This is a genomic window from Sphingomonas sp. DMC6, from assembly GCF_056314225.1.
In genome coordinates this window covers 225,419-283,089 of record NZ_JBQUYT010000004.1, presented here as the reverse complement: position 1 = coordinate 283,089, position 57,671 = coordinate 225,419, and the positions used below count along the sequence as shown (strand labels likewise).

The 57,671-nt window shown below is 66.7% G+C and carries 47 protein-coding genes and 1 tRNA gene (1 of these 48 cut by a window edge); 25 read left to right on the top strand and 23 right to left on the bottom strand.

Annotation, left to right across the window (positions count from 1 at the left end; translation table 11 throughout):
* The 9 genes from ACT53M_RS11855 to ACT53M_RS11815 all read left to right on the top strand — a co-directional run.
* Nucleotides 1-1,406, top strand: the 3' portion of a protein-coding gene (locus ACT53M_RS11855; RefSeq protein ID WP_476233584.1) for a glycoside hydrolase family 3 C-terminal domain-containing protein. The gene continues 1,156 nt to the left of window position 1, outside the view; the window shows 1,406 of its 2,562 coding nt (coding positions 1,157-2,562); its start codon lies beyond the left edge, outside the window; its stop codon occupies nt 1,404-1,406.
* On the top strand, nt 1,403-2,830 hold the full coding sequence (locus ACT53M_RS11850) for a glycoside hydrolase family 125 protein (RefSeq protein ID WP_476233583.1): 1,428 nt from the start codon (nt 1,403-1,405) through the stop codon (nt 2,828-2,830). Before ACT53M_RS11855 ends, ACT53M_RS11850 begins: the two co-directional genes overlap by 4 nt.
* On the top strand, nt 2,827-5,151 hold the full coding sequence (locus tag ACT53M_RS11845) for a GH92 family glycosyl hydrolase (RefSeq protein ID WP_476233582.1): 2,325 nt from the start codon (nt 2,827-2,829) through the stop codon (nt 5,149-5,151). Before ACT53M_RS11850 ends, ACT53M_RS11845 begins: the two co-directional genes overlap by 4 nt.
* Nucleotides 5,151-7,358 carry a hypothetical protein gene (locus ACT53M_RS11840; protein ID WP_476233581.1) on the top strand — a complete coding sequence of 736 codons (2,208 nt, stop codon included), beginning with the start codon at nt 5,151-5,153 and terminating at the stop codon, nt 7,356-7,358. The genes ACT53M_RS11845 and ACT53M_RS11840 overlap by 1 nt, the downstream gene beginning before the upstream one ends.
* Nucleotides 7,355-9,274, top strand: coding sequence for an alpha-L-fucosidase (locus ACT53M_RS11835; RefSeq protein WP_476233580.1), 1,920 nt, complete (start codon nt 7,355-7,357; stop codon nt 9,272-9,274). Before ACT53M_RS11840 ends, ACT53M_RS11835 begins: the two co-directional genes overlap by 4 nt.
* A 241-nt stretch (nt 9,275-9,515) precedes the next feature.
* Nucleotides 9,516-10,511, top strand: a complete 996-nt coding sequence (locus ACT53M_RS11830) for a glycosylasparaginase (protein ID WP_476233578.1) — start codon at nt 9,516-9,518, stop codon at nt 10,509-10,511.
* A gap of 48 nt (nt 10,512-10,559) precedes the next feature.
* A complete protein-coding gene (locus tag ACT53M_RS11825) occupies nt 10,560-13,298 on the top strand; it encodes a TonB-dependent receptor (RefSeq protein WP_476233576.1) in 2,739 nt (912 codons plus the stop codon).
* A 103-nt stretch (nt 13,299-13,401) separates the two neighbouring features.
* Nucleotides 13,402-16,410, top strand: a complete 3,009-nt coding sequence (locus ACT53M_RS11820) for a TonB-dependent receptor domain-containing protein (protein ID WP_476233574.1) — start codon at nt 13,402-13,404, stop codon at nt 16,408-16,410.
* A gap of 157 nt (nt 16,411-16,567) precedes the next feature.
* Nucleotides 16,568-16,643 (top strand) — tRNA-Thr (locus ACT53M_RS11815).
* Nucleotides 16,644-16,717: 74 nt separating this feature from the next.
* Here ACT53M_RS11815 and ACT53M_RS11810 read toward each other — a convergent pair.
* Nucleotides 16,718-19,708 carry a TonB-dependent receptor plug domain-containing protein gene (locus tag ACT53M_RS11810; protein ID WP_476233572.1) on the bottom strand — a complete coding sequence of 997 codons (2,991 nt, stop codon included), beginning with the start codon at nt 19,706-19,708 and terminating at the stop codon, nt 16,718-16,720.
* A gap of 502 nt (nt 19,709-20,210) precedes the next feature.
* On the opposite strand from ACT53M_RS11810, the gene ACT53M_RS11805 reads away from it, so the two are divergent.
* Nucleotides 20,211-20,468, top strand: coding sequence for a hypothetical protein (locus tag ACT53M_RS11805; RefSeq protein ID WP_476233570.1), 258 nt, complete (start codon nt 20,211-20,213; stop codon nt 20,466-20,468).
* A gap of 288 nt (nt 20,469-20,756) precedes the next feature.
* Here ACT53M_RS11805 and ACT53M_RS11800 read toward each other — a convergent pair whose 3' ends face one another.
* Nucleotides 20,757-23,783, bottom strand: a complete 3,027-nt coding sequence (locus ACT53M_RS11800; protein WP_476233568.1) for a glycosyl hydrolase family 28-related protein — start codon at nt 23,781-23,783, stop codon at nt 20,757-20,759.
* A gap of 117 nt (nt 23,784-23,900) precedes the next feature.
* On the opposite strand from ACT53M_RS11800, the gene ACT53M_RS11795 reads away from it, so the two are divergent.
* From ACT53M_RS11795 to ACT53M_RS11785, 3 genes are all read left to right on the top strand, one after another.
* Entirely contained in the window at nt 23,901-24,446 is a 546-nt protein-coding gene (locus ACT53M_RS11795) for a gluconokinase (RefSeq protein WP_476233566.1), read from the top strand.
* A 192-nt stretch (nt 24,447-24,638) separates the two neighbouring features.
* Nucleotides 24,639-24,908, top strand: a complete 270-nt coding sequence (locus ACT53M_RS11790) for a response regulator transcription factor (protein ID WP_476233565.1) — start codon at nt 24,639-24,641, stop codon at nt 24,906-24,908.
* Between the two features lie 94 nt (nt 24,909-25,002).
* Nucleotides 25,003-26,172 (top strand): hypothetical protein, encoded by a 1,170-nt coding sequence (locus ACT53M_RS11785; protein WP_476233564.1) that lies wholly within the window; start codon nt 25,003-25,005, stop codon nt 26,170-26,172.
* Here the strand turns inward: ACT53M_RS11785 and ACT53M_RS11780 are convergent.
* A complete protein-coding gene (locus ACT53M_RS11780) occupies nt 26,169-27,932 on the bottom strand; it encodes a tannase/feruloyl esterase family alpha/beta hydrolase (protein ID WP_476233562.1) in 1,764 nt (587 codons plus the stop codon). The genes ACT53M_RS11785 and ACT53M_RS11780 overlap by 4 nt on opposite strands.
* 21 nt (nt 27,933-27,953) lie before the next feature.
* Nucleotides 27,954-30,161, bottom strand: coding sequence for a TonB-dependent receptor (locus ACT53M_RS11775; protein WP_476233560.1), 2,208 nt, complete (start codon nt 30,159-30,161; stop codon nt 27,954-27,956).
* 205 nt (nt 30,162-30,366) lie between these two features.
* Between ACT53M_RS11775 and ACT53M_RS11770 the strand changes: the two genes are divergently transcribed.
* From ACT53M_RS11770 to ACT53M_RS11750, 5 genes are all read left to right on the top strand, one after another.
* A complete protein-coding gene (locus tag ACT53M_RS11770; protein WP_476233558.1) occupies nt 30,367-30,867 on the top strand; it encodes a hemerythrin domain-containing protein in 501 nt (166 codons plus the stop codon).
* Nucleotides 30,868-30,958: 91 nt separating this feature from the next.
* Complete coding sequence (locus ACT53M_RS11765; RefSeq protein WP_476233557.1) at nt 30,959-32,461, top strand: sensor histidine kinase; 1,503 nt, start codon at nt 30,959-30,961, stop codon at nt 32,459-32,461.
* Nucleotides 32,454-32,900 carry a response regulator gene (locus tag ACT53M_RS11760; RefSeq protein ID WP_476233556.1) on the top strand — a complete coding sequence of 149 codons (447 nt, stop codon included), beginning with the start codon at nt 32,454-32,456 and terminating at the stop codon, nt 32,898-32,900. The genes ACT53M_RS11765 and ACT53M_RS11760 overlap by 8 nt, the downstream gene beginning before the upstream one ends.
* Before the next feature lie 5 nt (nt 32,901-32,905).
* A complete protein-coding gene (locus ACT53M_RS11755; protein WP_476233554.1) occupies nt 32,906-33,976 on the top strand; it encodes a sensor histidine kinase in 1,071 nt (356 codons plus the stop codon).
* Between the two features lie 77 nt (nt 33,977-34,053).
* A complete protein-coding gene (locus ACT53M_RS11750) occupies nt 34,054-34,239 on the top strand; it encodes a hypothetical protein (RefSeq protein ID WP_476233553.1) in 186 nt (61 codons plus the stop codon).
* Nucleotides 34,240-34,266: 27 nt separating this feature from the next.
* On the opposite strand, the gene ACT53M_RS11745 is transcribed toward ACT53M_RS11750, so the two are convergent.
* From ACT53M_RS11745 to epsC, 4 genes are all read right to left on the bottom strand, one after another.
* On the bottom strand, nt 34,267-35,271 hold the full coding sequence (locus ACT53M_RS11745) for a PfkB family carbohydrate kinase (RefSeq protein WP_476233551.1): 1,005 nt from the start codon (nt 35,269-35,271) through the stop codon (nt 34,267-34,269).
* Nucleotides 35,272-35,371: 100 nt separating this feature from the next.
* Nucleotides 35,372-36,784: a glucuronate isomerase gene (gene uxaC / locus ACT53M_RS11740; protein ID WP_476233549.1), complete on the bottom strand. Its 1,413-nt coding sequence runs from the start codon at nt 36,782-36,784 to the stop codon at nt 35,372-35,374.
* 28 nt (nt 36,785-36,812) lie between these two features.
* Entirely contained in the window at nt 36,813-38,102 is a 1,290-nt protein-coding gene (locus ACT53M_RS11735) for an MFS transporter (RefSeq protein ID WP_476233547.1), read from the bottom strand.
* A 115-nt stretch (nt 38,103-38,217) separates the two neighbouring features.
* A complete protein-coding gene (epsC, locus tag ACT53M_RS11730) occupies nt 38,218-39,177 on the bottom strand; it encodes a serine O-acetyltransferase EpsC (RefSeq protein WP_476233546.1) in 960 nt (319 codons plus the stop codon).
* 189 nt (nt 39,178-39,366) lie between these two features.
* Here epsC and ybaK point away from each other — a divergent pair, with 189 nt between their 5' ends.
* Nucleotides 39,367-39,843: a Cys-tRNA(Pro) deacylase gene (ybaK, locus tag ACT53M_RS11725; RefSeq protein ID WP_476233544.1), complete on the top strand. Its 477-nt coding sequence runs from the start codon at nt 39,367-39,369 to the stop codon at nt 39,841-39,843.
* A gap of 12 nt (nt 39,844-39,855) precedes the next feature.
* Here the strand turns inward: ybaK and galA are convergent, their stop codons facing one another.
* The 5 genes from galA to ACT53M_RS11700 form a co-directional block, all read right to left on the bottom strand.
* A complete protein-coding gene (gene galA / locus ACT53M_RS11720; protein WP_476233542.1) occupies nt 39,856-42,321 on the bottom strand; it encodes a beta-galactosidase GalA in 2,466 nt (821 codons plus the stop codon).
* A gap of 71 nt (nt 42,322-42,392) precedes the next feature.
* Complete coding sequence (locus ACT53M_RS11715) at nt 42,393-42,911, bottom strand: hypothetical protein (protein ID WP_476233540.1); 519 nt, start codon at nt 42,909-42,911, stop codon at nt 42,393-42,395.
* Between the two features lie 138 nt (nt 42,912-43,049).
* Nucleotides 43,050-43,928, bottom strand: a complete 879-nt coding sequence (locus ACT53M_RS11710; RefSeq protein ID WP_476233538.1) for a type II secretion system minor pseudopilin — start codon at nt 43,926-43,928, stop codon at nt 43,050-43,052.
* A complete protein-coding gene (locus tag ACT53M_RS11705) occupies nt 43,925-44,476 on the bottom strand; it encodes a type II secretion system protein GspJ (protein ID WP_476233537.1) in 552 nt (183 codons plus the stop codon). Before ACT53M_RS11705 ends, ACT53M_RS11710 begins: the two co-directional genes overlap by 4 nt.
* A complete protein-coding gene (locus ACT53M_RS11700) occupies nt 44,473-45,513 on the bottom strand; it encodes a penicillin-binding protein activator (RefSeq protein WP_476233535.1) in 1,041 nt (346 codons plus the stop codon). Before ACT53M_RS11700 ends, ACT53M_RS11705 begins: the two co-directional genes overlap by 4 nt.
* Nucleotides 45,514-45,605: 92 nt before the next feature.
* Here ACT53M_RS11700 and ACT53M_RS11695 point away from each other — a divergent pair, with 92 nt between their 5' ends.
* Nucleotides 45,606-46,229 carry a hypothetical protein gene (locus ACT53M_RS11695; protein WP_476233533.1) on the top strand — a complete coding sequence of 208 codons (624 nt, stop codon included), beginning with the start codon at nt 45,606-45,608 and terminating at the stop codon, nt 46,227-46,229.
* Nucleotides 46,230-46,238: 9 nt separating this feature from the next.
* Here the strand turns inward: ACT53M_RS11695 and ACT53M_RS11690 are convergent, their stop codons facing one another.
* Genes ACT53M_RS11690 through gspL form a run of 4 tightly spaced genes read right to left on the bottom strand, consistent with a single transcriptional unit; the run spans nt 46,239 to nt 50,585 of the window.
* Complete coding sequence (locus tag ACT53M_RS11690; RefSeq protein WP_476233532.1) at nt 46,239-47,465, bottom strand: type II secretion system F family protein; 1,227 nt, start codon at nt 47,463-47,465, stop codon at nt 46,239-46,241.
* Between the two features lie 41 nt (nt 47,466-47,506).
* A complete protein-coding gene (gene gspE, locus ACT53M_RS11685) occupies nt 47,507-48,976 on the bottom strand; it encodes a type II secretion system ATPase GspE (protein ID WP_476233530.1) in 1,470 nt (489 codons plus the stop codon).
* Nucleotides 48,973-49,473, bottom strand: a complete 501-nt coding sequence (gene gspM, locus ACT53M_RS11680) for a type II secretion system protein GspM (RefSeq protein ID WP_476233529.1) — start codon at nt 49,471-49,473, stop codon at nt 48,973-48,975. Before gspM ends, gspE begins: the two co-directional genes overlap by 4 nt.
* Nucleotides 49,470-50,585, bottom strand: coding sequence for a type II secretion system protein GspL (gspL, locus tag ACT53M_RS11675; protein WP_476233528.1), 1,116 nt, complete (start codon nt 50,583-50,585; stop codon nt 49,470-49,472). Before gspL ends, gspM begins: the two co-directional genes overlap by 4 nt.
* 33 nt (nt 50,586-50,618) lie before the next feature.
* Here gspL and gspG point away from each other — a divergent pair, with 33 nt between their 5' ends.
* From gspG to gspD, 5 genes are all read left to right on the top strand, one after another.
* Nucleotides 50,619-51,101 (top strand): type II secretion system major pseudopilin GspG, encoded by a 483-nt coding sequence (gene gspG / locus ACT53M_RS11670; RefSeq protein WP_476233526.1) that lies wholly within the window; start codon nt 50,619-50,621, stop codon nt 51,099-51,101.
* Between the two features lie 5 nt (nt 51,102-51,106).
* Nucleotides 51,107-51,586 (top strand): GspH/FimT family pseudopilin, encoded by a 480-nt coding sequence (locus ACT53M_RS11665; RefSeq protein WP_476233525.1) that lies wholly within the window; start codon nt 51,107-51,109, stop codon nt 51,584-51,586.
* A 203-nt stretch (nt 51,587-51,789) separates the two neighbouring features.
* The gene (gspI, locus tag ACT53M_RS11660; protein ID WP_476233522.1) at nt 51,790-52,158 is read left to right on the top strand and encodes a type II secretion system minor pseudopilin GspI; all 369 of its coding nucleotides are present in this window, start codon (nt 51,790-51,792) and stop codon (nt 52,156-52,158) included.
* The gene (locus ACT53M_RS11655) at nt 52,155-52,937 is read left to right on the top strand and encodes a type II secretion system protein N (RefSeq protein WP_476233521.1); all 783 of its coding nucleotides are present in this window, start codon (nt 52,155-52,157) and stop codon (nt 52,935-52,937) included. The genes gspI and ACT53M_RS11655 overlap by 4 nt, the downstream gene beginning before the upstream one ends.
* An 11-nt stretch (nt 52,938-52,948) precedes the next feature.
* On the top strand, nt 52,949-55,012 hold the full coding sequence (gene gspD / locus ACT53M_RS11650; RefSeq protein ID WP_476233520.1) for a type II secretion system secretin GspD: 2,064 nt from the start codon (nt 52,949-52,951) through the stop codon (nt 55,010-55,012).
* Here gspD and ACT53M_RS11645 read toward each other — a convergent pair.
* Genes ACT53M_RS11645 through ACT53M_RS11620 form a run of 6 tightly spaced genes read right to left on the bottom strand, consistent with a single transcriptional unit; the run spans nt 55,006 to nt 57,663 of the window.
* The gene (locus ACT53M_RS11645) at nt 55,006-55,410 is read right to left on the bottom strand and encodes a hypothetical protein (protein ID WP_476233519.1); all 405 of its coding nucleotides are present in this window, start codon (nt 55,408-55,410) and stop codon (nt 55,006-55,008) included. The two genes, gspD and ACT53M_RS11645, sit on opposite strands and share 7 nt — an antisense overlap.
* Nucleotides 55,407-55,871, bottom strand: a complete 465-nt coding sequence (locus tag ACT53M_RS11640) for a hypothetical protein (protein ID WP_476233518.1) — start codon at nt 55,869-55,871, stop codon at nt 55,407-55,409. The genes ACT53M_RS11645 and ACT53M_RS11640 overlap by 4 nt, the downstream gene beginning before the upstream one ends.
* The gene (locus ACT53M_RS11635; protein WP_476233517.1) at nt 55,868-56,434 is read right to left on the bottom strand and encodes a hypothetical protein; all 567 of its coding nucleotides are present in this window, start codon (nt 56,432-56,434) and stop codon (nt 55,868-55,870) included. Before ACT53M_RS11635 ends, ACT53M_RS11640 begins: the two co-directional genes overlap by 4 nt.
* Nucleotides 56,435-56,473: 39 nt before the next feature.
* A complete protein-coding gene (locus tag ACT53M_RS11630) occupies nt 56,474-56,845 on the bottom strand; it encodes a TipAS antibiotic-recognition domain-containing protein (protein ID WP_476233516.1) in 372 nt (123 codons plus the stop codon).
* A 12-nt stretch (nt 56,846-56,857) separates the two neighbouring features.
* Entirely contained in the window at nt 56,858-57,235 is a 378-nt protein-coding gene (locus tag ACT53M_RS11625; RefSeq protein ID WP_476233515.1) for a MerR family transcriptional regulator, read from the bottom strand.
* Nucleotides 57,236-57,294: 59 nt separating this feature from the next.
* Nucleotides 57,295-57,663, bottom strand: a complete 369-nt coding sequence (locus ACT53M_RS11620; RefSeq protein ID WP_476228964.1) for a hypothetical protein — start codon at nt 57,661-57,663, stop codon at nt 57,295-57,297.
* Nucleotides 57,664-57,671: the final 8 nt, after the last annotated feature.

Genomic DNA, 57,671 nt, shown 5'->3' with positions numbered 1-57,671 from the left:
GCACCGCCCGCGATCCCGTGACGCCGCTCGACGGCATTCGCCGCCAGTTCGGCGCGGACAAGGTCCGCTATGCGCAGGGTTCGCTGCTCGCGGAAGGCGCCGCCGTGGTCGTGCCCGAAACGGCTTTCCGCGCTGACGGCAAGCCGGGCCTGAAGGCGGAATATTTCGCCAGCCCAACCGTCACCGGCACCCCCGTCGCCACCCGGCAGGACCGGCGCATCGATTTCAACTATACCCGCGCCGCGCCGTTGCCGGGGCTGAACCCCAGCGGCTTTGCGGTGCGCTGGACCGGCGCGTTCGTGCCACCCGCCGCGGGCGACTATGCCCTGTCGGTCGACATTCCCGCCTGCTGGAAGGATTGCACCACGCACGACGCGGTGCGGCTGTGGATCGACGGCAAGCTGGTTCATGAGGGGCCGCTCGACAAGCCGCGCGTCACCGTGCCGGTCGCCAGCGATGGCCGTCCGGTGCCGTTCCGCATGGAAATCGATCATCGCAGCGAGGATTTCGGCGTCCGCCTGATGTGGCAGGCGCCGGACGAGGCGCTGCGCGATCAGGCGCTGGCGGCTGCGAACGACGCGGACGTGATCCTCGCCGTGATGGGCCTTTCGCCCGATCTGGAAGGCGAGGCGCTGCACGTCTCCGTCCCCGGCTTCGTCGGTGGCGACCGCACCGATATCGCCCTGCCCCGCCCGCAGCAGGAATTGCTGAAGGCACTGCGCAAGACCGGCAAGCCGGTCGTGCTGGTGCTGACGAGCGGCAGCGCCGTGTCGGTCGATCCCGATTTGGCCGACGCAATTCTGGAGGCCTGGTATCCGGGCGAGGAAGGCGGCACCGCGATCGCCCAGACGCTGGCTGGGCTGAACAACCCGTCGGGCCGCCTGCCCGTCACCTTCTACAAGTCGGTCGACGATCTGCCCGCCTTTGTCGATTACGGGATGAAGGAGCGGACCTATCGCTTCTTCACGGGTACGCCGCTGTGGGGCTTTGGCCACGGCCTCAGCTACACGCGGTTCGGCTATGCCGGGGCGACCGCGAAGCCGGGTGCCATCGGCCAGCCGGTGCAGGTAACGGCCACGCTCACCAATGCCGGAACGCGCGCCGGAGACGAGGTGGCGCAGGTCTATGTCCTCCCGCCCGATAGCGGCAAGGAAGCGGGGCTGACCGCGCCGGTGCTCCAGCGCCAGCTCGCCGGGTTCACGCGCGTGACGCTGCAACCGGGCAAGTCCGCCACCCTGTCCTTCACGCTCGATCCGCGCAGCATCAGCAGCGTCGCGCGCGAAGGCACGCGACGGGTGCTGCCGGGTGCGTATCGCGTCTGGGTCGGCGGCGGCCAGCCCGGCGACGGGCCGGGCCAATGGGCCGAATTTACGCTGGCCGGCAATGCCCAGGAGCTGCCAAAATGATCGACCGTCGCAGCCTGATCGGCACCGGGCTGGCGCTGGCCGCTACGCCCGCCTGCGCCCGGCATGTGCCCGAATTCGTCAGCAAGCGCCCTGCCCCGGGCCACCGCCGGTTTGTCAGCAAGGCCGTGGAGCAGGAAATCGCCCGCGTCGCGCGGATGATCGCCGACCCCAAGCTGCGCTGGATGTTCGAGAATTGCTATCCGAACACCCTCGACACTACCGTGAAGATGGGACGGCCCGGCGGGCGCCCGGATGCCTTTGTCATTACCGGCGACATCGATGCGATGTGGCTGCGCGACAGTTCGGCGCAGGTGCGGCCCTATCTGCACCTGGCGAAGGACGATCCTGCGCTGCGCGCCCTCTATCGCGGGCTGATCGCGCGGCAGGCGCGCTGCATCCTGATCGACCCCTATGCCAATGCCTTCATGGAGAACCCTTCCGCCCGCACCAATCTGGGCTGGGCGCAGAAGGACATGACCGACATGAAGCCCGGCGTGGCCGAGCGGAAATGGGAAATCGATTCGCTGTGCAACCCGGTGCGGCTCGCCCATGATTATTGGCAGGCCACCGGCGACACTGCGCCGTTCGACGCCGAATGGGCGCAAGCGGCCCGAGCGATCGTCCGTACCTTCCGCGAACAGCAGCGCAAGACCGGCCCCGGTCCCTATAGCTTCCAGCGCGAATCGAACCGGCCGACCGAAACGCTGATGCTCGACGGCTATGGCGCGCCCACCCGGCCGGTGGGGCTGATCCATTCGGGCTTCCGCCCGTCCGACGACGCCTGCACCTATCCTTTCCTGATCCCTGCCAACTATTTCGCCGTGACGGCGCTGCGCGAACTCGCCCTGCTCGCAGACAAGGTGCGCGGCGATGCTGCGCTGGCCGCCGATGCGAGAGCGCTGGCCGATGAAGTGGCGGCGGCACTGCGCGACTACGGCACGGTGCGGCTGCGCGACGGGCGCGAAGTGATTGCCTATGAAGTCGACGGCTTCGGCAACGCGCTCTTCATGGACGATGCCAATGTGCCGTCGCTTTCGAGCCTCGCCTATCTCCGCTGCGTTCCGCACGACAACCCTTTGTGGCGCCGAACCGCCGACGCGGCGTGGAGCGAGGCCAATCCCTATTGGTCGCGCGGCCGGGCGATAGAAGGCATTGGCGGGCCGCATGTCGGGCTGCGAGAAGTTTGGCCGATGTCGCTGATCATCCACGCCTTTTCGAACGAAACCGATGTGCGACTGCTTCGCAATGCACTGCAAACGCTTAGCAATAGCGATGCTAGCACTGGCTTCATCCATGAGGCGGTCGATCAGGACGATCCCACCAAATTCACCCGTAGCTGGTTCGCCTGGGCCAACGGCCTGTTCGGTGAGCTGATCGTCCATCTCGCCCGGGTCCAGCCCCAAATCCTGCAGGAGCCATTATGAACCTGTCGCGCCGCCATCTTCTCGCCACCAGCGCGATCGGCTTCGCCGTCGCCGCACTGCCGCGCACCGCACGCGCGCAGGCGCCCGCACGCACCGCACCCAATCTGTTCATCGGCACCGGTGGCACCGGCCATACCTATCCGGGCGCGAGCCTGCCGTTCGGCATGGTGCAGCTCAGCCCCGATACCGGCGTGGAGCGCTGGGAAACCTGTTCGGGCTATTACAATACCGACGGGTCGATCCTGGGCTTTTCGCACACCCATCTGTCCGGCACCGGCATCGGCGACATGCTCGATCTGCTGGTCGCGCCAGGGCGCGGCCCTGTGATGCTCCAGCCCGGCACCCGCGAAAAGCCCGAAACCGGCTATCGCCAGCGCTATCACGACGAACGCGCCGAGCCCGGATACTACCGCGTCGCGCTGGAAAATGGCGTGGCGGCCGAACTGACCGTTACCGAACGCACCGGCTGGCACCGCTACAGCTTCCCCGTCGGGGCAGGGCATCTGCTGCTCGACCTGTCGCATCTGGTGCTCGACAGCTCGGATGAACCGCCGCTGATTGCCGATGCAAAGATCTCGCTGGAGGCCGATGGGACGATCACTGGCCAACGTCAGGTTTTCCGCTGGGCCAAGGGGCGGCGTTTCTTCTTTGCGCTCCAGCTTTCGCGCCAGCCCGACCGCATCACGCTCTATGGCGATGACGATGCCGCGCAACCGGCGGGCAGCCGCAACGTCACCGGACGCCGGCTGAAGGCGGTGCTGCACTATGATGATGCCGGCGCGGCACCGATTGCGATCCGCTGCGGCATTTCCGCCGTCGATGCCGCAGGCGCACGCCGCAATCTGGCGGCAGAGGCTTCGCACTGGGATTTCGACCGCACCCGTCGCGAGGCCGCCGCAAGCTGGCGGCCGGCGCTCGATGCGGTGCGGGTCGAAGGCGGTACGGCCGACCAGCGGACCATCTTGGCCACGTCGCTCTACCATGCGCAGCTCGCACCGACGCTCTTCTCGGATGTCGACGGCCGCTATGTCGGCCTCGACGGTGCGGTGCACACCGTGCCGAAGGGCGGCGCCGCGCATAGCACCTGGTCGCTATGGGACACGTACCGCGCGCTGCACCCGTTGCTCACGCTGGTCGCCCCCGCTCGCGCGAAGCTGCTGATCGACGATCTGATCCGCCAGACGGCGCAGTCGCCCTATGGGCCTCTGGTGTGGCCGCTGCAGGGCAAGGAGACCGGCACGATGATCGGCTGGCACGGCGTCGTGCCGCTGGCCGAGGCGCAGGCCAAGGGCATCAAGGCGGACTATGCCGCGGCCTGGCCGGCAATCCGCCGCCGCAGCTTCGACTTCACGGCGCCGGACCTCGACAACAGCAAGGGCCGCGATCTCTACGACAAGATGGGCTATGTCCCCGCCGACAAATGGTGGGAAAGCGTCAGCCGCACCCAGGAATATGCCTATGACGACTGGGCATCCTCCCATCTCGCCGCCGCAATCGGCGAGACGGCCGATGCGGCAAGGCTGCGCAAGCGCTCGGGCAACTGGCGCAACGTGATCGACGGCAGCATCGGCTTTGCGCGCCCGCGCTTCGCCGATGGCAGCTGGTGGACGCCCTATGACCCGATCCAGCTCGGCCACATGCCCAAGCCGTGGTGGCGCGACTATACCGAGGCGAATGGCTGGCAGGCGACCTTCCTCAACCAGCATGACGTCCACGGCCTGATCGCGCATATGGGCGGCGACGCGAAGTTCGAGGCGCAGCTCGACGCGCTGTTCAACGCGCCCTCCACCCTGCCCGCCAATGCGCCGCCGGACATTTCGGGGCTGGTCGGCCAATATGCGCACGGCAACGAGCCCGACCAGCATGTCGCCTATCTTTACGCCTATTGCGGCGCGCACTGGAAGACGCAGGCGATGGTGCGGCGACTGTGCGCCGAGATGTACAAGAATGATCCCGACGGCATCATCGGCAATGATGACTGCGGGCAGATGAGCGCCTGGTACATTTTCTCGGCACTGGGCTTCTATCCGGTCGATCCGGTTTCGGCCGCCTATGTGTTCGGTTCGCCGCTGTTCGAGCGCTCCGAACTGACCGTGGGCGCAGGCAGGAAGCTGGTGGTCGAAGCGCCGGGCAACCGCGCCGACACGCCCTATATCGCCGCCGTCCACTGGAACGGGCGCCCCTGGACGAAGAGCTGGATCGCCCATGCCGATCTGGTGCAGGGCGGCACGCTGCGCTTCACCATGTCGGACAAGCCCAACCACGACTTCGGCCGGGCCCAGGCAGACCGTCCGCCGTCAGCCCGGTCGCCGCAGGGCTGATGCCCCTTCCCGTCGCGTTACTGCTGGCCGGCGCGGCGCCATGCGTGGCGGCCGGCAATGGCGGCGAAGTCGCAGCCGATCTGCTGCGGGCGCGGCTGGAGGAGCGGCACGCCCCCTGCGCGCGGGTGTTGCTGGCGCCGCTCGACACGGTCGAAGCCGCGCTGCCGAACGCACGGCGCGCGGCCTGGCGGAAGGTCGCGCCGCGCATCGTCGCGCGGGAAGGCTTTGCCGTGCGCCGCGTCGGCGACACGCTGGTGATCACCGCCCGGGGCACGCGGGGCCTGGTCTATGGCGCGGGCTGGTATCTGCGCACCGGCGCGCGCCCGCTCGCCTATGCCAGCGCCCCCGACCGGGCGGTCCGGATGACCCAGATCGGCTACCGCGCCAAGAACAACAGCTATGATGCCTGGACGCTGGCGATGTTCCGCCGGCGGATCGAGGATTTCGCGTTGTGGGGCGCCAGCGGCGTGCAAGTGATCGCCCCGGTTTCCGACGACGCCGATACCAGCCCGCTCTTCCCCGCCCCTCCCATCGAGACGCTGCGCGGCATCGGCGAGATCGCGCATCGGCTGGGCATCGATTTCGCGCTCTATTACCCGAACCTGCGCGACTATGGGACGCTACAGGAGCGCGACGAGGAACTCGCCAGCTTCCGCGCGCTGATCGCGCAGCTGCCGCGCGTTGATGCCCTCTATGTGCCGGGCGGTGACCCCGGCCATGCGGCGCCCGCCAACCTGTTTCCGCTGGTGGCGGCGGAGGCGGCGGCGCTGCGGGCGAGCAATCCCGCCGCCAGCGTGTGGGTTTCGACGCAAGGGTTCGATGCCGAGGGGCTCAAGGCCTTTTATGCCCAGCTGGCGCTGCGCCCGCGCTGGCTGACCGGCATCTTCGCCGGGCCGCAGACCCGCGACGCGGTGGCCGAGCAGCGCCGCCACCTGCCCGCCGGATACCAGCTGCTGCTCTATCCCGACATCGCCCACACGATGCACGCGCAAGTGCCGGTGGATCGCTGGAGCCCGGCCTTCGCGCTGACCGAGGGGCGCGAGCCGATCAACCCCCGCCCGCTGGCGACGCGCGATCTGTTCGCGCACCTGTCGCCGGGCACCAGCGGCTTCATCACCTATTCCGAAGGAGTGAACGACGACGTCAACCAGTTCCACTGGTTCCGCATGGGCTGGGATCCGCTGGTGACGCCGCAAGCTTATGCGGCGGGCTATGCCCGGACCTTCCTCGGCGATCCGGCGGCGGCACGGGCGATCTTCGCGCTCGAACGCAACTGGGTGGGCGATCCCGCGACCAATCCCGCGATCGACGCGACGCTGGCGCTGGTCGACCGGCTGAAGCCCGCCGCATGGGCCGACTGGCGGATCGACGCGCTGCGCTATCGGGCGGTCTATGACGCGATCGTCCGCCACCGGCTGATCGCCGCCCGAGCGCGCGAGGCAGCGGCGCTTGCCGCCCCCGATGCCACGACCGCCCGCGCCAGGCTTGCCGAGGCCGACCCGGCCCCCGTCCCCGCGCTGCGCACCCGGCTGTTCGCACTGGCGGAACGGCTGTGGCAGGGTGCCCGGCTGCAATTGAGCGTGACGCTGTACGGCGCCTCCAATGTCGAGCGCGGCGCCAATCTGGACCGCGTCGATGTCGACCTGAACGACCGGGTGTGGATCGAACACCAGCTTGCCACCCACAGCCCGGCCGAACTCGCCGACCATGGCCGTGCCCGCGACGGCGCGCTGTACGACGACCTCGGCGATCCGTGGAACGAGCCGCATCTGGTGCGCGGCCGCAGTGCGTCGGCCGATCCGCTTCGCTTCCACGGCGCGGTCGACGGCATCGCCGATCGCACGCCGAACGATGGCTGGCGCATGTCCTGGATCAGCTATGCCGAGAGCCTGTATGATGCGCCGCTGCGGCTCCATTATACCGGGCTCGATCCCAGGCGCCGCTATCGGCTGGTCGCCACCTATGCCGGCGAGGATTACTGGCTGCCGATGCGGCTGGTCGCCAATGGCAGCATCGAGATCCACCCGCCGCTCGATCGCAAGACCAACCCGATGACGGTCGAATTCGACATTCCCTATGCCGCCACCTGCGGCGGCACACTCGATCTCGCCTGGACACGCCCCGCCGGCATGGGCGGCAGCGGCCGTGGCCATCAGGTCGCCGAGACCTGGCTGATTCCCGAACCCCTCCCCGGAGAACGCAAATGACCAACCTCTCCCGCCGCACGCTGGTTGCCGCCGGCCTTGCTACCCCCGCGCTCGCCCACGCGGCAAACGGCGCCGCCCGCACGCCCGCCCCCAAGCCGTTCGGCGCGACGCCTTCGCCGCGCCAGTGGAAATGGCATCAGCGCGAGCAATATGCCTTCATCCACTTTTCGATGAACACCTTCACCGACAAGGAATGGGGCTATGGCGACGAAGATCCCAAGACCTTCAACCCCACAGACTTCAACGCCGACCAGATCGTCGCGGCGGCAAAGGCGGGCGGGCTCAAGGGGCTGATCCTGGTCTGCAAGCATCATGACGGCTTCTGCCTGTGGCCGACCCTGCTCACCGAGCATTGCATCCGCAACAGCCCCTACAAGAACGGCAAGGGCGACATCGTCCGCGAAATGTCGGAGGCCTGTGCGCGCGCCGGCCTTCCCTTCGGCGTGTATCTCTCGCCCTGGGACCGCAACCATCCTGAATATGGGCGACCTGCCTATATCACCTATTATCGCGCGCAGTTGACCGAGCTTTGCACGCGCTATGGCAAGCTGTTCGAAGTGTGGTTCGACGGCGCCAATGGCGGCGACGGCTATTATGGCGGCGCGCGCGAGACGCGGAAGATCGACGCCCCGGCCTATTACAACTGGCCGTCGATCGTCGCGCTGGTCCACCGGCTCCAGCCCGATGCCTGCACCTTCGATCCGCTCGGCGCCGATATTCGCTGGGTCGGCAACGAGGATGGCGTGGCCGGCGATCCGTGCTGGCCGACCATGCCCAACCATCCGTACGTGCAGAGCGAAGGCAATTCGGGCGTGCGCGGCGGCGCACTCTGGTGGCCGGCGGAAACTGACGTCTCGATCCGACCCGGCTGGTTTTATCATGCCGATGAGGATTCGCGGGTGAAGAGCCCCGAACGGCTGATCCAGCTCTATGACCAGTCAGTCGGGCGTGGGACCAATCTGAACCTCAACCTGCCGCCTGACCGGCGCGGCCGCATCGCAGACCAGGACGTGAAAATCCTGAAGAGCTTCGGCGACGCCATTCGCGCCACCTTCGCGCACGATCTTGCCAAGGGCGCGGTTGCCCATGCCAGCGCCGCGCGTGGCCCCGGATTCGAGGCAGCGCGCGTTCTCGACGGCAATCGCGAAACCTATTGGGCGACGCCCGATGCCGTAACCACGCCCACCCTCACGCTGGAACTGAAGCCCGGCACGCGCTTCGACGTGATCCGCCTGCGCGAATATCTGCCGCTCGGCGTACGCGTAACGCGCTTTGCAATCGATGCGGAGATAGACGGAGTGTGGCAGCAGCTCGCCGAGCATCAGTGCATCTCTGCGCAGCGCGTCGTTCGCCTGCCAGCGCCGATCACACCGCGCCGCGTACGGCTGCAGATTCTCGAGGCACCGGCCTGCCCGGCAATCAGCGAGTTTTCACTGTTTCAGTCGGTGGCACCCGCGTCCGTGCCGCCGATCGTTTCGTCGGACCCCACCGTCCTAGATACGCGCGGCTGGAAAATCGTGTCCGCGACCGCTGCGGGCGCCGAGGTACTGATCGACCGCGACGCAGGCACGATCTGGACCGCCCCGGCGCCGCAAGCCGGGCAGCCGGTCGAAGTGGTGATCGATATGGGCACTACGGTGCCGCTCGCCGGCTTCAGCCTGACCCCGTCGCGCCATGTCATGACGGATGCCGCCCCGCCGCATGGCTATCAGGTCGACACCAGCGTGGACGGGACCAATTGGTATCCAGCCGGCGAAGGGGAATTCTCCAATATCGCCTATGCCCTGTCGACGCAGCGCATCGGCTTCGCCCAGCCGCGGTCGGCGCGCTATATGCGGCTGCACTTCGCAGCAGCAGCGGTGCCGATGCCGAAGCTGGCGATTGCGGAAATCGGCGGCTTCACTGCCCCTCGCTAAACCTGAAACGAAAATTTCAATTATTTTTCAAACCCCTCCGACCCGGCCGGAGGGGTTTTTTGCACTTATGTTGCTGAAATGCCACCCGGCACGAAAGACTGCCATATATGAAACCAGGTTTCATTTTTGGTATTGAATTGATGTAGGACCTATGACAGCATCCTCGACAGGCAGTGACAGAACCATGTTCACCGCCCTCGGGTCGAACGAGCGCAAACGCGCCGAATCAGGGGATGCTGCAATGAAGACGAGGCGCCGCGAAGCGCTGGTGATGGGGGTAATGGGCGCCGCTTTTGCGTCCGCACCGCGCGCCGCTGCTGCCGCGGGCATCAACGGCGCAGTTATCGTTTCCACCTGGGATTTCGGCGCCGCGGCCAATGCCGCCGCCTACGCGCGCTGGAAGCAAACCGGCTCGCTGCTCGACGCCGTCGAAGCGGGTGCCCGCGTGCCAGAGGCAGACCCAGCCAATCATTCCGTCGGCTTCGCCGGCTATCCCGATCGAGACGGACATGTGACTCTCGACGCGATCATCATGGACGATCTCGGCCATGTCGGCGCCGTCGCCGCGCTTGAAGATTTCATGCACCCTGTTTCGGTCGCACGTCGTGTGATGGAAAATACGCCGCACACCATGCTGGTCGGTGAAGGCGCGCATCAGTTTGCGCTGGCGGAAGGCTTTGCACGCACGCACATGCCGACGCCGGAGGCCGAGGCCGGCTGGAAGGAGTGGCTGAAGACGGCGAAATACCAGCCGATCGCCAACAGCGAAAACGTACGCGGATCAGCGCTCGACCACGACACGATCGGCATTCTGGCACGCGACCCTGCGGGCCGGCTGGCGGGCGCTTGCACCACCTCGCGCATGGCGTTCAAGCTACGCGGGCGCGTTGGCGATTCACCGCAATCCGGCTGCGGTCTGCTGGTTGAGGCAGGGGTCGGCGCCGCCACCGCGACCGGTGTAGGCGAGGAAGTGACGCGCATCGCCGGATCGGCCCGCGTCGTCGCTTCCATGCGCGCCGGCATGTCGCCGATGGAGGCATGCCGCGAAGCCATCCTCCATATCGCCAAGCTGCGCGGCGACGCCGTCAAGGACGCGCAGGTCGCCTTTCTGGCGATCGATACAAATGGTCGGGTAGGCGCCTGGGCGCTGCAACCCGGCTTCACCTTTGCCGTGACCGACCAAAGCGGAACCACGGCCATTCACGCCGCCGACAGCCTCAACAGAAGCGGCAAATAACAACCGGTCCCCGGGGATCGCACCGAAAGAGAAAGGGTGGGAATAACAATGAAGGCAATGCACCAGTCACTGCTGGGTTCGGCAGGAATGACCGCGCTGCTGGTAGCTTCCGCGTCGGCGCTACTTGTCGCCGCGCCTGCTGCTGCGCAGACCAGCAAGGACAGCCAGGACGAAGTCGTTGTCACGGGCTTCCGCCGGTCGCTGCAGGATTCGGCCGCGACCAAGCGCAAGGCCGATGCAATCGTCGACGTGATCAGCGCCGAAGACGTGGGCAAGTTCCCCGACACGAACGTTGCTGAATCGTTGTCGCACCTGCCGGGCGTGACGGTCGACCACCAGTTCGGCGAAGGTGAGCAGGTGTCGATTGCCGGCGTGGAGCCGGCGCTGAACCGCATCCTTATCGACGGCCATTCGGTCGCTTCGGCGGACTGGGGCGGCAACCCGTCCGACCGTTCGAGCCGCAGCTTCAACTATGCGCTGCTGTCGCCGGAAATCATCAGCCAGGCGATCGTGTACAAGACGCCGGAAGCCCGCCTGCAGGAAGGCGCGATCGGTGGTACCGTTGACGTCGTCACCCGCAAGCCGCTGGACCTGAAGCCGAACACGATCACCGGCACCGCCGGCTACGAGTATAACGATCGATCCGAACGCGGCAGCCCGCGCGCCTCGCTGCTCTACAGCTGGCACAACAACGACGACACGTTCGGCTTCCTGGGCTCGGTGAGCTACAACCGCGAATATCTCGCCCGCGCGGGCGTTGCGGTCTATGGCTACATGACTGGCGACACCTTCTTCCAGCACGACAATAACGGCAATGTCGTCACCGACACCAACGGCAATCCGGTTCCGCAGAACCCGAACCTGAAGGTCAATGGCGGCAGCTACAAGGATCTGCTCTCCGCCCGCCTGCCCGCATTCCTGGCGCATGAATATTTCCAGCAGACCCGCGAACGTCTCAGCTTCTCCGGCGCCACCCAGTGGAAGCCGGCGAGCAACCTGACGCTGACTGCCACCGGCCTCATCATCCGTGGCGACTACGACAACTTCAGCAACTCAGAATTCAGCTACAATGTTCGTGGCGGGCTGGCGCAGTCGGCCACCATCAGCAACGGGCTGATCACCTCGGCCACCTATGGCCCGGGCTCGGGCAAGAACTGGACCGGCGAGCTTGACACCAACTTCCGCCGTACCCGCGTGAAGAACGACAGCGGCACGCTGGCGTGGAACTGGGATGTCAATGGCTGGAGCGTCACCGGCAACGTCGGCTGGAGCCGGGCCTCGGGCGGCAAGCAGCCGGAGTATCTGCTGAACTTCCGCACGCTGCAGGGCTTTACCGTCGGCGCCAATGGTCGCAACACGATGCTCAACTGGCAGAATCCGGCCAGCGACGGCACGCAGTGGGTCAGCACCTCGCCGGCGGAATCGAGCATGCAGACCGAGCCTGCCGTGCTGCGCGCTACCAATGGCGCGGGCTTCTACGGCGCCCAGATCGGCGGCATCACGAACGCCGACCAGACGCTCGACAAGGAGAAGTTCGGCCAGATCGACTTCAGCCGAGATGTGGCGTTCGGTCCGTTCACCAAGATCCTGTTCGGTGCCCGCTATAACGATCACCTGAACAAGCAGAGCACCTATGGCGGCGCGACCTTCACCAACAAGGCGTTCACGCTGGCGGATCTGGGTGCGTACACGCTGGCCAGCAACCTGTATAATGGCCTGTCGACCAGCGGCAACAGCACGCCCTATGCGACGCTGACCCAGCAGAACGCGATCGCCGCGCTCACTGCTGCCGGCACGCTCAATGTGACCCGCGATCTCGACACCGGATCCTATTTCAAGGTGAAGGAAAAGATCGCCACCGGCTATGTCCAGGCGAACTTCGAGTGGAACAAGTTCCGCGGCAACATCGGCGGCCGCTTCGTCCACACCGAAGACACGTCCTTCTACTATGTCCAGTCGAACGGGCAGGCCGTGCTGCAGGTCACGCCGCGCAACGACGACCGGTTCCTGCCCGCGGTGAACATCGCCTATGACGCAGGCGACAATGTCGTGATCCGCGCGGCAGCGGCGAAGGTGATCGCCCGTCCGCGGTATTCGCAGCTCGCCGGCGCCCTGTCGCTGGACGACACGCAGAAGACCGGCAGCGGCGGCAACCCGGATCTGAAGCCCTATGCGGCGACCAACTTCGGCCTGTCGGCCGAGTGGTACTTCACCAAGTCGGGCTATATCTCGGGTGAAGTCTTCTACCGCGACATCTCGAACTACATCAGCAACCAGAATGTCAGCCAGACTCTGACCAACCCGCTGACGGGCCAGAGCAACACCTATGCGATCTCGACCCCGGTCAACGGCGGCGGCGCATCGGTGACCGGCTTCTCGCTAACCGCGCAGACGCCGATCGCTTACGGCTTCGGCATCCAGGCGAACTACACCTTCGCCAGCGCGGATACCGGCCTGAACGGTCAGGGCCTGCCCTATCTGTCGCGCGACACCTATAACATCGTGCCGTATTTCGAGAGCGGCCCGTTCCAGGCGCGTCTGAGCTACAACTATCGCTCGAAGTACTTCTATGTCTTCGGCCGCCTGTCGTCGGCGGACTATACCGATGCCTATCGTCAGCTCGATTTCTCCGCCTCCTACAAGGTGACGCAGAACATCTCGGTCACGGCGAGCGCATCGAACCTGCTCGACGAAACCTACTACCAGTACAGCTCGACGCCGAACGCACCGACCGCTCTCTACAAGAACGGCCGTGTGTTCGCCGCAAGCATCAGCTTCCGGATGTAACGAGCATTCGCGTTCCCCGGGGTGACCGTAAATGCGGCGCCCCGGGGTTCGCCATGTCTGGAGCCCGGATCCTCCGGCCTCCCTGTCAAAGAAGGGGAACGTGATGAAGAGAATGACCAAGCTCTTGCTGGGGACGAGTTGCTTCGCCAGCATGATCGCTGCGCCTGCGCTCGCACAGGATGCCGGCCAGTCCAATTCGCCCCAGTCCGCCGAGACCGACACAGTCATCGTCACGGGCTCGCGCATCACGCGCCCGAATGCCACCGCAGCCGCTCCGATCACGTCGGTGACCTCGGAAGCGATCAAGCTGCAAGCTGCAGTCAATATTGAAGACGTACTGAATCGGCTGCCGCAGATCGCGCCCGACAGTCAGCAAAACTATCAGGATTCCGACGGTCGCCAGCGTATCAAGCTGCGCAATCTGGGCTTCGAACGCACCCTGTTGCTGGTCGACGGCAAGCGTCTCGGCACGATGAACGGCGAAGACACCGGCATGATCCCGACTGCGCTGGTCAAGCGCATCGACGTGCTGACCGGTGGCGCATCAGCCGTTTATGGCTCGGATGCAGTGGCCGGCGTCGTCAACTTCGTGATGGACCGGGATTTCACCGGCATCCGACTGGACGGCAACTACAATTTCTATGCGCATGACAACAAGCCGGGGCTCATCTCGCAGGTCGCCAGCCAATATGGCTTTGCGCAGCCGCGGCAGGGCCTCACCACCGACGGCGGTCGCTCCGATCTTGCGCTGACCGTCGGCAAGAAGATGTTCGACGACCGCCTGCACGCACAGGCATTCGTGAATTACCGCCAGGGCGATCTGGTGCCCTATGGCGCGCGCGAAACCTCGGGCTGCCAGCTGCTGCAGAACACCAAGGACGGCCCGCTTTCCTGCAGCATTTCCACTTACACCAAGACGGGATATGTCTCGCCGCGCTCGGGACCGAACAGCGGCAATGCCTATGTGAACAACCCCGATGGCAGCCGCAGCTTCGTGCCCTATTCTGCGGCCGTCGCGGCGAACCCCTATGATGGCTATTCCTTCCAGCGTGCCTCGCATCGCTGGAACGCTGGCGGCTTCCTGTCGTTCGACATTTCCGATGCCGCCACGCTCTACACCGACGCAATGTGGTTCAGCGACAAGTCCGTCAACCTGTTCCCGGCGCGCGTGTATAGCTCGACCGTCTATGGCTCCACGCCTTACACGGTATATTGCAACAACCCCTTCATGTCCGCATCGCAAGCGCAGACGATCTGCGGCAACGCGGCGGGCACCGCCACGGCCGTGCCGATCGAGCTGCGCTATCGCTTCTCCGGCGTGCCCGATGAGCAGGACGTGTATATCAACCAGGGCCTGCGCATCAGCAGCGGCGTGCGCGGCACCTTCGCGAAGGGCTGGAGCTACGACGTCGGCGGTGTCTATGCCCGCAACCGGCAGGACTATCGTACCGGCCTTCTCGATTTTAATCGGGTCAACAACGCGCTGAATTCGGTGCTGGTCAATGGCACTCCCGCCTGCGCGTCCGGCAGCGCAGATGGCTGCGTGCCGTTCGATCCGTTCAGCGCCTATTCCAAGACCAACAACTCCACGCTCTATAATTATCTCCGCAACGGCACCTACGGCACGTCGACCACCGTCAACACCCTGTATGATGCGCTCGCGACCGTGCAGGGCGATCTGGGCACGCTCGGCATCAAGAGCCCGTTTGCAGAGCAGGGCGTAGCCGTCGCCTTCAACGTGGAGTATCGCGAGGACAAGCTGAAGAGCTATGCCGACGCGATCTATCGCGACCAGAATGGCGGCAGCGACAACCAGCTTGGCCAGCATGTCTGGGAAGGCATGACCGAGCTGCAGGTGCCGATTGCCGAGCACAAGCCGTTCGCCGATCTGCTGCAGTTCAACGGCGCGTTCCGCCTGTCGAAGTACAACACCAATCCCAAGACCTTCTCCACCTGGAAGACCGAACTGGTCTGGGCGCCGATCAGCGACATCACGTTCCGGGCATCGATCAATCGGGCACAGCGTGCGCCGACGGTAGTGGAGGCGAGCCAGGGCGCGAATATCAGCTATGGCCGGATCACCACCGCCTATAACGATCCCTGCGCCCCCACCGTCACCTATACGATCGACCCCAAGACCGGGCAGCAGGTGCCGGTCTATGGTGCTCCCCAGGCATCGCGGGCGGCCTGTAAGGCTACGGGGCTGGCGGACAATCTCTACGGCAGCCCGACGCTGATCTGCCCGACCGACGTCGGCTGTACCTATCGCAGCGGCGGCTTCACGGTGGATCCGGAAACCGCCTACACCAAGACCTTCGGCCTGGTGCTGCGGCCGCGGTTCCTGCGCGGTCTGGTGCTGTCGGCCGATCGCTATCTGATCGATCTCAACCAATCGATCGGGTATAATGACTATTCCTACTTCTCGAATGGCTGCGCCCAGACCGGCAGCGACTTCTTCTGCAAGGCCTTCGTCCGCAATGCAGACGGCACGCTGTTCAGCAACCCGAACACCAATCCGGCGACGGGTTATGTTCGCCAGGGCACGACCAATTACTACAAGTCGAAGGCGCATGGCTGGGACTTCCAGGCGCAATATGCGCTGCCGCTGGGCAACCTCGGCAAGCTGGATTTCGACTTCAACGGCTCGCTGGCGACGTTCCTGGGCGGCCAGGATTCGCCGATCTTGCCGACCACCAACTGCGCGGGCGGTTATTATGGCGGACCGTGCGGCCAGCTGCTGCCGACCTGGTCGCATACGCTCCGCACCGGCTATACCACGCCCAACCAGAAGTTCCTGGTGTCGCTGAACTGGCGCCACCTGAGCGGTCTGACCAACGTCACCAATTCGGGCGATCCGACGCTGGGAGGCACGCCGGCAAACGTCCGGACCACCTTCTATCGCATCCCGGCATATGATTACTTCGATGTCGCAGTGAACTTCCGCGTCAACGAGCGTTATTCGCTGCGCCTCGCCGCGAACAACATCTTCGACCGGACGCCGCCGATCCTGGCCAACTCGTACAATTACGGTCTCTCGCGCAACAACACCCTGTCTGCGCGCTATGACTCGCTGGGTCGCCAGATCGCGCTGAGCGCAACCGTGAAGTTCTGATCTTCCAGGTCAACCCCCAAGCACCTGCTCCCGCCTGTCCAACAGGCGGGCGCATCTTTTTGGGGCCTGGCGAATGTCCGGCGCGCCGGCAGCTATCTTGACCGGCGCAACCAAACCGACCACAGGGAGCGAACGGGGTACGGCCTGATGCCGCCGTGCCGGTTTAGCTCAGCTGGTAGAGCAGCGGTTTTGTAAACCGAAGGTCGCGGGTTCGATTCCTGCAACCGGCACCACCCCTCTCCTCTCTGCCGAACATCGAAACGGCGGGCCCGCGTCACCGAAATGGTCCGCGAGCCCTTCAGGACCGTCAGAAGTTAAGCCGTACGCCCAGGCGGTAGGTGCGGCCGATCGTGTCATACAGCGCCGGGTTCACGTCGAGGCCGGTGTTGGTTTGCGGCGACGGCGCAGGATCGACGTTGAACAGATTGTCGACCTTGAAATAGGCCTGCACGCCGCTGGTCAGCTTGTACGATCCGCCGACATCGACATAGAAGGCGCCCGGCATGAAGTTGCGGTTGATCGTCGGGTGGTTGCCGGTCGAAGCCGGGCAGTTGCTGCTGCACACGACATATTGGTTGCCGAACACGCCGTCAGAGAACCAGCGTTCCTGCACCAACAGGCCGAACCGGTCGGTGTCGTAGCTCTGGACGGCCAGCCACTTCCAGTTCGGGGTGTTGCCCGTGTTGGCGCCGGCATTGTCGACCGTATCGACGCCGACGATGCCCGCCCGCACCAGAAACTCGCTGACATGGGTGCCCAGCGCCCGCACTGTGAAACTGCCCGGCAGACCCAGCGGGCGACGCCATTGATAGCTGGCCTCGATGTCGAAACCGCTCGTCTTCCACGAGGCGAGGTTGAACGGCTGCACGTTGATATAATTGCCGCCCTGCACCGGGCTGTTGAGCACGAAGCCGCCGCAGAACGCCTGATTGCCCTCGAAACAGAAGCGGACGATCTGGTCGGCCGACAGGGTGGAGACGACGCCGCTCAGCTTGATGGTATAATAGTCGAACGACAGGCTCAGCCCCGGCAGCCAGGACGGATTGGCGAGCGTGATGCCCAGTTCGGTGTTGCGCGCGATTTCCGGCTTCAGATTGGGGTTGCCCACCGTGTTCTGGAAGGCCTGGACCGCGCCGGCCGGCGGGAACGGATTGGCGAAGTTCGGCAGCGTCGTCACGGTCGGTGCGGCGAACAGTTCGGACAGGTTCGGCGCACGCACGTCGCGGGAGGTGACGCCGCGCAGGCGGATGCCCTGGATCGGCGTTTCCCAGGTGCCGCCGATCTTCCACGCCCATACCGAGCCCGACGTGCTGTAATGCGTGTAGCGCGCCGCCGTGTTCAGGTTCGCCTTGCCGATGCCCTGACTGTCGAACAGCGGCAGGTTGATTTCGGCAAAGCCTTCCCAGACATGATATTTGCCGCCGCCATTCTTGTAGTTGCCGGCCGCCCAGTTGCTGCCCAGTGACGCATTGAGCAGCGGATCGGCGGGATAGGCGGTGCTGTTCGGGCTGACGCTGCTGACCCCGGCGCCATAAGGATCGGCATTCACGCGGTAGAATTCGCGGCGATATTCGCCGCCGAACGCCAGCGTCAGTGGCCCCGCCCACAGATCGAGCAGATTGCCCGAGAAATTGAGGCTGGCGACATCCTGCGTCAGCTTGGTGTGCTGGAACGGGCCGTTGGCGGGCGTGACATAGGCAAGCGCCGAGGAGGAAGGCGCGAAGCCGCCGAAGATGTTGATCGGCTGGCACCCCGCCGCCCGCGCCGCGGCATCGGCACAGACGATCGCGCCGTTGAGCAGAATGGCGTTGGTCGCCGCGACATAGCGGTTCTGCAGCACGATATCATGGACGTTGATGTCCGAGATGGTGACGCCATGCTCGTAATAGGCGTCGTAATTCCAGTCACGGCCCGCCACGCCGAACCGCCCCTTGGCACCAATCACACCGCGATACTGGCGCCGGTCGGTATAGACCTGCGGGTCGGGAAAGGCGCCGTTGCTGGTGCCGAAGTTGAACGAGGTGATGCCCGCCACCATGCACTGGTCGCGCACCGACTGCGGCAGATAGGGGTTGGCGCACTGCACAGTCAGGTTCGGGCGGTTATAGCCGGGGCTCGGCTGGTTGTTGGTCTTGACCTGGCCGATATTGAGCGTGCCGTAGATCTCGTTGTTCGGTGCAAAATCATAGCCGATCCGGGTGAAGCCCACCACACGCTGCAACCGCGAGACGAGCGACGCGCCCGACCCCGGCGCACCGCTCAGATCGCCGCCGACGCAGAAGCTGTTGCCCGGATAGCAGTTGCTAACCCGGCCATTGCCGAGCGGCTGGCCGTTCGAGCCATAGTTGAAGTTATACGGCCGGCCATTCACGTCGAACGCAATGCCCTGCAGCGGACCGTTGTTGATCAGGCCGTAGCGGGCATATTGATAGGGCTGGGCATAATCGCTGTAGACGAACTGCGGCGAGCCATTGTTCGTCTGGTTCGTGTTGAGCAGCGTGGTCGCCTTGTACCAGTTGCGGCTGCGGGCCAGATCGGTGCCGAAATCGCCCGGGCCGACCCCGTCGTCATGGGCATATTCCCCGCTGGCGATAACGTGCAGCTTGTCGTCGAACAGCGACTTGCCCCAGGCGGCCTGGGCAAGCACCTGCTTGTTGTCGCCATAGGTGGTGATGCCGCCCTGCAGATTCGCCTTGAAGCCGGTGAAATGCGTGTCGGTGATGAAGTTCACCACACCGCCCACCGCGTCCGAACCATAAGAGGCCGACGCACCGCCATTCACCACATCGACGCGGCGGACCAGCAATTGCGGGAACAGGCTGATGTCCGGCACGCCCGTAACATTGGCGGCGGCAACGCGCTGGCCATCGAGCAGCGTCAGCGTGCGTATCGTGCCCAGGCCCCGCAGCGAGAAGGAGCTGAGCCCCTGCTGGCCGCTGGAGGTGCTGAACGTGCCGGTGGCCGCGCCGGTCGAGCCTTGGAGCGACGGCAGTTGCGCGATGGTGTTGAACAGGTTGGGCTGCGCGTTGGCCGCAATCTGCTGCTCGCCGATCACGGTGGTGGGCGTCGGCGCGGTGAAGCCGCTGGCGATGATGCGCGAGCCGGTGACGATGATCTCGGCATTCTGCTCCGCACTACCCGCCTGATCGCCGCTCTGGGCGGAGGCGGGAGCCTGTTGCGGCACTTCGGCAGGCGCAGGCGCAGTCTGGGCGGCAGCCGTGCCGGCAAACCCCATCGCCGCCAGCGCGAACAGGCTGACCCCGTGGTGCGACAGATATGGTGCGGAAATACCCCTCATGCGTCCAACCTCTCCGAAAAATCCGGCCGTTTACCGACCGTTGGCGATGCTGGTCCGACGCTAGCCCGCAGGCGATCCGCCCGCACGTAAGACATAGGTGGTAGGCGGGAAGATCGGGGCGTTTGACGCGCCGGCGGAGGCGGCCAGATCGCACGCCGCCACCCCCGGTGCGGGCGCTGTTTCGAAACCTGCATGGGGTGCGAAGTTTAGGAAGTTTAGGCATGCGCGCGTTTCGGCAGGGATCGCGACGAGACCGCGCGCGGATGCAAAGTTTAGGAAGTTCAGGCGCACGCGCGCATGTGCGCGAGGCAACCGGGGTGTTGATCCGACAGGTTCAAAGAGCGGCGCCTTGTGGAGCGCAAGCCGAACATAGGGAGCCATTTGGGGTAAACAATGGCATCAGGGGATGTAGGCAAGAGGGTAAAACGGCAACGGACGCCCTGTCCGAAAATAGTGGTTAGTGGACATTGCAGCGGCACCCCCATCGGGATACCTGTCGATTATGTTTGCCATAGAAGACGACCTGCATGGCGAGCCCGGCGCTGAGTTCCGCACGATAGAAGAAGCGCATGCGGCATTGCAGAGATTAGCTGCCTTGCCCTGGGATGAGCCACCAAATCAGGCACCTTGCAACAGTTGGCAGACCTGCGGTCGTTTCTATATTCTGGTAGAATATGATCAACGTTTCACGCCTTGGCGTCGATTATCCGCCACTCCCATGTTGGAGGTGTCCAGCAAGGGAGCAATCTGGCTCGTATAAGCGCCAGCGCCCAACCGCCCGCGGCTAGCGGGTTGATATTGCGAACGGGGCTGGGTGTGCGATGATCGGTTGAGAGATCACCCCCCGGCTCTTTCGCTCCCCTCCCTGCTTGCAGGGAGGGGCTGGGGGTGGGTGCGAGGGCGCAAGCCCGAGCGGCGGCGGTGCAGCTATGGGCGCCGGCCGGGGCATCGAGCCCCGGCCATCGCCAGCCCAACCCCTGTATCCCCCCCCCTTTCAGGGAGGGAATGTATGCTTCGGGGCCCTGTTCGCCGGGGGAACACCCCTCCCCTACGGTCGTGCCGCGTACAGCGCGTGGTGCGTCAGGATGAACAGCGTCCGCCCGTCACGGCCGCCAAACAGGATCTGGAGCGGCCGGTCCGGCACGTCGATGCGGCCTGCTTCCTTGCCGTCTGCCGTGTAGACGAACACCTGCCCGTTCGCGACATAGACGCGGCCGTCGCTGGCCACCGCCACGCTCTCGCCGCCGCGATTGGCGAAGGGCTTCAGGTCCACCAGCGTGCCCGCCGGGCCGACCGTGCCGCGATAGGTGATGTTCTCCGATCCGTTGGTGACGAACAGCCGCTCGCCCGGCCGTGCGCCGACCAGACCGTTGGCGTTGAGCGCATGCGACCAGCGCCAGCCGACATGGTCCGCCGGCCGCTGCTGCCACACCCGGAATTCGGGCAAGGCGATGCTGCCGTCCGGGGAGACATATTCGCGCGGCTTGGGAGCGCTCGCCTCTGCCGCGAACAGATCGGCCAGCGTGTGGAAAACATAGCTGTTCTGGTCGAGCTGGTCGCGGAATTCGCCGTTCGCCCACCAGTTGACCGGCAGCAGCGTGATTGCCTTGCTGTCGCCGCGCACCGGCGTGGGCTCGATGCGCGTCAGCTGGTCGCGCGGGCCGTCCGGGTCGATCGCATAGACGGCGCCCTTCGGCCCCAGCGACGACAGCACCAGCAAATGGCCCGAGGCATCGACGGCGAGATTGACCGGATCGAGCGCGTGATCGCGGATCACCTCCAGCCCCTTCGCCTCGCTCCAGCGCTGGATGCGCTGGAAGCGCCGGTCGATGAAATAGAGGCGCCCCTGCCCGTCCACCGCCGCGCCGGAGATCGAATAAAAGCCGTCCTCCAGCTTCTCGACCCGGCCGGTCAGCGGCTTCTCCACCACCTGCCGCTCGACCGCGCCGATATCGAGATGCGCAAACTCGCGCTCGCGCACCAGTCGCTTGCCGGTGACATCCTGAATTGCATTCTCGAACGGATATTTGCTGACGCGCAGGAAGGTGCCGCAGCCCTCGTCATCGCAGCTCGCAAAGCCGCTTTCGGCATTCACATGCACGTTGCGGAAGCGGATGTCGGACGCATTGAACAGCCGCACCGCCGCGAGCGCCGGATGATAGCTGCGGGTGACGCGATAGCCATGGTAGTTGGCGAACAACAGGTTGCGCGAATTGCGGATTTCCAGCGAGACGGCGTCGGGGCCATCGCCCACTTCCTGCTCGGTCTGCGGCGCCAGAAACTCCCAGTTCTCGACATTGTCGAGCACGAATTCGTTGCGGACATGGTGCTCGACCGACATTTCATACACATGGCCCGGCGTGCTGGTGTTGGTGACGTAGAAGCCGGCCTGCGCGAAGGTGTTCGGGCTCCAGACATCGGTGAAGGTGCCGCCGCCGCCATCGGTGACCCAGATGCTCGGATATTGCGCGTCCCAGCGGCCGTCCGCCACCGGATCACCGCTGCGCGCCTGCAACATGCCGAGCGGTTTGCCATCCACGGTCGGCGTGCCGCCGCCGCCCATGATCTTCACGTCATGAACCAGGCTGTGCTCGCCCGACCGCCAGAGCAGCGCCGAAGCACGCGGGTTCACGCGGCCGGTGAACAGGCCCAGGCCGGACAGGATATTGTCGCCGCCCTTGGGCGTCGCGAGGATCGGAATCACCGTGCCCAGCCCGGCATGGGCGGGATTGGCATCGGGCAGGACGAACTGGGTGATTGCCGGGTGCAGGCCGATCAGCACGCTGTCGGCGCGCAGCCGTAACCGGTCGGTGACCTTGTAGAAGCCGGTCGGAAAATAGAGCACGCGGTGCGCGTCGATCGCCTTCTGGAGCGCGGCGGTGTCGTCGGTCTTGCCGTCGCCGGCGACGCCCAGGCTGCGGACGTTCACCCATTCGGCCATGGGCGGCAGCGCCCGCACGGCCGGCGCGCGAGCGGCGGGCAGCGCCGCGAGCGGCTGGATGTCCGCCTGTGTGCGGTAGGTGCCCATTTCGCCGGGCTTCGGCACGGCCAGGCCATAGGAGAAGGCCGTGACGCGATAGGCCCTGCCCTTCCCCGGCACCGTCTTGCCGCTGTCGCGGAACCGGGCGAATACCGGGCTGTCGATCGCCACCGCATTGTCGAAGCCGATCTGGGTGAAGACATTGTTCTCGTTGGAGATGACGACACCGGCCTTCGCCACCCGCTCGAACCGGACATCCTTGCCCCACAGCGAATCCGAATAGCCGCGGTCGATCTCGATCCCCACCGGCGTGTCGCGGATGGCGACATTGACCAGCGTGAGGTCGACTTCATGCTCGCGGATCGCCGCGTCGCGCTGGCCGTCGAAGCTGGAATCGATCAGCGTGAATTGCCAGGCGGGCGAGGTTTTTTCGGTGACGATGCCGTAGCGGCCGCCCTTGAAATGGACCTTCTCCATGACATTGCCGGCCTGATAGACACCGGCAAAGGCGGTGCCGAGGCGAAACTCCATGTGGCTGAGAAAGGCGTGCTGCGCCATGCGGAAGCGCACGCCCGCCGCGGCAGGATTGCCGGCGCCGATCTCGATGTCGATATTGCTCATCGACGAATAGAAGGTGCCTGAATTGGCATCGCGCACGATCCTGTCGCGCGGCACCACCGTGGGAACCGGCACGGGCACCTTGCCGACGGCATATTGGTCGTCGCCTGCGAACACGATCATCGTCGAGACGCCTTGCTGGAACCCCGGCGTGTTCGCGCCCAGCAGGATGACCGGCCGCGTCTGCCCCACGCCGTAGATACGCACCCCCGCCGGCACCACCAGCGTGCGGGTGATGCGGTAGCGGCCCGAGGGGAGGAAGACGATGCCATGCCGGGTGGCGTCGTGCGCATCGTCGAGTGTGCGCTGCAAGGCGGCGGTGTCGTCGGCGCGGCCGTCGCCCCTCGCCTTCACCGTCACCGCGCGCGGCTCGTCCGGGGCGCGCGGAAAGATCGATTCCTGCTGGGCATGCGCCTGCCCCGGCGCGGCGAGGGCGGTGGCGACATGCAGGCCGGCCATCATGCAGCGCATATCCATCGTCCGGGAACTCCGCGTTAAGCCTTGATACCATTGGCTAACCCCGCGCGGCGCGGCCCGCATCTGCGACCAAGGTCGTAATTTGCAGCGCAGCCCCGGCATTCCAGAGTCGCGCCCATGCCCGACTCGCAAGCTGCTGCGCTCCCCATTCCCCTTGGTGCAGTGGTGGTGATGGGCGTCAGCGGTTGCGGCAAGTCGACACTCGGCGACTTGCTAGCCGATGCGCTGGGCTGCCCGTTTCTGGAAGGCGACGCATTCCATGCGCCCGCCGCCATCGCCAAGATGCAGAACGGGCAGCCGCTCACCGACGAAGACCGCTGGCCCTGGCTGGAGCGGGTGGCGCAGGCGGCGGCGGGCTCGATCTCGACACACGGCGCGGCGGTCGTCGCCTGCTCGGCGCTGCGGCGGGCATATCGTGACCGGCTGCGCAACGGCATCGGCGGGAAGGTGCAATTCGTGCTGCTCGACAACAGCCGGGAACATCTGCTCGCCCGCTTGGCCGCGCGGACGGACCATTTCATGCCGGCGAGCCTGCTCGACAGCCAGCTCGCTACACTCGAGCGGCCGGGGCCGGGCGAGGCGGTGCTGACACTGCACACCCAGGCGGCACCAGCCGAACTGCGCGCGCAGGTTCTTGCGCATCTGCACCGCGCACGCGCCTGATCCACACTCCAAATCTGTCCGACACCTTCGCGGCATAGCGGTCCTCCGCGCACCCATAATCGATCGAAATTCGCCGAACCGTGCCGATTGCGCTTGAATCTGTCCAACAACTCGCGCTACGTTAACGTTAACGACTCTGGGAAGCCGGGCGTCACGCCCCGGCTCGCGAGAGTCGATCAAGGGAGAGAGGCGATGCACGTGGCAACCGAGCTGCAACTAAATCCCCGCCGTCGGGACGATGTCGACCATGGCGCCGACACCCCGCCCCGCCTGACGCCGACGCAACTGGAAGTGCTGCGCCACGTCCATTCGGGCCTGCTCAACAAGCAGATCGCGCATGAACTGGGCATCGCCGAAGCGACGGTGAAGGTCCACATGACCGCGCTGATGCGCAAGCTGAACGTGCGCAACCGCACCCAGGCGGCGATCGTCGCCAGCCAATATGGCTGGGCGCTGCGCTAAAGCGCGCCCCAGCCAAACGTTTGACCCGATTGCCACGCTATGCGACATCTTGCCCACGACCGCTCGCCAGTAGCGGCGCAAGGGAGGATGCGGCATGTCACCCAAGCTGCAGCAGGCAACCGGCATCTATCTGCAGCCTCCCGGCAAGCTCGCCTTGCAATTGGCTGACCGGATCGAGGGATTGCTCGTCGAGCAGGGCTGGCCCGGCGGACAGATGCTGGGTCCGGAGACCAGCCTTGGCGAGATGCTGCACGCCAGCCCCCGCGCCACGCGCCAGGCAATCCGCATCCTCGAATCGCGCCAGTTGCTGAAGAGCCGGCGCGGGTGTGGCGGCGGGCTGGTGGTGGCAGAGCCTTCGCTGAAGGAAACCGGCGAGCTGATGGCCCTGCATCTGCTCGCACGCGGCACCGAGCCGGAAGACATTGCGGAGGCGCGCCGGCTGCTGCTGGCCCATCCCGGCGAGTGTGACGCCGATAGCGAAGGCGTGCTGGCGCTGACGCTGGCGCTGCTCGATCATGTCCACGCAGCGGCAAGTGCCGCACACCGGCGCATCGTCATCGAAGGGGGCACGTCAAAACGCGCCATCGCGATCGTCCAGCACCTGCTGCGTACCGGGATCGCCGGCAAGCGGTCGATCGGCACGATCGAACAGCTTTGCGACATCTATGGCACCTCCCGAAAGGTGATCGTGCAGGCGCTGCGGATTCTGGAAGACCTGGGCTTCGGTGCGCCTGCACGCGGGCGCCAGGGTGGCTTTCGCCTGAGCGCACCGTCGACCGGCGCCATGGTGCGCAGCACGCACAGCCATTTCGTCGCCCAGCGGCTCGATCTGGTTCGCTGCGCCGCGATCATCTCGCGGATCAACGACATCCACGCCGAACGCGCAGCGGCGATGGCGGAACGCCCGCTGCACCTGCGCGCACTGGCCGGGCGGTTCCAGCTCGAGACCATGATGGACGGCGACGTGTCAGCGCAGATCGCACTGCTGCGCGAAGTGGCCACCCTCGCCGACAACCAGACGCTGCACCTGCTGGTGCGCTGCTTCTGGTTCTATTCGTACGAAACGCAGCTACGCGCCGAACCGCTGCTATCCCGCCCGGACCGGCACTATGCCGCCCCGATCGTCGCGGCCACGCATGCCATGGCGGAAGGCGTGGTCCGCGGCGACCCCGAAGCGGCGGGCGCGGCGATGCGGCAATGTGGCACGCACCTCCTCGCCCTCACCCGCTCGATCCGCGCCCAGATCGAGGCAGCGCGCCGCTAGTGGTGCGTTCCCGGCGCGCGGCAGACGAAATTCTCCGCCTTCTCGATATCGCCTTCGCCCTTGTACCAGGCCACTTCCGGATAGGGGCATAGCGGGCGCGAGCGGCCCGGCCAGGGCGACATCGGCCCGGCCGAAGCGATGATCTGGCCCGGCGCCTTGCCCTTCTCGACCCAGTCGACCAGCGCGGCAAAGGCGTCATACTGGTCGGTCGCAGGACCGCCGGCGCAATGGCCCATGCCCGGCACGGGGAAGACGCGCACCGTCTGCGCTGCCTGCCCCTGCATCCGGGCATTGACCGCACGCCACCAGTCGATCGTGTCCTCGATCGAAAAGACCGGGTCGGACACGCCCTGCGGCACGATCAGCTTGCCGCCGCGCGCCCGGAACGCCGCGAGATCGGGCGAACGCGCGCCAACATCGGTCCATGCCGCATTGGGAAACCCCGGCGCCGTGGCATAGATTTTGGCAGCGTCGCGATCGAAATCAAACCCCATCGAAAAGGCCAGCGCCCCGTCGAGCCCCGGCGCGGGCATGGACGGCGGCGTGGTGAACACCATCGCGAGCGAGTTGGCACCGAGCGCGACGTTCAGCGCCGGTATGCGGCCATCGGCGCTGCCAGTCTTCCAGATGCGCCAGCCAAAGTCGGACCAGCCGGCGTCCCAGGGGAACGCCGCATAGAGCGCCTTGCCCTTGCTGTCGCGCGGACCGTCATGCACCCGGACCAGCGCATCGATCTGCGCCGGCGCCAGACAGCTATCCTGCTTGCCGCCCTTGCAGGCGATCGCGCGCAACGCCGGAACCACCCGTGCGCTGGTGCAGGCGCCGAAATTGCTGACCAGCCCGTCGGCAACGCCGTCCGCCGCGTCGCAACTGTCGAGGATCGTCTTGCGCACCAGCTTCAGGTCGCTGTCGCTGAAACTGGCCGCAAGCGTCGCCATGGTCAGCGGCTTTGCCGCCGCCTCGGCAAAGGCCTGGGTGTCCCACGCCTCCGCCACTGCCGCGCGCGGCAGCGACATGCCGGGGGCCGCCGCGACGATTCCGTCGAACAGGCCGGGATAGCGCTGCGCCAGCATCATTCCTTCCTGCCCGCCTTTCGAACAGCCGACGAAATAGCTGCGCGTCGGCGCAGCGCCGTAGAATTGGCCGATCAGTGCCTTGGCTGCTGCCACCGACAGCGGCAGCGAGGCGTTGCCGTAATTGGCGCGGGCCTGCGCGTCGAAACCGAACGCCGTCATGCCGCCCTTTGCGGGGGCGGCATTGGTGGCATTGTCATGCCCCGAATCCTGCGAGAGCACCGCATAGCCTTGCACCAGCACCGATCCGTTCGGACCCGTGCGCCCGAGTGCATCGCCCAGCTCGCCATTGCTGCCGCCGCCGCCCTGCATGAAGAAGCGCCCGTTCCAGTCCGCCGGCAAGCGCAGATGGAAGCGGATGGCATAACGCTGCCCATCGGCGCCGGTCCGTTCCTGCAGCATACCGATAATCTCGCAGTGCGCCGGTGCGGCCACCGGTGCGGGCGGCGGACCACCCGGCCCGGGGGGAACGGCGATCGGCCCCGCAGGGTTGAACTTGGCAGATACGATATGTGCGCCGCCGGCGGTTGCCTGGGCGAGTGCCGCACACCTTGCCTCGGCATCCACGAGCAGCCGCCCGCTTGCCGGAGGCAGCGCCCACGGCTCCGCCGCGGCCGGCGCATGGCTGCCGATGGGCACCCACAGCGTGCCCAGTGCAACCGAACTCAGCAACGCAGCATATCGCATCCGTCAAACCCTTCCTGTCGATCAGAACCGAACCGACGCCCGCACGCCATATTCGCGGGGCGCCCCATAGAATTCATTGTTGCCACTCTGGCCGCTGACATAGCGGGCATTGGCGAGGTTGGTCGCAAAACCTTCGATCGACCAGTCCCCCAGCGACAGCGTCAATTGCGCCGACAACAGCCCATAGCCGCGAAGATAATCCGTCGACGGCGCATAGAGCAGATTGGTCCAGCGCGAGCCGACATAGGCATAGTTGAGCCGCGGCGTGAGCGTCGCCCGCCCGCTGAGGGGCACCTCATATTGCGCGCCGACATTGTAAGACCATTTCGGCGAGAACAGGTTAGGTCCGCCGCCGGCCGTTACCGTATAGGGGCCATAGTCGAAGCAGACGGGCGGATTCGATGCCACGCCCGCGGCGCATTGCGGACCATATTGGTTGAGCGGCGGCAGTACGCGTGTATCGACGGTGCGCACCGGGTCGAGCGTCGAATCGACATAGGCGATGCCGCCATCGACCGAGAAATGGTCCTTGCGCGCCTGAACCTGCAGCTCCAGCCCCTTGATGCTGGCATTGGAGACATTGAACACGCCCGACTGTCCGGTCGACGGATCGCGGCCGTCGAACTGGAAATCGTTATAGTTCATGTAGAAACCGCCCAGCTGGGTGCGGACATGCCCGTCGAACAGGGTCGTCTTCACGCCGGCTTCATAGTCCCAAACCGTTTCCGGGCCGAAGCCCGAGGTTGCGGAATTGATGCCACCGGGCTTGTAGCCGCGCGCGACAAAGGCATAGGCGAAAGTCTGGTCGTCGATCTTCCAGTTGAGCCCCAGCTTGCCGGTCATCCGGCCGTCGCCATGGCTGCCGTTGAGATTGGCGACCGCCAGCCCGTTCGGCCCGAAGATCGGCGATCCCCGGCCGATGGTGACGATGCCAGACTGGTCCGCCTGGAAGTGGGAATAGCGTAGCCCCAGCTGCAGCTCGAGCTTCGAGCTGAAATGATAATTGCCCTGCGCGAACGCGCCCAGCGTCAGCTTGCTGACATATTGGTTGATGTTGGTCGGATCGGTCGGATCGCCGCCGCCATTGGCGTTCTGAATGACGACGTCGATCTTGTTGCGCTGGAAATAGCCGCCGACGATCCAGTCGAACGCGCCGCCGGTCGGGGAAATCAGGTTGAGTTCCTCGGTCCATTCGCGCTCCCGGACATATTGATTTTCGGTCTGCGCCGCGAGCGCCGAGCCGTCGCTGTCGTAAAGATTGTTGATCCGCTTGTTGAGATAGCCGGTGACCGAGCGGAGCACCGTGCCGCCGCCGAATTCGTACCGCAGCTCGGTAGTCGAAAGCACGCCACGCTCGTGGTTCAGCGTCGGCGCATTATAGTTGAGCGTGCGGATGTCATTCGTGCGGCCGGCGGAAAAGGCCGTGCCGGCGATGGGGTGATAGGCATAGCCACCGGTCTGCTTGTCGATCAGCTCCAGCTTGGTGATCGCGCGGAAAGGGCCGGTTTGCCACAACAGGCTGATGCGCCCGGCCTGCTCGTTCAGCCGGTCGGGCTGGTTATGATAGGGTCCGATGTCGGTATAGTAGCTGTCATGGCTGCGCAGGTTGCCGGCCACCCGCACCGCCAGCGTGGAAGTGAGCGGCACGTTCAGCGCCGCCTGGGCGCCGAAGGCGTTGTAATTGCCATAGCTCGCCTGCGCAGTACCGCCGATGCGGTCGAGAGTCGGGCTTTTCGTGTTGATGAAGACCGCACCGCCCGTCGAATTGGAGCCGACCAGCGTTCCCTGCGGCCCGCGCAGCACCTCGACATTCTGGATGTCGTACATACTGCCGGCGGTCAGGATCGGCGGCTGGAACACCCCGTCGATATAGGTCGCAACACCATTCGCCACGGCCGGAGAGCCGCTGGCGATGCCGATGCCGCGGATGTTGACCGACTGGGTAAGTCCCTGATCGGTGATCGACAGCGAAGGCGCGGCATATTGCAGGTCGCCCAGCCGCTGCACACCCTTGTCCGCCAGCGCATCCCCCGAAATGGCGGTCGCGGCGATCGGCACGTCCTGCAGATTTTCGCTGCGGCGCTGCGCCGTCACCACGACTTCCTGCAGCGTCGATTCCGACTGCGGATGGTCCTGCGGTGCCCCGGCGTCGGCCTGCTGTGCATGCGCCGCGATCGGCGCCGCCATCAGCGCCAGCCAAGCTGCCGACGCGCTCCAATGCATCTTCATAGCCTCTCCCTTTCACGACGGCTGCGGCAGGGATTTGCCCCTTGTTCGCGGCCTGGATTGCTATGTTACATTGCGATTTTCCGAAAAAAAGGGCCCCAATTGCAGATCGCTCCGGAAGGACACTGAGCGCGGCGATACGGAGCATCCTTTTAACGCCGGCTGCCACCGCTCCGGCCTAAAATCCGCACTCCATTGGGAGGCTTTTGTGTTGATCGACCGGCTGTTGCGACAGCATGGACATATCGCCCGGGCGCTGGACAGGCTCGAAGAGGCAGCCTGCGGCGCCCCGACGGCAGAGGCCGATGCCATGCGCGCCGCCCGCTGGGCGCTGGCCCGCGACCTGCTGCTGCACCTGTCGCAGATGGAAGCGACAGTTTACGCGCCGCTGACGCGGGATCCGGATTGCGCCGAAATCGCCGAGCGCGAAATCGGCGAGACGCGCGCGCTGGTCGAGCATTTCAACGCCCATGCCACGCGCTGGTATGGCGCATCGCCGCATGAGCGACGGAGCGAACATCGCCAGGCACTGCGCGCGCTGGCGGGCCATGTCCGCGAGCGGATCGTCGCCGAGGCCCATTTCATCGCCGTGCATCCGCTACCGGCAGTACCGCCCCCGCGCAACGCTGCACCGGGCGGCGATTTTGCCCGTATGGCGTGGGACATGCGCGAGCGCCTGTATGGCGGCCCCAAGCCAGGGGCAGGGTAAGGCACGCCCGTACTCCGTTCGTCGCATCAGCCCATTGTGATTGTTATGTCCTGCTTTATCTGTGCAACTTCGCACCAACGGGCGGGGCCGGATGAACACAGCAAAGCAGCCTGCGCTGGGCATGAGCGCCCATGCCAATCGGCTGATTGCCGCATTGCTGACCATCGGCTTTCTGGCGCTGATCGCAGCGGCCGGCATGGCGATCTGGATTCAGGGGCTGAACCAAACCAACAGCTATTGGGTAGCCCACACACTGGAAGTAGAAGCGCGGCTCAGCGGCTTTTCGAGTGCCGCCGAGCAGATGGAAACCGCGCGGCGCGGGCTGTTGCTCAGCGACGATCCCCGCTTCAGCACGCGGCTGGTGGAAGCGCAGGGCCGCGCGAACGGGCTGCTGGACCGGATCGGCGAGCTCACCAGCGACAATCCCGAACAACAGGCGCGCATCACCGCGCTGCGGCGGCTGCTCGCCGAATATCTCGCCTATCACCGCGCAACCGCCGCACTGACGGGCGCCGAGCGGGCGCGGATGCACGCGCATTTCAGCGATGACGAGGCGGTGCTCCGGATACGACAGATCCGGCGGGTCGGCGAGACGATGCTCTACAGCGAGCGCGCGTTGCTGCACAAACGCGAGGAACAACAGAACCGCACGCTGCGCTGGTTCTATGCGCTGCTGGTGGCATCGGGTGTCCTGATCCTGATCGTCGCGGTGGCCACGCTGCTGCTGGTCCGCTCGAACATGGCCAAGCTGCATGCCTCAGGCGAGGCGCTGCGCGTGCTCAACGACGATCTGGAGGATCTCGTCGACGCCCGCACCGCCGAATTGCAGCGGGCCAATGCCGAAATCCAGCGCTTTGCCTATATTGTCTCGCACGATCTGCGCTCGCCGCTCGTCAATGTCATGGGCTTCACTGCCGAGCTGGATGCCGCCCGCCAGGCGGTGGCCGAGCATATCGCCCGCTGTGATGCCGAGGGCCCGCAACTACCCACGCCCGCCGTCCGCGCCGCAGTCGAAGAGGATTTGCCCGAAGCGATCGGCTTCATCCGCAGCTCGACGCAGAAGATGGACCGGCTGATCAACGCCATCCTGCGCCTGTCGCGCGAGGGCCGCCGCACCCTGACGCCCGAGCCGCTCGACCTGAATGCGCTGGTGCGGGGCATCGGCGCCAGCATCCAGCACCGGTTGCAGGACGAGGGCACCGAACTGGTGATCGGCGCGCTCCCCTCGCTGACGAGCGACCGGGTTGCGGTGGAGCAGATCCTGTCGAACCTGATCGAGAATGCCGCCAAATATCTGAAGCCCGGCCGGCCGGGACGGATCGAGGTGTCCGGGCGGACCCAGCGCGACCGGGTGCTGATCGAGGTTCGGGACAATGGCCGTGGCATCGATCCGCGCGACCATGAACGGATTTTCGACCTGTTCCGCCGATCGGGCATGCAGGACCAGCCGGGCGAAGGGATCGGGCTTGCCCATGTGCGGGCGCTCGCTTATCGCCTAGGTGGATTTATTGAAGTGGAATCCGAACTGGATAGCGGCTCCACTTTTCGCGTGAACCTGCCCCTGCGCTGGGCAGAGGGAGTAAGCAATGGTTGATCATCGTCCCGTCAACATCGTGATGATCGAGGACGATCAGGGCCATGCGCGCCTGATCGAGAAGAATATCCGCCGCGCGGGCATTTCCAATACCATCCACCACTTCGCCGACGGCACCGCCGCGCTGGAATTTCTGTACAATGGTGCGGATGGTCCGGTGCACAACGGCCCGGCGCTGATCCTGCTCGACCTGAACCTGCCGGACATGAGCGGCATCGACATTCTCGCGCGGATCAAGAGCGAGAGCAGCCCCTTGCGGCGGACGCCGGTGGTGGTGCTCACCACGACGGACGACAAGATCGAGATCCAGCGCTGCTACGATATGGGCTGCAATGTCTATATCACCAAACCGGTTAATTATGAGAGCTTCGCCGACGCTATCCGCCAGCTGGGCCTGTTCCTGTCCGTGATCCAGGTTCCGGCCCCCGACGCAGGCTGATCGGAGTGGGCGAACGGATTCTCTATATCGACGACGACGAAGGTATTCGCCGCCTTGCCGCCCGCGTGCTGGGGCGCAAGGGGTTCGACATCACCACGGCAGCCAGCGGCCCCGAGGGAACCAATCTGGCACGTACACACCGTTTCGATCTGATTGCGGTGGACCATTATATGCCCGGCCAGGACGGGTTGACGACGCTCGCCCAGCTGCGGGCGCTGCCCGACTGCCCACCGATCGTCTATGTCACCGGGTCCGAGGAAAGCCGCATCGCCGTGGCGGCCCTGAAATCGGGCGCTGACGACTATGTGGTGAAGTCGGTCGGCGAGGATTTCTTCGATCTGCTCGCCAGCACTTTCGCGCAGGTGCTCGAACATGCCGGGCTGGTGCGCGCCAAGGCCCGGGTCGAGGAGGAGTTGCGGATCAGCAACGCCCGGCTCGAGGCGCTGCTGAAGGAAGTGAACCACCGCGTCGCCAACAACCTGCAAATGGTGATGGCGTTTGTCGGCATGCAGGCCCGCAGCGTGTCCGACCCGGGCGCGCAGGAGGCGCTGCGCAGCGCCCAGCAGCGCATTGCCGCCATCGCCCATGTCAACCGGCGCCTCTATGGCGGCGGCGATGTCGAATTCGTGCGGATGGACGAATATCTTACCGGGCTGGCAGACGATCTGGCCGCAAGCTGGTCCAACCCCGAAGCACCGCGCACCGTCCGCGCCCTGACCGAGCCGGTAACACTACGCACCGACAAGGCTGTCTCTCTGGGCATGATCGCCAATGAGCTGGTCAGCAATGCGTGCAAATATGCCTATCCGCAGGGCAACGGCGAAGTGCGGATTCTGCTGCGGCAACAGGGCGAGCAGGCCGAGCTGGTGGTGGAAGATGACGGAATCGGCTTTTCGCCCGGCGCCGAGGCAAAGGGCACCGGCCTGGGCACCCGCCTGATAGAAGTGCTGGCGCGCAGCCATGGCGCAACCGTGGCATATGACCACCCGCAACGCGGCGCTCGCACGATCCTGCGCATACCGCTCGATGCCGGCGAACGGCAGGCCAGCATGGCCGAGGCGAAGGCAGAGGCCTGAATCGCTGTTTTCTGTAACCGGAATGGCACCTCCGGGCGTGATCGCCGTTTCTACCTCCGAACCAGAGGAGGCGCGGATTGTCCGAAGAGCGGATCATAGCGGTCGGGTTGCTGACGCAGCGTGACCTCGACCGGCTTGGCGAAGCCTTCAGCCGGCACTTCGCCATACCCGAAGACGATATGTTCGCGGACATTCTGGCGAAGCTGGACCGGATCGAGGTGCAATCGGTCGGTCAGGGCGTGATGATCAAGCCCGAGCAATAACGCCCCCGTCGCCTAGCGCCGCCTCCCCTATCGCCGCACGTCCAGCCCGCCTTCGGCAAAGGCCGCCAGATCGGCGCGGGTGAACAGGCTGGCGTCCCCCGGAAGCGAATGTTTGAGCGCGGTCAGCGCCAGTCCCGCCTCGGCCGCCGCGCGCGCATCGCCGCCTTCCAGCAATCCGTGCAATACGCCTGCCGCGAACGCATCGCCCGCGCCGATGCGATCGACGATGCCACTGACGCGCAGTTCGGCGGTCTGGTACCCCGCTTCGCGCGTGTCCACGCGGGCTGCGATACGGTTGCTGTCGGCGTCGTCGACATGACGCGCGGTGGACGCGATCAGCTTTAGGTCGGGAAAAGCCGCAAAGGCAGCCTCGGCGGCATGCCGACGGCGATCCGGCCCGTCGCCGGAGAAGGTTTCGCCCAGCAACAGCGAGATGTCGCGATGGTTTCCGAACAGGATGTCGGCATGGCCGATCAGCCGGGTGAGCACCGCGCGCGGATCGCTGTCCCACGCTTCCCACAGCTTGGCGCGGTAATTGCCGTCGAAGGAGACCGGAATACCGCGCGCGTGCGCCGCCTCGGCAGCAGCGATGGCGGCAGCGGCAGTGTTCGGCCCCAGCGCGGGCGTGATGCCCGACAAATGCAGCCGCGTCGCACCGGCGAGCGCCGCATCCCAGTCCCAGCTTGCCGCATCGCGCGTGGCGAAGACCGAATGGGCGCGGTCGTACACGACTTCCGACGCGCGCAGGCCGGCGCCGGGGGTAAGGAAATACAGGCCCATCCGGCCCGGCTCGGTCGCAACATGGCGCGTATCGACGCCCCGGCGACGCAGCTCGCCGATCGCTGCGGCGCCCAGCGGATTGTCGGCCACCGCGCTTACCAGGCGCACGGCGTGACCAAGGCAGGCTAGCCCGGTCGCGACATTTGCCTCGGCGCCAGCGACATTCACCTCCAGCCGCGGCGTCTGCAGCAACAGTTCGCGCCCCGGCGGCGAGAGCCGCAGCATCACTTCGCCGAAAAACGCTATCGTCATTGCCCTGCCCGATCCTCTCGTGGCTGCGACATGCACAAGCGCATCCCCAGCCCGTCCCCAAACTTATCCACAGCCTTTTCCACAGGCCCGCCAGCGCTGGCTATAGCTTATAGGCGCGGCGCACCAGCCCGTTGGTTAGCTCGAACGCCAGCTCCGCAGCCTCCCAATCGAGCAACCGCCCTTCGGCTACCAGCCGGGCGAGGAAGCCGCAATCGATCCGCCGCGCGACATCGTGCCGCGAGGGGATCGACAGGAAGGCGCGGGTATCGTCGTTGAAGCCGACAGTGTTGTAGAAACCCGCCGTCTCGGTCACTTGCTCGCGGAAGCGGCGCATCCCTTCGGGGCTGTCGTGGAACCACCAGGCGGGGCCGAGCTTCAGGCACGGATAATGGCCGGCCAGCGGCGCCAGCTCGCGGGCATAGACGGTTTCGTCGAGCGTGAAGAGGATGATCGACAGGTCACGCGAAGTGCCGAACCGGTCGAGCAGCGGCTTTAGGCCGTGGACATAATCGGTCGCCATCGGGATGTCCGCGCCCTTGTCGCGGCCATGGCTGGCGAACAGCCCGCCATTATGGTTGCGGAAGCTGCCCGGGTGGATCTGCATCACCATCCCGTCCTCGACGCTCATCGCCGCCATTTCGGTGAGCATCTGCGCGCGGAACAGCTCGGCATCGGCGGCGGTCCAGTCGCTGCCGAGGATCTTCGCAAACAGCGCCGCGGCCTCCGCCTTGCTGAGATTCGCGGTGCGCGCGGTCGGGTGGCCATGGTCGGTCGCGGTAGCGCCGGCGGCGCGGAAATCGGCGCGGCGCTTGCGATGCGCGGCGAGATAGCCGTCCCAGCTGTACACGTCCTCGCCGGTCTTCTCTGCAAAGACCTTGAGCGCGCCGTGGAACTGCTCATGCTCCACATCTATCACTGCGTCCGGGCGATAGGTGGTGACGACACGGCCGCCCCAGCCGGATTCCCGGATCGCATGGTGCGGCGAAAGATCGTCCTGCGGCCCTTCGGTAGTGGCGAGAAATTCGATGTTGAAGCGATCGAACAGCGCGCGCGGACGGAACGCGTCGCTCGCCAGCTTCTCGTTGATCGTGTCGTAGTAGAAATCGGCCGTCTCGCCATCGAGCGCCACGTCGAAGCCGAATACCTGCCCGAACACATGGCCCAGCCACATGGCCGAGGGCGTGCCGCGGAACAGATAGAGATGCTCGGCAAAGGTGCGCCACGCCGCGCGCGGATCGGTGGCGGGCATCCCCGCCTTGCTCGGCACGCACAGCGCATCGAGCGACACGCCCTGCGAGTAGAGCATGCGGTAAATATAGTGGTCGGGCGCGAGCAGCAGCTCCGTCGCGTTCGACCAGTTGCTGTTGGTGGAGAACCAGGTCGGGTCAGTGTGACCGTGCGGGCTGATGATCGGCAGGCCCGCCACCGCCTGGTACAATTCGCGCGCGATTGTGCGGATGCGGTCCTCGGCCGGCAACAGCCGGTCGGGATCGAGCTTCAGCGGCTTGGCCATCGGATACTCCGGTAACGTAAGGGGGAAATCAGGCGCTCATGTCGACGCGGGCGAGCCGCGGCGACAGGAAATGAACACAGGCCAGCGCAACGAAATAGGCGCTGCCCGCCACGGCGAAGAGCGGCCAGTAGTTGCCGATCCGTGCCAGCACTTCGCCGGCATAGAAAGACATCAGAATGCCGCCGACCGCGCCGACGGTACCGCCGATGCCGATCACCGAGCCGACCGCGCCGCGCGGGAACATGTCTGCCGGCAACGCATAAAGATTGGCGGAAAAGGCCTGATGGGCCGCGGTCGCGATACCGATCACGGCCACTGCCATCCACACGCTGGTCAGCGATTCGGCGAAGAGTACCGGCAGCACCGCACAGGCGCAGACCAGCATCGTGAGCTTGCGCGCGACATTGGCTGTGTAGCCCGCGCGCATCAGCCGGGAGGAGAGCCAGCCGCCGGCGACGCTGCCCATGTCCGACACGAGGTAGATGGCGGCAAGCGGCAGGCCGAACGACTTGAGATCGAGATGGTAGCGCTCGAACAGATAGCCCGGCAGCCAGAACAGGAAGAACCACCAGATCGGGTCGATGAAGAACTTGCCGAGCGCATAGGCCCAGGTCTCGCGCCGCAGCAGCACCGCACCATAGCCGAGCTTCTGCACCTGATCGGCCGGATCCTGCTCGATCCAGGCGAGCTCGCCGGGGGTGACCTTGGGGTGTTCGCGCGGGCTGCGGTACAGCGTCCACCAGGCGATGAGCCACACGAAGCTGACAAGGCCGGTAATGACGAAGGCCGACCGCCAGCCCCAGGCCAACACCATGTACGGGATCACCAGCGGCGTCAGCACCGCGCCGATGTTTGCGCCGGCATTGAACACGCCGATGGCGAAGGCACGCTCCTTGGCCGGAAACCATTCGGTCACGGCCTTGATGCCGGCGGGAAAGTTGCCCGATTCGCCGATGCCCAGCGCGAACCGGGCCATGGCGAACTGGGTCAGGCTGTGCGCGGCGCCGTGCAGGATATGCGCGACCTGCCAGACAATGAAGGCGATAGTGTAGCCGATCCGCGCGCCGACCTGATCAACCACCTTGCCGAAGATGATGTAGCCGACGGCATAGGCGAACTGGAACCAGATGATGACGCCGGCAAAGTCCTGCTCGGTCCAGTGCAGATCGGCCATCAGAGTCGGCTTCAGCACGCCGATCATCTGGCGATCGACATAGTTGATGATCGTCGCCGCAAACAGCAGCGCGACGATTATCCAGCGCCGACGACCGGACCGCGCGACCGCGTGCGAGACCGCTGTCTGCCCCCTTCCCACCATTCACCCTCTCTTTCGGTGCCGGATCGGCACGCGGACAGGATCAACTTTGTCCTGTCCCAAGGGAAGCGATGGTTAGCGGGATCATTTGCGAATGAAAACGCCTTTTCACGGATCGTCAGCGATCATGCTCCGCCAGCCGTGCCGTCAGATTGCTCTGGGCATCGCCGTGCAGGCGCACCGCCGCCGGCTGAACCAGCACGCTATAGGGCGGCACATCGTCGAGCAGCCAGACATTGCCGCCGATCGTGCTGCCCCGGCCGATCGTCACGCGGCCGAGGATCGTGGCCCCGGCATAGATGATCACATCGTCCTCGATGATCGGATGGCGGGCATAGCGCGCGCGCGGTCCGGCCGGTGCCAGCCCCAGCGGACTGCGCGCGCCGAGCGTGACATGCTGGTAGAGGCGGACATTACGCCCGATGATCGCCGTCTCGCCGATCACCACCCCGGTGCCGTGGTCGATGAAGAAGCTGGGTCCGATCGTCGCGGCGGGGTGAATGTCGATGCCGGTACGGGCATTCGCCAGCTCCGAAATCACGCGCGCCACGATCACGGCGCCGAGCGCGTGGAGCTGGTGGGCGATGCGATAATGGAGAATCGCCAGCGCGCCGGGGTAGCTGATCAGGATCTCGTCGACGCTGCTCGCCGCCGGATCACCGACAAAGGCCGCATCCACATCTGTGTCGAGCAGCGCACGTATTTCCGGCAAGGCTGCGGCAAACAGGCGAACGATCGTATCGGGCTGGTCCGCGTCGAACCGGGCGCGGTTGTGCAGCTGCCAATAATCCAGCTCGCTCGCCACCTGCTCGCGCAGGATCGCGAGGCCCTGCCCCAGCTGATCGGCGACGAAATCGTCCTCGCGCGCGATGCCGCCGCGAAAGCCGCCCAGCCGGGTGGGAAACAGTGCTGCCGAGACATGCTCGACGAACCGGGCCAGCGCCGCCGGTGCCGGGAAGCGAGACAGCCCCTGATGCTCCGCCCTGCGCTCACGCCAGGCAGAACGGACAGTGTTCAGTGCCGAGACCGCATCGGCTATTTCGAGCGAGAAGGCCGAGGGGATGGCCGGTCTGGTCATGCTGCATCGTTCCTTTGTTGCAGCCGGCATAATCCCACCTTTTTGATGGGAAAATAAACAAATGCTTTTCCGCCCTGCGCCAGCCACTTGGGCGCCGGGCCGGCGTTGCGGTGCCCCGGCGGCTGTGCGAACAGACTGCCATGACTTGCCCCGCCCTTCCCCGGCCCGTGGCCACGCCGGACTGATCCGATGTCGAAGGAAACCCGCGCGACGCGGATGCTGGAAGCTGCGAAGATTGCCTTCACCGTCCACAGCTATGCCTATGATCCCGATGCAGACCGGATCGGGATGCAGGCCGCCGAAGCGCTGGGCGAAGATCCCGCGCGCGTACTCAAGACGCTGATGGCGCTGGTCGACGGCAAGCCGGCACTGGTGATCCTGCCTTCCGACCATCAGGTGGCGATGAAGAAGCTGGCCGCGGCGCTGGGCGGCAAGGCGGCGGAGATGATGAAACCCGCCGATGCCGAGCGCATTTCCGGCTACAAGGTCGGCGGGATCAGCCCGTTCGGCCAGACGCGGCGCCTGCCGGTGGTGATCGAGGCGGCGGCGATGACCGAGCCGCTCGTCTATATCAATGGCGGCCAGCGCGGATTGCAGGTGCGGCTGGCGCCCGGCGATGCGGCGCGGCTGCTGAACGCCACCGTCGCCGCTGTCACCAGCAAGTGACCCGCGCCGCCCTCACCCGGCGAGCAGCGCACCGATTCCGCTCGCCAGCCCCGGCCCCTCTGCCATTACCTTGATCGCACCCACGCCACCGGTGCTGCGCACCAGTGCCTGGGCGAGCCCGTTAAAAGCGCGGCGATCCGGCCCCTTGTCGGATTCGTGGCTGGTAGGATCGCCATTGCCGACACCGATCAGCGCCGCAGGCCCCTGCACTGTGAAGCGCAGCGACGCGTTCGCGTTCGGCACCGGCCGCCCCTTTGCGTCGACCAGCGTTGCGGTCAGCACCGCCAGGTCGCGGCCGTCGCCAGCGATCTGCCGCCGGTCGGCAGTCAGCCGCACTGCCGCCGCCGGGCCTGTCGTTTCCTGCCGCGTGGTCGCGATAAGGCGCCCGCCGCGATAGCCGCGCGCCTCGATCCGACCCGGCGCATAGGGCACGCGCCACTCGACATGCCCGGCGCGCGGCATGGTCCGCTGGCCCAGGCTGCGCCCGTTGAGCAGCAACTCGACCGCATCGCAATTGCTATAGGCCCAGACCTCGATGTCCTGCCCTTCACGCCCCTGCCAGTTCCAGTGCGGCAGCAGATGGACCAGCGGTTCGGGCCGCCACCAGGCGCGGTAATACCAGTAATTGTCCTTGGGAAAGCCGCACAGGTCCATCACCCCGAAATAGCTCGAGACCGCCGGCCAGCGCTGATAGGGCGTGGGCTCGCCGCGATAGTCGAAGCCGGTCCAGATGAACCCGCCGGCCAGATTGGGGCTGGCATCGGCGATCCGCCACCAATGCTCGGCGGTGGAGGCCCAGCGGGGAAACTCCGTGTCATAGGCGCGGACGATCTGGCGGGCGGCATCGTTGAAATATTCGCCGCGCGTCGAAACCGTGCTGGCAGTTTCGGTGCCGATCACCGGCTTGGCCGGAAACTTGTTGTGGAAGGCCGCCACGGTCTCGGTGTGGTAATTGAAGCCGACGACATCCACTTCCTGCGCGGCGGAATCGTAATGGCCGCGATCGAATGCCTGGGTGGTCAGCCGGGTCGGGTCGAGCCGGCGGATATGGCGCACCATCTTGCGGCTGATCCGGCCGCCCCGCGCCTCGATCTGGTGCGGCTCCTCGTTCCCGACCGACCAGAGGATGATGCTCGGATGGTTACGGTCGCGCCGCACGATCCGTTCTAGCTGATCATAGGCCTCGGGGTCGGTGCTGTTGAGCCGCGCCTCGTCGATCATCAACATGCCCATCCGGTCGCAGAGGTCGAGCAGCACTTCCGACGGCGGATTATGCGCGCTGCGCCAGGCATTGGCGCCCATCGTCCTGGTCTGGGCGATACGCCAGGCATCGAGCGCGGGTGGGATCGCGGTGCCGACGCCGGCATGGTCCTGATGGTTGCAGACACCCAGCAGCTTGACCGGCTGATCGTTGAGGAAAAAGCCCTTTTCGCCGTCGAACCGGATCGTGCGGATGCCGAAGCGGGTTTCATAGCGGTCGATCACCTGCCCTTCGGCGACCAGCTCGCTCACCAGCCGGTAGAGGCTCGGCTGCTCGATCGACCACAGGCGCGGCGCCGTGACCATCACGCTCGCTTCGTGCGCGATCACCGTGTCGGGGGCTGGCGCCAGGGCGGCGTCGTCGAACTGCGCGACCACCGCGCCGTCGGGATCGACGATATGCTGGCGCAGCACCACGTCCGCCGGCTTCTCGCTGGTGTTGCGCACATCGATCGTCGCGGTGACGCGCGCACCCTCCGGTACAACGGTGCTGCGAACGAAGCTCCCCCATTGCGGCACATGGACCGGGGCCGCCTTGACCAGCCACACCAGCCGATAAATGCCAGCGCCCTCATAGAACCAGCCTTCGCCCAGCGAGGCATCGGCACGCACGGTGACGACATTGGGCTTGCCGTCATAGTTGAGGAAGTCGGTGGCATCGACCTGAAAGGGCACATAGCCGCTGTCGTTGCGGCCGACGACATAGCCGTTGATGAACACAAGGCTGGCGCGGAACACGCCGTCGAATTCCAGCCATATCCGCTTGCCGGCGTCCTGCGGGCCGACATCGAGCGTGCGGCGATACCAGCCGATGCTGTTTTCGGGAAAGGGGCGGCCGATCGCCTTGAACCCGTGCGACGACACATCCTCGCTCGCCTTTTCGGCGGTAACGCCCGGCGGCAGCGCAAAGGGCAGATCGACCGCCCAGTCGTGCGGCAATTGCACCGGCTGCCAGCCATGGTCGTCAAAATCGGGCGTGGCGGCATCTGCGCTGCTGCCTGCCTTGGCGAAGGTTTCCTGGTCCAGACCGAAATTGAAGTCGCGCGCCATGTCGCTGGCATGGCCGAGATGGAAGCGCCAACCGTAATCGAGCAGTTCGCGGGTGCGCGGGCCACCGGCCGCGGCGGTGTCGAGCGCCGCGCGCGCTTCCGCCGCAAACGGAACCATCGCCGCCAGCCCAGCCCCGGCACCGTACCCCAACAGCGTCCTGCGTCGCATCCTGTCCCCGCCTCGTCGATTCGTATACCGAATCCCGCAACCAGCCGCAGGTGGCAAGCTTGGTTCTACGCCTACAGGCGCCGCGCTTCGCGGGCGGCGTCGGCCAATATCTGGGCGAGCATTTCGAGGATCGCCGGTCGCCCCTTCGGACCTTTCAGCACCACCGCTACAACATAGCCATGGACCCGCGCGCGCAGCCGCTGCTCGGCGCGCAGTCGCATCCAGTCACGCGCAGCAAATGCCCCGCCCGGTGCGGCCGGCAGCGCCGTCGCCGCCGCTCGCACCACGCCGAACAGCGCGGTGCCGCCGGCGACGGCCCAGTCCTGCACCTCGGCCACCATGTCCTGCCAGCCATCGCCTTCGGGGGCGCGCGGGCGCCAACGGATCGGCACGGGATTGGGCACGATCTCGCTCAGCCTATGCTCGGCCTCTTCGAGTACCCGGCGGGCCAGCGGCTCGGCGACGTTCCGCACCATGGGGGCGATGCGCGTAGCGATGAAGCGGCTCTGGTCGATCAGGCCGTCCCGCCAGTCCGCCTCGGCCAATGTGCTGTCGAGCGTTTCGATAAGATCCGCTGCGGCCTGTTCCATGACCGACCGGGCCAGCCGAAGATGCGCATCGCGCCACTGACCAATCGCGCCACCGCCGAAAAGGCTCAATAGGCCCAAGGACTTGCTCTCCAGATCGGGATGATGGCACCCGGTTTCGCGACGGGCCAGCCAAGCAAATTATGTTGTCTTGGGCAAGGGCGGCGCGCCCGGCGGCACCGCCGCATTCCACCAGCGTTCCACCGGCACCACTTCGACCGCCCCCTGCGCGGTCCGGCGGCGCTGGATCAGAGTCGCTTCCTGCTGGCTGGTGCCGCCGATCGTCGCACGGGTCCGTACCCAGAAGCTCGTCGAACGAAAGCTGGTGCCCCAGGGAAGGCTGACATTCTGGTCCGACAGGTCCTTGAGCGTCAGGAAATTCTGGCGCGCGCGCACCGCCGCCAGCCGCTGTCCCACCAGCGGATCGTGGAACAATATGCCCAGAAGCGCCGGATCGGCGGCGTTGAGGTTGATCGAGGTGGCGCCGGGCAGCGCCGTCACCAGCCGCTCGAGCTGGTCGGCGACGCGCGGCTCCAGCCCGGCGAGGCGCAACGGGCTGAGATCGGTCAGCGGCCCTTCGGCGCGGACATATTCGATGGCCGCGAGCAATTGTTCGGGCCGCATCCCCACCTGATCGGCAATCTCCTGGAACAGGATGACGGCGCCCGCCTCACCATTGCGCAGATTGTTGATGTTGAAGCGGCCTTCGGCGTCCGCAATCGCCAGATCGAAATGGCCGCCTTCGATCGGCGCACCATGCGCTTCCAGCTTTGCCCAGGCCTCGCCGCGATGGTCGACTTCCGGCGCCAGTTCCGCATCGCGGCGCAGCGCCACCAGCGCCGATAGTTCGCCGCCACGCACCACCGCCTGCGCGCGCGCCGCCTCGCGCATTCTGAGGCTGCGGTCGAGCGCCACTTCCTCGCGGTCGATCATCAGCAGCACGACCCCGGCGGCAATCGCCACGAACAGCAGGACGTTCACCAGAATCATGCCCTGCTCGCCGTCGCGCGCGCGGTTCATGGCTGCTTCTCCAGCGGCCGCGTCGGCAGCGCGACGACGCGGCGGAGCATCACCGGCGCACCGCCCGGCCCTTGCGCGGCCAGCTCGACTTCGACGGCGCGGGGCCAGCGATTCTTGTTGGCGTCGCTGGCGTCGAGCGGCCAGTGATCCGCCCAGCCATTGTCCCAGAAGCGCCAGCGCGCCTGCACCACCCCCGGCAACAGCAGTTGCGGGGCGGGAGCGGCCCGCACCAGCATGCCGCCAGTGACCCGATATTCCACCGGTATCGCCTTGCCGCCTACCCCCGGCATCGCCCGCGAGAAGCGCAGCCGGTCGCCCTTGCCCTCCACGGCGCCACCGGCGATCTGATCGAGATCGCTTGCCAGCACGAACATCGTCCGCTGCAGCGTGGCGAGCCGATCGAGCCGGCCTTCGGTGCGGCGATTGACGTTCAGAATGCCGTCGACCAGCGCCAGCCCCGCCACGGCGATCAGCGCGAACAGCCCCAGCGAAATCATCAGTTCGATCAGCGTGAAGCCGGACTCGCCGGCCCCGCCCGCCCGCTTCACGATCCCGAACTCACCGCCACGGCTTCATAGCCGCTCCGGCTGGCGCGCAGGATTGCGAAGTCCCGCGCGACCGATCCGTCGGTACGGAACCGCACCGGGCCGGTGACGCCGTGGAACCCGCGCGCATCGAGCAGCCCCTGCATGTTCAGCGCATCGGCACCGCGCAGCGTGTTGACGATTCCGGCGGCATCATAGGCAAGCGCGGTGATCGTGCCGGGATCGCCGCCGTTGCGCGCCGAATAGGCGCTGGCGAACTGGTCGAACGCGGCCGGATCGGGGCTGGCGAGCCAGGCGCCGTCCAGTGCCTCCAGCGCTTCGGGGCGGTGGTCCAGACCCTGCACGGTGCCCAGCAACTGCACGCCGCTGTCTTTCAGCGCCCGCGCGGCGGCCAGCACCCCTTCGCCGCTGCCCGGCAACAGCACGGCATCGGGCGCCTCGCCCGCATCGGGCACCGGCTGGCCCTGCTTCACCTGCAACATGCGCAGCCGGAGGCCGAGTTCGCTTTCCATCCGGCCCGCAGCCAGGCTGGCGGCGGCACTCCAGGGCGATCCGTCGTCGACCATCACCACAGACTTTACGCCGCGTGTGCGGGCATAACGCAGGATCGCACTCGTCACCTGCCCGGCAGTGATGCCGAAAATCCAGACACCCGGCTGGCGCAGCACCGAATCATTACTGAACGCGATCACCGGCACACGCCCTGCGACGGTGCTGCCCACTGCCGGCACTTCGGTGGCGCTCAGCGGTCCCAGGATCATCGCCGGGTGGTGACGCAGCGCCTCGCCGGCAGCACGGGCAGCGCCATCGGTATTGCCGGCGGTATCGAAACTCAGCACGAATTCGGCGTTTTCCGCGAGCAACGCGGCCTGCCGCATGCTACGCCCCAGTTCCGCTCGCGCACCGGTGAGCGGAAGCAAGAGAGCGACAGGGCGCTTGTCCTTTTTGGCGCCCGCCCATGCGAACGAGGGAAGCGAGACCGATGCCGCGGACGCGACCAGGCCCGACTGCAGCAACCGCAACAGCGACCGGCGATCCATGGCCAACTCCGGATTCAGCGAATGGGGCACGCCGGCGTCTTATCGTCTTCGTCCTGCTGGGCATAGGGGCCTATGCGCTTGCGATGCTGGCGATGCTGCCGGCAAGCGTGCTGGTGCGTGAGGCGCCGTGGCGCACCGGCGTGGCAGGCACGCTGTGGCACGGTCAGGTTGGGCTGGCCGGCGGCAGCACGCTGGAATGGCAGGTGGCGCCGCTGCGATCGCTGACCAGCCTGGGCCTGGCTACCGACTGGAAGGCAACCGGCCCCGATACCAATCTGGGCGGGCAGGCGCTGCTGCATGCCGGTGGCCGCATGGTGCTCGACCATGTGAGCGGCGCCGCCGATTCCAGCCTGTTGCAGGCAATTCAGCCGAACCTGCCCTTCACCTGCAGCTTCGCGATGCAGGTGGAAATGCCGCGAATCGCGATCGGCGGCGGCAGCGAGATGCTGGACGGCAAGGTGACGACCGATCCCGGCAGTTGCCAGACCAAACCCGCTGGGCCAGCCGTGGCGGTGCCGGCGCTGCTGCTGACCGCCGAGCATGTCGGCGCGCGCACCGCCTTCCGGCTAGTCCCGGCGACGCAGCGGCGGCAGGTGCTGCTCGATGCGACGCTCAGCGAAGATGGCCTGCTCGACCTGGGCGTCACGCGGGACGGCGCCACTGCGCTGCCGTTTATCGGCCTGCCCGGCGGCGCGCGGTTTCAGGGCAAGATGTGAGGCGAAGGCCTAAATCCCAACCAGGTTGTTCAGGTTGATGATCGGCAGCAGGATCGCCAGCACCATCAACAGCACGAGACCGCCCATCACCAGCAGCACCAGCGGCTCGACCAGCGCGACGAGCGTGGCAACCAGCGCATCGAGTTCGCGTTGCAATTCGCCTGAGGCGCGGCCCAGCGCAGGTGCCAGCCGGCCCGAGCTTTCGCCGGAGGCGACGATCGCCACCAGCATCGAGGGAAACACCTCCGCCTCCTGCATCGCCGCGCGAAGGCTGATGCCCTCGCGGACGCGCGCGGCCACCGACAGTGCCTTTTCGCGGACATAGAGGTTGGGCGTGACAGCCGCCGCGGCGTGCAGTGCCTCGACCAGCGGCACTGCGCTGCCCACCAACGTCGCCAGGCTGCCGGCGAAACGCGCGGCATTCATCTGCCGGCTGAAGCGGCGGAACGGGCGGCGCTCGGCAAAGAAACGGTGCACGCGCAGCCGGTTGGCAGGCACGCGCAGCCAGCGCCCGAACCCCACCAGCCCTAGACCGATTGCGATCAGCAGATAGAGACCGAAATGTTGCAGAAAGGCACTGAGCGCGATCAGTGCGCGCGTCAGCAGCGGCAGATCGGCGCCGCGCGACACGAACACCTTCACGATGTCCGGCACGACATAGACCATCAGCATGACCATCATGCCGAACGACACCACCGCGAGCAACGCCGGGTAGAGCAAGGCGAGTTGGAGCTTCTGGCCGTTGGCCTGGCGGTTCTCGACGAAACCGGCGAGGTGGCCGAGCACATCCGGCAGCTTGCCGGAAGCCTCGCCGGCAGCGACGGAAGCGCGGTAGAATTCTGGAAAGGCGCGCGGGTGCTGGGCCAGCGCGGCGGCGAAGCTGCGCCCGTCGAGAATCGCGCCGCGCACATCGAGCAGCAGCGAACTGACCGCCGCCTGTTCGGACTGGGTGGCGACCAGCCGCAGCGCCTCTTCAACCGCGATGTCGGAGCCGACGAGGGTAGCGATCTGCCGGGTCAGCGTCGCCAGCGCGCGGGCGCTTATCCCGCCCTTGCCGATGCGCGGCAGCGTGATCGCGCCAAAGCTCCGCCCCCGCTCCGCTGCAGGCTCGACCGACAGCGGCAGCAGCGCCTGCTCGCGCAGCAGCGCACGGGCGGCGGCGGGGCTGGAGGCTTCGAGCACGCCCCGCCGGGCGGTGCCGGTGCGGTCTGCCGCGCGATAGGCATAGGCGGGCATTCAGATGCCTCCCTGCCAAACGCTGCAGCCTGCGCTCCCCCTCACGCCTCGTCCCTCACGACCCGGGCGACTTCCTCCACGGTCGTCACCCCCGCCTTCAGCTTGGCGAGACCGTCGTCGAGCAGGCTGGGATTCTGCTTGCGGGCGTGGCGTTCCAGCTCAGCCTCGCTCGCGCCGTCGTGGATCAGCTTCTGCATGGCGTCGTCGACCGCCACCACTTCGTACAGTGCCGCGCGCCCGCGATAGCCTTCGCCATGGCACTGGTCGCAGCCGACCGCGCGCCACAGCTTCTTGCCCGGCTTGATCGCGCCGCCGAGCAGCGCCGAATCCGCGTCGGTCGCCACATCCTCGCGCCGGCAATGCGTGCACAGGCGGCGCACCAGCCGCTGGGCGCACAGCCCGACCACCATGGGCGCCAGCAGATACCGCTCCACCCCCATGTCGATCAGCCGCGTGACGGAGCCGACCGCACTGTTGGTGTGCAGAGTCGACAGCACGAAATGCCCGGTCATCGCCGATCGCACCGCCACCTGCGCGGTTTCCTGATCGCGGATCTCGCCGACCATGATGACGTCGGGGTCCTGGCGGAGGATCGCCCGCAAGCCGCGCGCGAAGGTCATGTCGGTGCGGGGGTTGACCTGCGTTTGCGCCACGCCCGGCAGTTCATATTCGATCGGGTCTTCGACCGTCATCACGTTGCGCTTGCGGTCGTTGAGCCGGGTGAGCGCGGTGTAGAGCGTCGTCGTCTTGCCCGAGCCGGTCGGCCCGGTGACGAGCAATATGCCGTGCGGCCGTTCGAGCAGCCGGCCGAACACGTCCTCGTCGCGTGCACTCATGCCGAGGCCCGACAGGTCGAGCTTCAGCGAACCCTTTTCGAGCAGGCGCAGCACCACCCGCTCGCCATGCTGGGTGGGGATGGTGGAGACGCGGGCATCGACATCGTGCCCGCCGATCCGCAGCGTCACGCGCCCGTCCTGCGGCACGCGGCGTTCGGCGATGTCCAGCTTCGCCATCACCTTGATGCGGCTGACCAGCAGCGGCGCCAGCGCGCGCGGCGGCTCCAGCATGTCGCGCAGCACACCATCGATGCGGAACCGCACGACCAGCCGCTTTTCCTGCGTCTCGACATGCACGTCCGACGCGCCTTCCTTCACCGCTTCCAGCAGCAGCGCGTTGATCAGGCGAATGACCGGCGCATCGTCGCGGGTATCGAGCAGATCGTCGACGCTCGCCGCGCTGTCGGCCAGCGCCGCCAGATCCATGCCGCCCAGATCGATGTCTGCGGCAGCGCCGCCTGCTCCGCCATAGGCTTCGCCCAGCGCGCTGTCGAAAGCGGCGCCGTCCAGCCGCACGAACCGCGCGCCCGGCGCCAGCCTCTGCACTTCGAGCAGCCCGTCCAGCCCGGCATCGGCACGATGGAGGCACTCGACGCCCTCGGGCGTACCGCGCAGCAGCACGCCGTGGCGGCGGGCAAAGCCATAAGGAAGCGCGGGCGTATCGAGGTCGATCACTGCACCAGCTCCACCACCGCCGAGACATGGCCGGGCGCGCCAAGTCGCTGGAAGGTGACACGCTGCACGCGCAAATCGCTGCTGCGCGTCACGTCCGCCAGCCAGGTGACGATCGTGTCGTAGCTGGCATCCGCCACCGTCGCGCGCACCCCGCCGGGCAGCGGCGCGGTGGTGATGCCAAGGCCCATAGCGGCGGCAGACTGGCTGGCCTGTACCGCCGGCGGCCCGGCGCGGCGCTGCTGCCGTGCCGCGCCCAGCGGACCGGCGGCGCGGATGCGCGCGGCGAGCACCTCATAGCTGCGAATATCCGCCAGCGCGGCGGCACGCGCATCCTGAATCGGCTTCACGGCAGCATAGACGAGCAGCACACCGCCGAGCAGCAGCGCGAGCACCGCCAGCAGCGTCCGTTCGCGCGGCGGACGGCCCTGCCACCATGTGCCAAGGCGCGTCAGTCCGGCATCAAGCGTCGGCAACTGGTTGCGGATCACGTTCCTCATACCGCACTCGCCGTAACACGAATCGCGCCGTCGGGCGCGGCAACGGCGCGTCCGCGCACGCGGGCGGCACGCAGGGCGGCGTCGATCTTGCCGGCAAGGCCGGGCTCGCCGGGCGCAAGATCGAGCGTGAGCACGCTGCCTTCATAGCCCAGGGTCCGCACGGCAATGCCCGAGCCGAGCGGCCCCAGCGCAGCCGAAACGCGCGCGAGCAGCGGCAGGAAACGGTCGGGCGTTCCCCCGCCGCCGGCGGGCAACAGATCGGCAATAGTCGCGCGCAGATCACCGGACACATCCGCCCCCGGCGCCGCCGTAGCAGCCAGCGTGCGTACCTCCTGTGCGCGGCGATCGGCGATCACGCGCAGCGCCACCAGATCGGCGCCGGCAATCAGCACATGCGCAGCAACGCCGATTCCGACGATCCAACCGAAACGGTTCCAGTTCTTGCCGATCGTCGCGCGCGGCGGCGCGAAAGCGCCCTGACGCAGATCGAGCAGGTCCGCCGCCATTGCCGCGCGGGCCGCTGCGGAGACGGAATCGGGCACGACCGGCACGGCCTGCATCTCTTCGGGCAGCGGCTCGCCCTGGTTCTGGACAGGTGGGCGCCCGGCCGCTTCCCATGCAGCACGCAGCACGGCAGCCGGCACGGCAAAGCCGGTACCGTCGGCAGCGAGCACCAGCGCCCGCCCATCGCGCACCGAAACCGTCCAGCCCTCCACCGGGCGGGGCAACAGCAGGGCGTCGGGCACCATCGCCGCGCCATGCAGCCCCTGCGCTTCCGCCAGCGCTACCCACTGCGCCATCACCGATTGCTGGACGATGCCGGCCAGATAGCGATGCGGATGGCCGCTGCCCGCAACGGGCGCGCCGAGCGCGAGATGCAGCGTTTCCAGCGGCTCGGCGACATGGTCTTCGACGGCGAAGGGCAAGGCCGCCAGCCGCCGCGCGCGATTGGGCAGCGGCAAATCCACTGCCAGCATCCGCACCCGCTCGGTCGGCACGAGGATGGTTGCGGCCCCCTCTGCGTCGGCTATGATCAGGCGGTCGCCCGCCAGCGTCCACACACCTCCGGCGTGCGGCTGCGGTAGCTTTGGTATTCGGGCACCGCTTGTCATGGTAGCTTCATGGGTCGGACGCATGGGGCGGGGATGCGCATAGTTTTGGAACAGTTTAGTGACATCGCACCGCAGCGCCCCGTGCGCAAGCTCCGCCCCGTCGGCGAGCAGGAAACCGGGCTGACGCTGATCGAAATGCTGATCGTGCTGGTGATCATCGGCGTGGTTGCAACGCTGATCACCGTGAACGTCATCAACCGGCCGGATGAGGCACGCGCCACCACGACCAGGGCCAATATTTCCAGCATCGAGGGTGCACTGAAAACGTACCGGCTCGACAATGGCCAGTATCCTACCACCGACCAGGGGCTGAAGGCGCTGGTTGAAAAGCCGACCACCCCGCCGGTGCCGACAAACTGGGCACAGGGTGGCTATCTCTCGGCGCCGCCGCTCGATGCCTGGGGCAAGCCCTATGAATATCAGTCGGACGGCACCAGCTTCACCATCCGCTCGCTCGGCAAGGACGGCAAGCCCGGCGGCGAGGGCGTGAACGCCGATATCGACGGCAAGGGATGACCGCCATGGGGGGGCCCGTCCGCACTGCGCGCCGGTCCTCCGAAACCGGGCTGACACTGATCGAGATGCTGGTCGTGCTGGCGATCATCGGCGTTACGGCGGGCGCCGTTACGCTGGGGATCGGCGCCGCCACGCGCCGCCCGAGCGCCGAAACCGAGGCGCGCCGCCTTGCCAGCCGGCTGCAGGCGGCGGCCGACGCGGCGATGCTGGGCGACCGGCGGATCGCCTTTCTGGTGGACAAGCATGGCTATAGCTTTGCCACCGTGCCCGGCACCGGCGCGCCGCTGGCCGCAGACGATCGCGTATTCGGCTATCACCGCCTGCCCGACGCGATGGCGATGACGATCGATACCCAACCGCCCGTGGTGCTGGGCGTCGATGGCGCCGGCAAGCCGCTCGCCGCCATCCTCGAATCCGGCAGCCAGCGCTGGCGCGTCACCTATGACGGCATGACCGCCAGCGCCGCGTCGATGCCACGGTCATGAGGGGGAATGGGTTGAGGCGCCTGGGTGCGGCACATGACGCTTGCGCTCCCCTCCCTGCTTGCAGGGAGGGGCCGGGGGTGGGTGCGAGGGCGCCAGCCCGAGCGACGACGCAGCAGCCTAGGGCGCCAGCCGGGGCATCGAGCCCAGCCCGACGCCAGACCCACCCCTTGATCCCCTCCCTTGCAGGGAGGGGAAACGATTCTGTGGGCTCGCACGCCCCCTCCCCCGCCAGCGAGGGTTTCTCGCTCATCGAAGCGCTGGTGGCGCTGGCGGTGCTGGCCATTGCGACCGTGGGGCTGATGCGCACCGTCGAGGCACATATCGATTCGACCCGCGGGCTCGAGCGGCGCGCGGCGGCGATGTGGGTGGCGGAGAACCGGCTCGCGGAGCTGGAAAGCGGCATCCCCGCCACCGAAACGGTGGAGATGATGGGCCAGGCATGGCGCGTCTCGATCAGCCGCCGGGGCACTGACGACCCGGAAATAGAACGGATCCGGATCGATGTCTTTGCGGCAGGCGAGAAGACACCGCTTGCATCGCTCGACGGGTTCGTGGACGGACGCAAGGGATGACCGGACTGCGCCTCTCTCCCCGCCAGACCCGTACGGTGCTCGATCTGTTGACGGGCGCGGTGGTGATTTCCGTCGCCGTCGCGCTGGCCGGACTGACCTGGCGGATTGCCGGCCATGTCGGCACCGGCGCGATCGTCGTCCCCGGCCGCCACAATGGCGCCACCGCCGCGCCGGACATGGCGCCGGTGATCGCACTCGCGCCGTTCGGCAAGTCCGTACAGACCGACGCACCACAGCCGACCGCGCTGCCGCTGGAGCTGAAGGGCGTGGTGGCCGCGGTGCCGCCGACGCTTTCCACAGCGTTCATTGCCGTGGGCGGGCAGCCGGCCAAACCCTTTCATGTCGGCGACGCGGTGAATGGCGCGACGATCCAGTCGGTCCAGCATGATCGCGTGGTGCTGCTGAACGGCGGCCGCAGCGAATTCCTCGCCTTTCCCGATCCGCGCCTGACGCCGGAGCAGCGCCAGGCCGCTGCGGCGCAGCCCAATGCCGGCCCGATGGCCCCCGGCCCCGCGCCGCGCCCGGCTGCGTTGCCGGGCAACACGGCGGCGGTACTGGAAAAGATCGGCGCGGTGCAGACCGGCGATGGCCTGCGCATCGGCAATGGCGGGCCGCCGGGCATGCAACCCGGCGACCTGATCACCACCGTCAACGGCGTGCCGACCACCGACAGCCAGGCTGCCAATGCCGCCTTCGCCGCCGCCCAGCAAAGCGGCACCGTGCAGCTTCAGATCCTTCGCAACGGCAAGCCGATGACGCTTACCGTGCCGCTCCGCTAGAGAGAAACATCGTGACGATTCGCTCCGCCCTGGCCTGTTTCGCGTTGGCGCCGATGGTGCTGGAACCCGCGCTGGTCGCCGCCCAGACGGCTGCCCCGACGCAGGATGCCGCCGACATCGTCATCAACATGCGCGGCGTCGACATTGCCGATGTCGCCGACCAGATTTCGCGCATCACCGGCCGCACGCTGATCCTCGACCCCGCCGTGAAGGGCGTGGTGACGGTCACCTCGTCCAGCCCGCTGACGCCGGCGGGGGTTTGGGAGCTGTTCCAGTCGGTGCTGCGCGCCAATGGCTTTGCCGCGGTGCGGTCCGGCCGGGCGTGGCGGATCGTGCCCGCTGCCAATGCGGTGCGCGACGGCGGCGTGCCGAGCCGGGGTGCCGCGGGGCAGGAACTGGTGACGCGGATGGTGCGGCTGGCGAATGTGCCCTCTGCCGATGCCGCACGCGTCGCCCGCCCGCTGGTGGCCAGCTTCGGCAGCGTCGAACCGCTCACGAGCCCCAATGCCGTCGTCATCACCGACTATGCCGACAATGTCCGCCGGGTGGAGGCGATCGTCCGCCAGCTCGACAGCGGCGGCGGCGCCAGCTTCGCCACGGTCACGCTGAAGAACGGCAATGCCGGCGATGTCGCCCAGGCGCTGCAGAATGTGCTGGCCGACCAGAGCGGCGGCGGCACCCGCGTCGCCGCAGACGAACGCAGCAACACGGTGATCGTGCGCGGCACCCCCGCATCGGTTGCCGATGCCCGGCGCATCATCGCCTCGCTCGACCAGCCGGGCGGCGCGACGCCGATCACGCGCATGTTCCGGCTGAACTATGCCGATGCCGAAACCGTCACCGATGTGCTGCGCGGCGTGCTGGGGCTGGGCGAAAGCACCGACAATCCCGTGGCGAAGAGCCTGGCCCCCAGCACCGTCAATCCCTTTGCCCGGCTCGCCTCGCAAAGCAGCGCATCGGGCACGAGCGGCACGCCGCCGCTACCGAACGGCGGGGTTCAGGCGGCGACCAGCGCGACCACGCCGGTGATGCAGTCGATGACGGCGCCGACGCCCAAGGGCTTTTCCACGCCCGATCTGACGGTGCAGCCGGCACCTGAGCTCAACGCCATCGTCGTGCGCGGCTCGCCCAAGGCCATCGCCTCTATCGAGCAACTGATCACCGATCTCGACGTGCGCCGCCCGCAGGTGCTGATCGAAGCCGCCATCGCCGAAATCACCGGCGACGATGCCGAGGCGCTGGCGGTACAGCTCGGCACCAGCGGGGCGGTGCTGAACAAGGTGACGGGCGCCGCGACGTCGTTCAACGCCGGCGGCACCTCGCTGGGCGCGATCCTCTCGACGCTGGGCGTGCCCGCCGGCGCGCTGCTCGGCACGGGGGCGAGCGGCGCCACCGGCAACTTCAAGATCGGCGACAATTTCTCGATCCTGGTGCAGGCGCTCGGCACCTCCAGCAAGGCCAATCTGCTCTCCACGCCGCAGATCACGGTGCTGGACAATGTGCCGGGCGAATTCATCGCGGGCCAGAATGTGCCGTTCGTCACCGGCTCGATCCTGACCAGCTCCAGCTCGACTACGCCCTATACCACCATCGAGCGCAAGGACGTGGGCATCACCCTGCGCGTGCTGCCGCGGATCAACGCCGGCGACACCATCCGCCTGCAGGTAAACCAGGAGGCGTCCGCCATCGCCAGCACCACCGTGTCGCAGGCGTCGGACATCATCACCAACAAGCGCGCGATCAACACCACAGTGCTCGCCGACAATGGCGACACCATCGTCCTCGGCGGACTCACCAGCGACGATTATATGGATACGCGCCAGCAGGTGCCGGTGCTGGGCAGCATTCCGATCGTCGGGGAATTGTTCAAGAGCCGGCGCGAACAGCATCAGAAGCGCACGCTCTTCATCTTCCTGAAGCCGACGATCCTGCGCGACGGTGCCGATGCGAGCGCGGCGGCGAAGGATCGCTATGCGCGGCTGCGCGCCGATGAGGCGGAGAATAACCGGCGCAACAGCCTGTTGCTGGCCCCGCCCCCGGCGCGGCTGAAGGTGGAAATCGACGGGATCTACTGATCGGCCGGCAACGGCACTCGTGCGCGCTGGCCGCCGCGGGTGAACAGCGCCGCATCGATGGCGAGCGATTCCAGCCGCCAGCCATCGATACTGTCGCCCACCGCGATGCTGCGCGTCCGGCCATCGCCGGTGCGGACCAGCGCCACCGCATCGCTGCCCAGCCGTCCGGCGATGCCGAGCAATTGCGGCGCGTCGGCAGGCAGCGCCTCGCCTTGGGCGGTGGCGAACAAGGGCCTTTCCCAGACGCGGGCGAGCGGCGCCAAGGCGACGGGCGCGATCGGTGCCGGACGCGCCGAAGTCACCGTACGGTGATTCACCTGTTGCGGCATCAGCAACAGCAAGGGCATGCCGATTGCCACGAGTCCGGCGGCGACCAGCGCCAGGCGTGCAGCCCTCATCGCCACGCCCCGGCGAGATCGCCGCTCAGCCGCACGCCCCCCGCCACCGGCTCGATTCGCCAGCGCAGAAAGCGGAGTAACGGCGGGTCGCGCTCCAGCGTATCGGCCAGCGCCACCACGGCCTTTTCCGGGCCGGACAGGCGAATGTGCAGCACCGCCAGCCCCTTCGGCGCGGCGATCGGCGTCGCGCGTTCCACCAGCACCCCGCCACGCCGGGCAAGCTGCTGCACCCGTGCGAGAAGCTGCGCCGGCGCCCGCGCCGCATCAGGCGCATCGATCCGTGCCACGCCCACGACAAGCGGCGTTACCCTTGCCGGGCTCGCCACCGAAGCTGCCAGCGCATCGCGCGCGGCGCGCGCCGCCGCCAGCCGGTCGAGCGCGGAAAACATCAGCGGGAGCAGCGGCCCGGCGGCAAGCAGCCCCAGGCCCAGCCCGGCGAGCAAGGGTCGGCGCGCGATCATTGCCCCTCGCGCAGCGTGACGAGCATGCCGCTGTCGCCCTGCCGCTCGGCCACATCGCGAAGTGCCGCGAAACGGTCCGAGCGACGCAGCGCGGTACGCAGGGCGTCGGGATCGTTCGCGAGAATATCCAGGGCCAGCCGGCCGCGCCCATCGCGTTCGGCACGGGTCAGGCTGGCGCCGGGCGGCAAAACGCCGGCCAGCGCCTCCAGCGTAGCCCCCAGGGTCGGCCGCGCCGCCACAGCGCCCAGCATTGCCCGCGCATTTTCCTGCGCCTGAAGCGCCGAGCGCGCCGGGGCAAGCCGGTCGCGCAGCCGGGCAGCATCATCCTCTGCCCGCATGGCCAGCAGCGTCGCACCAGTCAGCGTCAACAACGGCCCGGCGAGGATCAGCAAGGCGAGCGCGATCCCGCTACGCCGCGTCGCTGCTGTGCCAGCGGGCGGCGCACGCAGCCCCCGCATCAGCGCGCCGGCCAGGCTGGGGCGCGGCGCAGTAGCCGCAGGGTCGCGATCGGGCAGGCCGGCATCCATCGCGCGCAGGCTTAGCGGCAGGCACGGCAACGGCAAAGCCCCTCCTGCCGGGAGGAGGGGCTCCCCGCGTGGCGTTCAGGTCCGGGCGCGCATCGCCGCCTGGATGAACTGGAACACCTCGGCGTCAAAGCCGGGATCGGCCTGGCCCTGCCATTGCGCCATACCCGCGTACATCCGTTGCACGCCCGCCTGCATCGCCGGTGTCGCCACGGCGTTGAACGGGGCGAGCAGCGCCTTCCATTCGGCAACGAAGCCCTGTGCGGCCGGGCTGGCAGGATCGAGCGGCAGCGCCGCCTTGATGCGATCCCCCAACTCTTTCCACTGGGCGGCATAGCCGGTCTGATCGAAATCGGCGGGCAATGCGGCATGCGTCGCCGCGAAGTCCTCGCGTTCCGCATCCGTCAGGTAGCGCGCTGCCAGCGCGTCCCATTGCGCCTGTTTCTGCATATGATCTTCTCCTTATTCGATCAGCGAGCAGAAGGTCGCGACGTCGAGGGGCTCGCTGCGCTCGACGCGGGACTTGGTTTCCAGAAGCAGCCGCCGGGCACGGTCGATCGCCGCCGCCTGCTGGTCCAGAAGGGACAGTTGCGCGTCGATCAACCCCGCAAGATCGAGCGTGCGCCGCGCCAGCAGCCGCTGTGCCTGCGCCAGGGTCAGCCCGGCTCGCTTCATGGCCAGAATCTGGTGGAGCCGGGCAAGTTCCCCCGCCCCGTAATGGCGACGCCCGGACGCAGTGCGCAGCGGCGTCAGAAGCCCCCGCGCCTCATAGAAGCGCAACGCCCGCGCACTGATGCCCGTACGGCGGGCGACTTCGGCAATGTCGAGCGAATCAACCATGGTGCCGATATGCACGTTGACGCTGCGTCAACTGCAAGAGGCTTCGGCGCCCCTCCGGCCTACCGATCGTCGCTGCGGCTGATGATCTTCGCCGTACCGTCAGGCGTGATGGTGATCATGTGGCTGCCGGTTGGCTTGCAGTTGGCGCGCCACAGGGGAAGGCCGTTCTGGTCCGGCAGCCGCTCCGAACTGTCGACATGCTCGCAGGGCAGATTGGCATCCCGGATCGCGCGGATGAAGACAACGTTGCGCATCCGTTCGCTCATCGCCACGACCTGCGCCGCGACGTTGTTGCCGGCCTCGCCATTGTCGACCACCGCATTCGCTTCGGCGCTGTCGTCATTCCCGGCGGGAGACGCCGTCTGCTGCCCGTTACACCCCGCCAGCGCCAGCACGGCAAGCGCCGGAAGGATCATCCGCATCGTCATGTCTTGCT

Excerpts from the sequence above, each read along its gene's own strand:
- ACT53M_RS11850 (WP_476233583.1), top strand. The coding sequence starts at position 1,403 with ATGATCGACCGTCGCAGCCTGATCGGCACCGGGCTGGCGCTGGCCGCT.
- ACT53M_RS11845 (WP_476233582.1), top strand. The coding sequence starts at position 2,827 with ATGAACCTGTCGCGCCGCCATCTTCTCGCCACCAGCGCGATCGGCTTC.
- ACT53M_RS11840 (WP_476233581.1), top strand. The coding sequence starts at position 5,151 with ATGCCCCTTCCCGTCGCGTTACTGCTGGCCGGCGCGGCGCCATGCGTG.
- ACT53M_RS11835 (WP_476233580.1), top strand. The coding sequence starts at position 7,355 with ATGACCAACCTCTCCCGCCGCACGCTGGTTGCCGCCGGCCTTGCTACC.
- ACT53M_RS11830 (WP_476233578.1), top strand. The coding sequence starts at position 9,516 with ATGAAGACGAGGCGCCGCGAAGCGCTGGTGATGGGGGTAATGGGCGCC.
- ACT53M_RS11825 (WP_476233576.1), top strand. The coding sequence starts at position 10,560 with ATGAAGGCAATGCACCAGTCACTGCTGGGTTCGGCAGGAATGACCGCG.
- ACT53M_RS11820 (WP_476233574.1), top strand. The coding sequence starts at position 13,402 with ATGAAGAGAATGACCAAGCTCTTGCTGGGGACGAGTTGCTTCGCCAGC.
- ACT53M_RS11810 (WP_476233572.1), bottom strand. The coding sequence starts at position 19,708 with ATGAGGGGTATTTCCGCACCATATCTGTCGCACCACGGGGTCAGCCTG.
- ACT53M_RS11805 (WP_476233570.1), top strand. The coding sequence starts at position 20,211 with ATGTTTGCCATAGAAGACGACCTGCATGGCGAGCCCGGCGCTGAGTTC.
- ACT53M_RS11800 (WP_476233568.1), bottom strand. The coding sequence starts at position 23,783 with ATGGATATGCGCTGCATGATGGCCGGCCTGCATGTCGCCACCGCCCTC.
- ACT53M_RS11795 (WP_476233566.1), top strand. The coding sequence starts at position 23,901 with ATGCCCGACTCGCAAGCTGCTGCGCTCCCCATTCCCCTTGGTGCAGTG.
- ACT53M_RS11790 (WP_476233565.1), top strand. The coding sequence starts at position 24,639 with ATGCACGTGGCAACCGAGCTGCAACTAAATCCCCGCCGTCGGGACGAT.
- ACT53M_RS11785 (WP_476233564.1), top strand. The coding sequence starts at position 25,003 with ATGTCACCCAAGCTGCAGCAGGCAACCGGCATCTATCTGCAGCCTCCC.
- ACT53M_RS11780 (WP_476233562.1), bottom strand. The coding sequence starts at position 27,932 with ATGCGATATGCTGCGTTGCTGAGTTCGGTTGCACTGGGCACGCTGTGG.
- ACT53M_RS11775 (WP_476233560.1), bottom strand. The coding sequence starts at position 30,161 with ATGAAGATGCATTGGAGCGCGTCGGCAGCTTGGCTGGCGCTGATGGCG.
- ACT53M_RS11765 (WP_476233557.1), top strand. The coding sequence starts at position 30,959 with ATGAACACAGCAAAGCAGCCTGCGCTGGGCATGAGCGCCCATGCCAAT.
- ACT53M_RS11760 (WP_476233556.1), top strand. The coding sequence starts at position 32,454 with ATGGTTGATCATCGTCCCGTCAACATCGTGATGATCGAGGACGATCAG.
- ACT53M_RS11745 (WP_476233551.1), bottom strand. The coding sequence starts at position 35,271 with ATGACGATAGCGTTTTTCGGCGAAGTGATGCTGCGGCTCTCGCCGCCG.
- uxaC (WP_476233549.1), bottom strand. The coding sequence starts at position 36,784 with ATGGCCAAGCCGCTGAAGCTCGATCCCGACCGGCTGTTGCCGGCCGAG.
- ACT53M_RS11735 (WP_476233547.1), bottom strand. The coding sequence starts at position 38,102 with ATGGTGGGAAGGGGGCAGACAGCGGTCTCGCACGCGGTCGCGCGGTCC.
- epsC (WP_476233546.1), bottom strand. The coding sequence starts at position 39,177 with ATGACCAGACCGGCCATCCCCTCGGCCTTCTCGCTCGAAATAGCCGAT.
- ybaK (WP_476233544.1), top strand. The coding sequence starts at position 39,367 with ATGTCGAAGGAAACCCGCGCGACGCGGATGCTGGAAGCTGCGAAGATT.
- galA (WP_476233542.1), bottom strand. The coding sequence starts at position 42,321 with ATGCGACGCAGGACGCTGTTGGGGTACGGTGCCGGGGCTGGGCTGGCG.
- ACT53M_RS11715 (WP_476233540.1), bottom strand. The coding sequence starts at position 42,911 with ATGGAACAGGCCGCAGCGGATCTTATCGAAACGCTCGACAGCACATTG.
- ACT53M_RS11710 (WP_476233538.1), bottom strand. The coding sequence starts at position 43,928 with ATGAACCGCGCGCGCGACGGCGAGCAGGGCATGATTCTGGTGAACGTC.
- ACT53M_RS11700 (WP_476233535.1), bottom strand. The coding sequence starts at position 45,513 with ATGGATCGCCGGTCGCTGTTGCGGTTGCTGCAGTCGGGCCTGGTCGCG.
- ACT53M_RS11695 (WP_476233533.1), top strand. The coding sequence starts at position 45,606 with ATGCTGCCGGCAAGCGTGCTGGTGCGTGAGGCGCCGTGGCGCACCGGC.
- ACT53M_RS11690 (WP_476233532.1), bottom strand. The coding sequence starts at position 47,465 with ATGCCCGCCTATGCCTATCGCGCGGCAGACCGCACCGGCACCGCCCGG.
- gspM (WP_476233529.1), bottom strand. The coding sequence starts at position 49,473 with ATGAGGAACGTGATCCGCAACCAGTTGCCGACGCTTGATGCCGGACTG.
- gspL (WP_476233528.1), bottom strand. The coding sequence starts at position 50,585 with ATGACAAGCGGTGCCCGAATACCAAAGCTACCGCAGCCGCACGCCGGA.
- gspG (WP_476233526.1), top strand. The coding sequence starts at position 50,619 with ATGCGCATAGTTTTGGAACAGTTTAGTGACATCGCACCGCAGCGCCCC.
- ACT53M_RS11665 (WP_476233525.1), top strand. The coding sequence starts at position 51,107 with ATGGGGGGGCCCGTCCGCACTGCGCGCCGGTCCTCCGAAACCGGGCTG.
- ACT53M_RS11655 (WP_476233521.1), top strand. The coding sequence starts at position 52,155 with ATGACCGGACTGCGCCTCTCTCCCCGCCAGACCCGTACGGTGCTCGAT.
- ACT53M_RS11645 (WP_476233519.1), bottom strand. The coding sequence starts at position 55,410 with ATGAGGGCTGCACGCCTGGCGCTGGTCGCCGCCGGACTCGTGGCAATC.
- ACT53M_RS11640 (WP_476233518.1), bottom strand. The coding sequence starts at position 55,871 with ATGATCGCGCGCCGACCCTTGCTCGCCGGGCTGGGCCTGGGGCTGCTT.
- ACT53M_RS11630 (WP_476233516.1), bottom strand. The coding sequence starts at position 56,845 with ATGCAGAAACAGGCGCAATGGGACGCGCTGGCAGCGCGCTACCTGACG.
- ACT53M_RS11625 (WP_476233515.1), bottom strand. The coding sequence starts at position 57,235 with ATGGTTGATTCGCTCGACATTGCCGAAGTCGCCCGCCGTACGGGCATC.
- ACT53M_RS11620 (WP_476228964.1), bottom strand. The coding sequence starts at position 57,663 with ATGACGATGCGGATGATCCTTCCGGCGCTTGCCGTGCTGGCGCTGGCG.